Raw genomic sequence first — 49,815 nt, 5'->3', positions numbered from 1 at the left:
TCTTCCCATGATCAACGTGACCAATCGTACCAATATTAACATGCGGTTTTGTTCGTTCAAACTTGCTCTTCGCCATTGCTATTAATCTCTTGTTTTATTCCCTATTTTTATTAGCACCTAGGGACAGTTCTGCAAAATTTAAGTCTGACCAGACTGTAAACAGCCCAATCACCACAACTCTTAGACGGAAAACCCCACCAAATTTATAAATGGAATATCCTCCATCATACCTATTTGCCCAATCATTAACAACCATTTGGAGCGGGTAGCGGGAATCGAACCCGCATATTCAGCTTGGAAGGCTGCTGCTCTACCATTGAGCTATACCCGCATGACCCACGTACTAACTCTCCTTCGATGAATGGTGGAGGGGGTTGGATTCGAACCAACGTAGCATACGCAACGGATTTACAGTCCGCCCCCTTTAACCACTCGGGCACCCCTCCATTACACCGATAAAGTCGCGCAATGAGACATCACGACAACCACCTTGAATACCCATTCAATTCAATCTGATTGCGAAGTGGTTATGACGATTACTATTGTATCTGTCAACAGAATAAATACAATTCTGTACAAATTTCCTGCTCATAATTTTAAATCATAGATTTTTTCTCTCTATTTTTCTTATTAATACGTTATAAAGAAGCTATGAAAGAAAAAACATCACAAAATTCTCATTATGCTCGTTTGCGTCGCCGATATCGCGATATAAAAGGCTCTCCTTCTCGATTTTTTACACACCCAAAGAAGAAAGCTGCTTCTTTACAGCAAGAGATCATCCATCTTTATGGCATTCATTCTGTTCAGGCTGCTTTAGAAAACCCAAAAAGAATTTTAAAATGTCTTTACGTTACACAAAATGCCTTAAAACGATTAAATATATCCGAATCAGATTATCCTTGCTCTGTTACATTATGCACCCCCAAATATCTTGATTCGCTTGTTGGAAGTGAGGCTGTTCATCAAGGTATTGTTTTGGAAACTCTCCCCCTCAAACCATGCAAACTGTCGGAACTAACCAATACTGATCTGGTCATTGTCATGGATCAAATTACCGATCCACATAATGTTGGCGCTATTATGCGCTCTGCAGTTGCATTGAAAGCTAAAGCACTTATTACAACTTGCCGTCACTCTCCCCACGAAAGCGGTGTTCTTGCGAAAGCGGCATCTGGAGCTCTGGAAATGATTCATTATATTACCGTACGAAACCTTGCTGAAGCTCTTCAAGAACTTCATCAAACAGGTTTTACAAGCTTTGGTCTCGATTCAGAAGGTGACCAACCTCTAGAAACAGCATTAACAGGGAATAAAATTGCTCTTGTTTTAGGAGCAGAAGGTAAAGGTTTACGTAAAAAAACACGCGAAACCGTTTGCGCTTTAACACGCCTTGACATGCCTGGAAATATTAAATCATTAAATGTTTCAAATGCAGCAACAATAGCTCTTTATGTGGCACATCAATATCTTAGATTCTAGTTTTTAATTTTTTGTGAAACATCAAAAAAACCAACCAACAAAAAACCCGCAAAAAACCCGCCAATATGAGCTTCCCATGCTATTGAGATGCCATTTTCTTCAAACAAAATAGAAGAAATACCTATGATCAAATCAGTCGTCAGCCATACACTCATATAAACAAGAACCCCCTTAGAACACAGAGCTTTTTTGACAGATAATAAAGGTCCTAAAAGTTTTTCGTTCTGCGCATTGACAGCTAGATTACCACTAGGAAAACCGTAACGTGCAATAGCACCCATCATTCCAGATACGGAACCTGACGCCCCAATAAGTGATATGGTACTTTCTTGATGAAATGTAAAATAAGTCAAAACAGAAATAACTGCCGTTAACACCCAAAAAATTAAAAAACGTAAAACACCAAAATGCCTTGCTAAAGGAGAGCCGAAAACCAAAAGCCAAACCATATTAAGAGCAACATGTTTAAAACTACTATGCATAAATGAATAACTCACCATGGTATAACAAAATGCTACAGGATCCCTCTTAAACAATGCTGGTATAAATGAAAAAAGCTCAAGACTTTCAACATAAACATGATGAGAAAAAAAATACTGAGAAATGCAATAAAGACAAAAACAAAATGCTATCAAAACAACTATAATAAATGGAACATTCAATAAGGGTTCTTTAGGTTGTTTTGGCAATCGGGAAACATCATTATGTTGGTGACTAGAAACTTTCATTGTATAAAATCTCGTATTTTTTAGAAAATGGGTTATACTTTATACAAAATAAATATACCATTCCCAGTGATGCAGAATCTTCTCAACGCCTCTTCGAAACCCCTTTTTAAATTTTCAATAGCTCTATATGAAAACACGTGTATTTTATACAAAAGATTTTAAAAAGCATGGATATCAAGAATATGATTTACAAACTTAGTGGTATCCTACTTACTTAAATGTGAAGTTACCATGCAATATACAAGAACTTACGAATAGACAAACTCACTTATGAGGTGGTGTATAATAAAAATATATAAACATTATTTTCTTACTAGAAATATATTGATTATTGCATTTTTTAACCAAGCTATACTTCGATTGATAAACTTTAAAGAATCTTAAATCTCAATTTTTCCATTAATATGGCCTGCATTGCTTCTACGCTTTGAACGAAAAACGACATCTCTATGAGAAAAATACCAATACAGCGTTCTCTAGATATAATAATTAGTGTTTCATGATAAATTACTTACTTGATAATCTGTTTCCCACATACATGCAAAAGCGTCAGTTCATCTCTTTAACAAATATAAACAAGCCTTTCATTTCAACCTTTAACAGATATAATTCAAGAACTGTCTCTTATGAAACACTTAAAAAATATGTTGATTCTAATCATGCATCTTTGAATTTAAACAGTTCATGACGGAATTTTTTATTCCTTTTTTAGACAGTGTTATTGACACATCCGCCACTTGTAACGCGCAAGAGAATAGTTTGGATTATTCAATATAAAAAAAATTAAATGAGGTAATCATAGGAATTTGCTATTAAGTTGTAAAATGATAAAGGACCATTATAAATCAATGTATTATAAATAGATAACACACTAATTATTGAAGAGGAAGATCTTGAGCATTCTGCTTGCAATCCTTTAACCACACATCATAAATAGGATGCTCAACAGCGTTCAAACCAGGACTATCTGCAAACATCCATCCTGTAAAAATACGCCGTATTTTTTTATCTAATGTTACTTCATTGACTTCAACAAAACCAGTTGTACGCGTGGGTTCATCTTTAGAGCTCGTATAACACGCACGTGGTGTTACCTGTAATGCGCCGTACTGATAAATTTTACCAAGAGTAACTTCAAAACGTGTGGTCCGTCCCGTGATTTTGTCAAGACCTGCAAAAACAGCAATTCCATTGCTAATACGCTCAGCCCGCACCCCATTATTTAAGGATAAAAACACTAAAATTTCCATAAAAAAAATATAAAAAAAATGCCTCGCCCCTAACAATAAAAAAAATCTCATCATATCAAAATCAATCGCACCTTAAAAAATAATTCTTTTCATAACATAGAGTCAAATAAGACAAAAATACACACGCACATTAAAACATGTTATTTTTTAGGTGACCACGCATCATAATCTTCATGCACACAAGAACGCTCTCCATTGGAGGTGATAGCCCCCTTTGGTCGATAGTTCTCATTTGTTCCTGTCATATTGGCAACATGTGGCTTTTCCCATTCATAAGGATGATAATCCTCTTGTGTTGGTGGACACTCACAGCGATGATGAATCCAGCCATGCCAACCTGGTGGAATAGTAGAGGCCTCAGAATAGTCTTTATAGATAACCCAACGGTGCGGATAACCATCCTTATGAAGTCCTCCTTCATAATATATATTTCCAAATTGATCTTCCCCTATCTGCTTACCTTTGCGCCATGTGAAAAAACGCGTACCAATGGTATTGCCATTCCACCATGTGAAGATTTGCTTAAAAAAACGAGCCATCTGCTATTCCATTCATTTAGTGCGTTCATGAAATTAATCGTTGGAATAAAATTATTAACGATTGAAATTATCGAAAAAGTTACTAGTAAATTCAACTACAATTCCAATTGATAGGTTAACGTGCTATCCTTTAATTTCAAGAAGATATCATATGTATGGCTTCTTCTCCACCCCATAAAATTTAATCTATGCCAAGTTTCATCTTAACCAATTCATTAACAGCTTGGGGATTTGCCTTACCACCTGTTACTTTCATTACCTGTCCAACAAACCAACCAGCTAAAGCAGGTTTGTGCTTTGCTTGCGCAACTTTATCAGAATTATTGGCAACGATCTCATCAACAGCTCTTTCAATAGCCTTTGTATCCGTTACCTGCTTCATATTTCGTTCTTCTACAATTTGGCGTGCATCTCCCCCCTCATTCCAAATAATCTCAAAAAGATCTTTGGCAATTTTTCCAGAAATAACTCCTTCTTTTATAAGATCAATAATGCTTCCCAATTGATTTGGCGATACTGGTGACTCTTCAATCTCACGATTATCTTTATTTAAAGCCCCTAAAAGGTCGTTAATCACCCAATTGGCAACTATTTTTCCATCACGCCCACGCGCTACCTCTTCAAAATAATCAGCAATAGCCTTTTCTGTCACAAGAATGGAAGCATCATACACTGTCAATCCCATTTCCTTAACAAAACGTGCTTTTATAGCGTCAGGCAACTCTGGTAAGTCTGCTGCCAAAGCATCCACAAATGCTTGATCAAATTCTAACGGTAAAAGATCAGGATCAGGAAAATAACGATAGTCATGCGCTTCTTCCTTTGAGCGCATAGAGCGCGTTTCACCTTTAGCGGCATCAAAAAGCCGAGTCTCTTGATCTATGACGCCTCCATCTTCTAAAATTGCGATCTGACGACGCGCTTCATATTCAATTGCTTGACCAATAAAGCGAATAGAATTCACATTTTTAATTTCACAGCGCGTTCCAAAATTTTCACCAGGACGACGAACAGATACATTGACATCTGCACGCATAGAACCTTCATCCATATTGCCATCGCAAGTGCCCAAATAACGAACAATCGTACGCAATTTTGTCATATAGGCTTTGGCTTCATCTGATGAGCGCATATCAGGCTTGGAAACAATTTCCATAAGAGCAACACCAGAACGATTAAGATCTACAAAAGACATTGTTGGATGTTGATCGTGCATCGATTTTCCAGCATCTTGTTCAAGATGCAACCTCTCAATTCCCACTTCAATATCCTCAAATTGGCCATTCGAATCTGGACCAACAGATATAATAATCTTTCCCTCTCCCACAATCGGATAGCGAAATTGAGAAATCTGATACCCCTGCGGTAAATCTGGATAAAAATAGTTTTTGCGATCAAAAACAGATCTTAAATTAATATGCGCCTTTAATCCTAACCCCGTTCGAACCGCTTGACGAACACATTCTTGATTAAGAACAGGTAACATACCTGGCATGGCTGCATCAATAAGTGATACATGACTGTTCGGCTCTGCACCAAATTTTGTTGATGCTCCTGAAAAAAGTTTTGAATTTGATATGATTTGCGCATGAACTTCCATGCCAATGATGACTTCCCAATCACCTGTAACTCCAGAAATAAAACGCTTAGAATCAGGAGTACGCGTATCAATGATGCTCATTGCCAATCCACTACCAATATTTTAAAATTTACTCATGGCTTATCTAAAACCATTCTCTCAGTGTAACCCCAGGACATAAATCTTACAACACAAGCCCGTTTCTATCGGGCTTGTTCTGTTTGCATAAATATTAAGCTTTTTTAGGAGCCTTTTTCTTAGCTGGTTTTTTCTCTGTAGACGTTTCTTTCACTGCAGACTTTTTCTTTGCCGGCTTTTCTTCAGGGATATCTGATTCGTCATATTCTTTCATCAACTCTTCAACCGTCACTTCTTTATCTGTGACTTTTATCTGTGCTAATAAATGATCAATGACCTTTTCTTCAAAAATCGGAGCACGTAGATTTTCAACAGCTTCCGGAGTCTTACGGAAAAAATCCATAATCTCTTTCTCTTGTCCAGGATACTGGCGAACCTGATCAAAAACTGCTGCTTTTAGCTCATCCTCACTAACTTTAACACCAACCTTCATTCCAATTTCAGAAAGCACCAAACCAAGACGAACACGACGCTGCGCAAGGACACGATATTCCTCCCGTGCCTTTTCTTCTGTAATACCTTCATCTTCAAAACTGCGCCCAGCCTTTTTCAAATCATCATTAACCTGAGCCCATATACTGTTAAACTCAACCTCTAAAAGTTCTTCAGGAATCTCAAAATTATAATCAGCATCTAAAGCATCAAGAATTTGACGCTTAACTTTTTGACGTGTCACTGAACCATATTGGCTTTCAATCTGCCCACGAACGACCTCACGTAAGCGATCTAGAGACTCTAAACCAACTTTTTGCGCTGCTTCATCATCAATTTTTAATTCATCTGGTTTAAAGACAGCTTTGACAGTAATGTCAAACTCTGCTTCCCGTCCCGCCAAATGTGCCGCACTGTAATTATCAGGAAATTTAACAAAAATCGTTTTTACATCCCCAGCTTTCACACCAACCAATTGCTCTTCAAAACCAGGAATAAATTGTTTTGCCCCAAGAATCAGTTGTGCATCACTATCTGCCCCACCTTCAAATGGAACGCCTTCAAGCTTACCTTGATAATCTATAGTAATGCGATCACCTTCTTCAGAATTCCCCTCTTTTAGAGAATAATTACGTGTAGAAGAAAGGACGCGATTGACTTGATCATCAATATCCTGTTCAGGAATAATTGCAATTTCACGGATAACCTTAATATGTTCAAAATCTTTAATGTCAATTTTTGGTAAAACTTCATACTTTAAACTAAAAGTAAAATCAGCTTTGCCATCTAGAATTTTTTCATCTTCATCTATATCAATTTTTGGCTGCATCGCTGCACGTTCATTGCGGTCCGCTAAAATAGAACGGGGTGCATCACTGAGTATCTCATTGAGAATCTCCGCCATAAAGGATTTACCATACATTTTTCGCAAATGCCCACTAGGCACTTTACCGGGACGAAAACCATTAAGCTTGATTTTTCCCTTGGTATCATCCAATCGTTCATTCAACTTTTCTTCTAAATCTTTCGCTGGAACCACGATCTTAATTTCGCGCTTCAGTCCTTCATTAAGCGTCTCGGTAACCTGCATTAAACACCTTCATTTTTCTAAGGAGAGGGATCAACCCACTCTAATAATCATTACATTCTAACACTTCGAGTGTTACATTTACCATGAAGCGGAATTTCAGACACGTAGAAATCCGTAGCACTTAAGGGATTGCTTTGGTGCGGATGGAGGGACTCGAACCCCCACGGTCTCCCGCCAGAACCTAAATCTGGTGCGTCTACCAATTTCGCCACATCCGCTCAAACTTACAAGCTAATAACCTTATACAAGCGGCGTTTCTATACCATTAATTACAGAAAAAAAGCAAACAAATATATTAAAAAAAACAAAATCTATGCTTTTCATACATAACTGCTTACGCTAAAAGTCAATTATGTTAAAGACATTTGATATCCCAATTCATATCATCGGTGGCGGTCTTGCGGGGTGTGAAGCAAGCTGGCAAATCGCTCAGTCAGGAATTTCTGTTGTTTTGCATGAAATGCGACCCGAAAAAAAATCAGATGCCCATAAAACCGATAAATTGGCAGAACTGGTTTGTTCAAATTCGTTTCGTTGCGATGATTCATTAACAAATGCCGTAGGACTTTTACATGCTGAAATGCGATTAGCAAAATCGTTAATTATGAAAGCTGCTGATGCCAACAAAGTTCCCGCAGGTAGTGCTCTTGCTGTTGACCGTGATGGATTTTCAAAAACCGTTACGACAGCACTTGAAAACCACCCTCTTATAACAATCAAACGTGAAGAAATTCAAGAAATTCCTAAAGCTTGGAAACATGTTGTCATTGCAACAGGCCCCCTTACATCGCCTGCACTTGCTCAAAAATTACAAGCAATAACCGGTATAAAAGCTCTTTCTTTTTTTGATGCAATTGCACCTATTATCCATACCGACAGTATTGATATCAACATTTGTTGGTATCAGTCTCGCTATGATAAAATTGGTCCTGAGGGAACAGGAAAAGATTATCTTAATTGTCCCCTCAACAAAGAACAATATGAAACATTCGTTGAAGCGTTAAAAAATGCTGAAAAAACAGAGTTTCGTGACTTTGAAAAAACGCCCTATTTTGATGGATGCCTCCCCATTGAAATTATGGCTGAGCGCGGAATTGAAACGTTAAGACATGGTCCTATGAAACCTATGGGCTTAACTAATGCCCATAACCCTACAGTTAAACCCTATGCTGTCGTTCAATTACGCCAAGATAATAAACTTGGAACGCTTTATAATATGGTCGGCTTTCAGACAAAATTGAAATATGGTGAACAAATTCGCATTTTTAGAATGATTCCCGGTCTTGAAAAAGCAGAGTTTGCGCGTCTTGGTGGTCTTCACCGCAATACCTACCTCAACTCGCCAATTATTCTTGATCAAACCCTTCGTTTAAAACAAAAAAAACAACTACGCTTTGCAGGGCAAATTACCGGATGTGAAGGTTATGTAGAATCAGCGGCAATAGGGCTTCTTGCTGGACGTTTTGCTGCTGCCGAATATCATCATATTTCCCCTGACCTACCCCCACAAACTACAGCATTCGGAGCCCTTTTGAATCATATTACAGGGGGACACATCATAGATGAAAAAGCAGAAACACAATCTTTTCAGCCAATGAATATCAATTTCGGACTCTTTCCGCCTATTGCTTCTATTAAACATTCAGGAAAACGCTTACCAAGTAAAGAAAAAAAATTAGTAAAAAAACAAGCCATAACAGCGAGAGCTCTCAATGATTGTACTCAGTGGTTAGCAAATAAAGAATCAAAGAGCTCCTGTTTATAAAAAACACACGATTCGCCTCTCTCCTACTGAATAGATCTTTATAACTCTCGTGAAAAAATCATTCTAAAGCCTTTTAAAGACTGTCTCCCCCAATCAATAAATACTACCCTACGTTTCATCATTTATTCAATTATGTAGATGCTGTAAAATAACTTTTGGCTATAAAAAAACTTTACCGCTATCAATAATTTAATATGATTTAATGACTAAAAACAAAATAATTATATAAACATATTATGAATAATCAAAATAAATAAATGGAGATACACAAGTAATACTGTACTATCTTTATTAATAGTTTTTATATTACGTAATGTATATTATTTTATAAGAGTAATTTTTCTGTTTTTTAACTTCCTCCCTCAAAATTTGTGATGTTCTCTCATTTTAACTCTTGTATGATGAAGGAAAAATACTCGCTTGCATATCACAAGTGAAATAAAGATATGGAAAAAATATTTGTAGGATAGAGCTGGAGCTATCTCTCCCCTCTCAAATGCCAAGAAAAATCCCAATATTAAAAACCAAATCTGAATATCAAAAGATTTTTTTATTTCAGGATCTTATAATAAATCAATAAAATTATCCTCTTGGTGCGTCACAAGAAAGGTTGGCGTATAAGAGTAAAAGAATAAAACTATCCCTTATGCACTCGTCTCAGATATCTGGGGCTAGTCGCAACATTATAGGAACTGAGAAAATAGATAGCAAGGTGGCACCAACATGCACTTTTATTAAGCGTAAATGGTGATATATAATAACTTTTATGGACTTTACAGAGTTTTCCGCTTCATATTATTTACGGATCTTGTTTTGAAATAAATACCGTAACACTTCAGCGTAATAAAAGTTAATATTACATTTTATAAGCCATACCCGCGCTCAATTAATACAGTACAATATTTCATTGAAAAGACTAAAAACAATATATTTCAGCAATACATGAAAATAAAAAATATCGCAAGGATCTCAAAGTTTTATGTGAAAAACAAGCATAACACATGTGTTAAAAAAACCCGTTTATAAATAAATCGGGTTTTTTTAATGTAGCTTAAATTATTTTTTATTAACTGCTTCTTTAAGGCTTTTTCCTGCAGAAAATTTGGGTACAGAACGTGCTGGAATATCGATTTCAGCACCAGTTGAAGGATTACGCCCCTTTGTTGCAGCACGATGAGAAACTTCAAAAGTGCCAAAACCTGGAAGACGAACATCTCCCCCTGAAGCCAAAGCTTCTGTTACAGAAGCCATAAAAGCATCAACAACAGCACCAGCTTGCGCTTTCGAAACACCTGCCTTTTCAGCAACGGAGCTAACGAATTCACTTTTATTCATAAAATATTTCCTTTCCCTATATTACCTGAACATGACTTAATCATGTTATTGGTCAGTTTATTGAAAAGTACAGCAAACAGAAGTCTTATTTTTATCCAAAACATTGTTTTTTTAGCAATAATCACAGTTATTCACGGAATTTTTCACTTTTTCCAACAAAAAACAGAATAATAACCTCAACAACATCTTCTACCACCTAAAAAATGCCGTTATAAATGAGATAAGTGAATCAGTGCGCAATCTGTATTCCTTCACTATCACTGCTCTCTGACCGGATTGGCACAGCCCCTGTAGAGGGTTCTTTCCATTCAATAGTGTCTGGAAAACGAACCAAAGCGTGTTTCAAAACTTCACTCACATGATTTACCGGAATAATTTCCATATTATTTTTGACATCATCAGGAATATCAACCAAATCTTTTGCATTTTCTTCAGGAATAAGTACTTTTTTTATCCCTCCTCGAAGAGCTGCTAAGAGTTTTTCTTTTAATCCACCAATGGGTAAAACGCGTCCACGTAAAGTAATTTCACCAGTCATTGCAATATCTTTATGCACAGCTACTCCTGTAAGGACCGAAACAATTGCTGTCACCATTGCAATCCCAGCCGATGGGCCATCTTTTGGTGTCGCACCCTCTGGAACATGAACATGGATATCGCGTTTTTCAAAAAGTGGAGGTTCAATACCAAAATCAACAGCACGAGAACGTACATAAGATGCTGCCGCTGAAATGGACTCTTTCATAATATCACGTAAATTTCCAGTTACAGTCATCTTCCCTTTGCCGGGCATCATAACTCCTTCAATAGTCAATAACTCTCCACCGACTTCTGTCCACGCAAGACCTGTTACAACACCAACTTGATTTTCTCCTTCAATCTGATTGTAATGATAACGTTTAATACCCAAGAAATCATGAATATTACTTTCTGTAACTTTTACAGATTTTTGATGTGTTTTGAGAATTTTTGTAACGGATTTGCGGGAAATTTTCATGAGTTCACGTTCAAGGTTACGAACGCCTGCCTCACGTGTATAAAACTGAATAATTGACCTTAGTGCGCCATCAGAAATACTGAGTTCTTTTTTAGATAAACAGTGATCTTTTAGTGCCTTTGGTAAAAGATGCTGTTTAACAATTTCCATTTTCTCACATTCAGTATAACCAGCGATACGAATAATTTCCATACGATCCATTAACGGACCTGGAATATTAAGCGTATTGGCAGTTGTGATAAACATGACATCAGAAAGATCATATTCAACTTCCAAATAGTGATCAATGAATGTACCATTTTGTTCAGGATCAAGAACTTCTAATAAAGCGGATGAAGGATCACCACGAAAATCTTGGCCCATTTTATCAATTTCATCAAGCAAGAAAAGCGGATTAGATTTTTTTGCTTTTTTCATAGACTGGATAATTTTTCCAGGCATCGATCCAATATATGTTCGGCGATGTCCACGAATTTCTGCTTCATCTCGGACACCTCCCAATGAGATACGAACATACTCACGTCCCGTTGCCTTTGCAATAGAGCGCGCTAATGATGTTTTCCCTACACCTGGAGGACCTAATAAACAAATAATGGGACCTTTTATCTTTGACGCGCGACTTTGTACGGCCAAATATTCAATAATTCGCTCCTTAACTTTTTCAAGACCAAAATGTTCATTATTCATGACCTTTTCAGCAAAATCTAAATTGTTTTTAATCTTAGATTTTTTACCCCAAGGCATTGCTAATAACCAATCAAGATAGTTACGTACAACTGTCGCTTCTGCAGACATAGGAGACATATTCCGTAATTTTCTCAATTCTGCTCCAGCTTTTTCCTGTGCTTCCTTGGATAGTTTTGTATTCTTGATACGTTCTTCTAATTCAGAGAGTTCATCTCGGCTATCATCACCTGCTCCTAACTCTTTTTGAATAGCCTTCATCTGCTCATTGAGATAATATTCTCGTTGGTTTTTTTCCATTTGCCGTTTAACATGCGAACGAATACGTTTTTCAACCTGCAAAACAGAAATTTCTCCTTCCATGAAGGACAAAACACGTTCAAGACGGGCCCGCACAGGTAAGAGCTCTAATATTTCCTGTTTTTCTGCCAGTTTAATCATCAAATGAGAAGCAATCGTATCGGCAAGCTTAGAAGGATTATCAAGCTGGCCAATCGCATTCACAACTTCAGGAGAGATTTTTTTATTAAGCTTTACATAGTTTTCAAAATAAGTAATCACTGACCTTGAAAGAGCTTCAATCTCAACATCACTCTCTCTAGGTTCTTCTGTAACAGTTGCAAAAGCCTGATGATAACCTTCACTTAAAGAAAATTGACTAATTTTTGCACGTGCAGTTCCTTCAACCAAAACCTTTACAGTACCATCAGGAAGCTTTAAAAGTTGAAGAATATTAGCAAATGTACCAATATGATAAACATCCTCTGATTTTGGATCGTCATCAGAAGCATTTTTTTGTGTCACCAATAGTATTTGCTTATCAACCGCCATCGTTTCTTCAAGAGCACGAATTGATTTTTCGCGGCCCACAAAAAGTGGAACAATCATATGGGGGAAGACAACAATATCACGAAGAGGTAAAACAGCATAAACCCCATCTCTTACTTCATCTGTCTTTTCATCAATATATTGCATAACTCTCCTTTCTGGAGCCTATGAGCTATCTACAACAATTAGCCCACCTTTAGAAAATCTCAGCTCTTCACTGTACATGAAGTGGTAATTACTCATACATAAATCAAGCATTATAATGATATTATTAGAAACACCTATCAAATACCGTTCACTACCACCTTTTATATTGTGCATCGCACAATGTCATGCTGATACATTTTCTTTATCTTCTGCACGTTCTGAGTAAATATAAAGAGGACGCGCTTTACCATCAACGACATCACTCGAAATAACCACTTTTTGAACGCCTTCAAGAGCCGGTAGCTCAAACATCGTCTCAAGAAGGATCTTCTCCATAATAGAACGTAAACCACGAGCACCAGTTTTACGTTCAATTGCTTTCTTTGCAATAACACGTAAAGCATCTTCATGAAATGCTAACTCAACATTCTCCATTTCAAAAAGACGCTGATATTGCTTTACTAACGCATTTTTAGGTTGGGATAAAATTTGCATGAGGGCGTTAACATCTAAATCCTCTAAGGTAGCGACTATAGGAAGCCGCCCAATAAATTCTGGTATTAAACCAAATTTAATAAGATCTTCAGGCTCTAAATCACGAAAAATTTCACCGACACAACGCTCATCCGGAGCCTTAACAGTCGCAGAAAAACCAATAGAAGTTTTTTCACCACGCCCTGAAATAATCCGTTCTAAACCTGCAAAAGCTCCCCCACAAATGAATAAGATGTTTGTGGTGTCAACCTGAAGAAACTCTTGTTGCGGATGCTTACGTCCACCTTGAGGAGGAACAGAAGCAATCGTTCCTTCCATAATTTTTAATAATGCTTGCTGAACTCCTTCCCCCGAAACATCTCTTGTAATAGAAGGATTGTCTGCTTTACGAGAAATCTTATCAACCTCATCAATATAAACAATACCACGCTGCGCACGTTCAACATTATAATCTGCTGCTTGAAGAAGCTTCAAAATAATATTTTCAACATCTTCTCCCACATAACCCGCTTCAGTCAAAGTGGTCGCATCCGCCATCGTAAAAGGCACATCAATAATACGTGCTAATGTTTGTGCAAGATAAGTTTTACCACAACCCGTTGGACCAACAAGAAGAATATTTGATTTAGCCAACTCAATATCATTGCTTTTAGACTGATGCGCCAACCGTTTATAATGATTATGAACAGCAACAGAAAGAACACGCTTTGCATGCTGCTGACCAATAACATAGTCATCAAGAACTGTTATAATTTCCTGTGGCGTAGGAACACCATCACGCACCTTAACCCCAGAAGACTTATTTTCTTCCCGAATAATATCCATGCAAAGCTCTACACATTCATCACAGATAAATACAGTAGGCCCCGCAATGAGCTTACGCACCTCATGCTGACTCTTGCCGCAGAACGAGCAATAGAGAGTATTTTTTGATTCGTTCCCGCTATTGCTAATTTTGCTCATTTTTCTTTCCTTTCACCACAATATATGAACACTTTGCCTTTTCAAAGGAAGCCTTTCATCATGAAAACTAAAAGACATATAGAAAACCATGCATGTCTCAATACTTTTAGGTGTTTCTCTTATTTTGCGATATTTTTTATAAAACTCTTGATTTAAAGTAGCTGTTTTTTCTATAAAAATTCTTAATCTTTTTCTTCTTTTTCAGTTTCTGCACGGTATTGTATAACATCATCAACTAAGCCAAACGCTTTGGCTTCTTCTGCTGTCATAAAATGATCGCGATCGAGAGTTCTCTCTATAACCTCATAATCTTGACTCGTATGTTGAACATAAATTTCATTTAAACGCCGTTTCATCTTTATAATATCTTGCGCATGTCGCTCAATATCTGAAGCTTGACCTTGAAAACCACCAGATGGTTGATGCACCATAATACGTGCGTTTGGCAATGTAAAACGATGACCTTTTGCTCCAGCCGTTAATAATAAAGACCCCATAGATGCCGCTTGCCCCATGCAAAGCGTAGAAACAGGAGGGCGAATAAACTGCATAGTATCATAAATAGCCATACCAGATGTTACGACACCACCTGGAGAATTAATATAAAGACTAATTTCTTTTTTAGGATTTTCCGCTTCCAAAAAAAGCAATTGTGCACAAACAAGCATTGCCATACCATCTTCAACAGGTCCATTAATAAAAATAATCCGTTCCTTTAAAAGACGGGAAAAAATATCATAGGCCCGTTCACCACGATTTGTTTGTTCAATAACCATAGGAACAAGGCTTAATGCTGTTTTCATTGGATCACTCATATTTTTACTTTCCGTTCATATAACAACCGCTCTTTACACATTCAATGTTTTTGTCCATATGTTAACATTACTCTCTTGTGCAAGCTACAATCAAGAGATTGTATAAGATAGATTAAAATCTCAATAGTTAAAATAGCAATAATAACTCTACCTAAACAAATGATGAACATCCGGAATGCGAGATACCGCCCAATGGTAAAAACTTCCTTCCTGAGGTCTTTTCGTGGTCTTTGTCTTTCTGTGAATATGAAAGCCTATCAAGCGTGAATCTGTAAGCGGCTTTACGCCAAAAGCTGGTTCAAAAATACGTTCAGTTTTTCGCCCAGTCCAATAATAAAAAGTTTCCTTTTCCTTTGCTTCATGAAAAAAACCATATCGTTTTGCTAATCGTGAAATACCATCATTGCCAAATATTGTAACGCCAAGATTTCCCGGTAAAATCGGCATTTTTTTCCTCTTTAACCAGAACGGTCTCCAAACACGACGCTTAAACCCAAGCCAATGAGGAATAATTTCTGCACCTGCCCAATAATCCTCAAATATTTTTATAATAGGGTTATTGGGCGGAAAATAAAGTGCAGAAACGCCTACTCTTGTATTATTTTCTCTTGCCAACCAAACCTTATCCGCATCTGGATGAAATTGTTTAACAAGGTAAACATCTGTATCTAACCAAACACCTTGTTGATATTTCATCAGCATAACACGAAAAAAATCCGAGAACTGAACAATTGTACACCCTAGTTTATCATCAGAAAAATCGGGATCAAGGCGATAAATTGCTGAGCGTGGTAAAATTGATTCGGCTTCATACAGCTCAACACCAGCAGGGAGATTATCTATTTTTTTATCATAACTAAAAAGCTTAACGCGCTGTCCAGTTTTAACCATTGAAGACAAACAAAGCCTATCTACCAATCTTAATTGTCCACTATACCAAAAAGTACAAATATCCATAGATAATACATCAAAAATATTCTAAACTTACGCGAAAGAGTTGTTCAACATCACGAACCCTATCAGCAAGAGCAAAAATCACTATTCTATCACCAGACAAAATACGCGTATCTGCCGAAAGCTGTATTATTGTCTTATTGCGATAAATTGCACCAATTCTCAAACCATCTGATAAATTGAGCTCTGATAATGACTTACCAACCAATGAAGATGTTTGCATCACTTCAGCTTCAATAATTTCTGCTCGGCCATTAAAAACTGAATGAACAGAACGAATACGCCCACGGCGCATTTGTTGCAAAATTCTCGATATTGTAACACTATGGGGATTAAGATATGCATCCACACCAACAGCACGACTAAATTCTTGATAGGCAACATTATTAATCAATACCATATTGGCTTTGCAGCCCAATCTTTTAGCAATAATAGCGCTTAAGAGATTAACCTGATCTTGATTGGTCAATGTAATCATTAAATCGGACTGATCAATTCCCGCATCTTGAAGAATCACTGGATCTAACACGTTACCGTATAAAACTGTTGTTTTTTCAAGCTGATCAGCAATTGTGAGGGCTCTTTCTCTATGCGCTTCTATAATCTTCAATTTTAATTTATGAAAACGCTTTTCAATAGCCTGTGCAACATAAAGGCCAATGTGACCACCCCCTGCAATAATCATGCGGTGGGCATCTTGTTCTTTATGACCAAAAAGCCCAACAGCACGACGCATCTGTTCACGAGAAACAACAAGATAGGTTATATCACCAACGCGTAATTGCGTTTCTGAATGTGCAACCAATAATTCCGCGCCACGTTTAATAGCAGTAACCGTCGTATGAAGATCTGGAAAAAGCTCTGTTAATTGACGCAAAGGTGTATTAATAACGGGACAATCTTCCATGCATTCCAAAGCTAGTGCCACAATATCATCATTACAAAAATAAAGAACATCTATTGCACCAGGTAAAGCAATACGGCGCAAAACCATTTCCCCAACTTCAACTTCTGGCGAAATAACCACATCAATGGGAATATTCTCTCTGGAAAAAAGCGTCTTATAACGTGGTTCTAAATAAGATTGTGAGCGAATACGAGCAATTTTTGTGGGCACATTAAATAATGAATGTGCTACTTGGCAAGCTACCATATTAACTTCATCAAACAAAGTGACAGCAATCAACATATCAGCTTTGTCTGCATCTGCAGCCAAAAGAACTTCAGGCCGTGAACCGTGACCAACAAAACCTCTCACATCCAATGTATCGCGAATCTTTTCAATTAATCTCGTTTCAATATCAATAACAGTAACATCGTGATTTTCAGCAGCAAGACGCTCTGCTATCCCATAACCAACCTGTCCTGCTCCACAAATAATAATACGCATCGCTTTAAGAAACTCCAAGCGCTTTAAGTTTACGGTGCAAAGCTGAACGCTCCATGCCTATAAATTCAGCAGTACGTGATATATTTCCACCCAAACGCCCAATCTGCGCCACTAAATATCTCTTTTCAAATAATTCTCGAGCTTCACGTAACGGCAAATCCATTATACTTTCATCTGAATCCATTTGAAGACGTGGCAAAGAATCACTTACTTCACTGGGAAGAAAGTCCGCTGTTATAGGACCATCACCATCCCGCACAAGAATAAGAAGACGCTCAATATTATTACGTAATTGCCGCACATTACCCGGCCAAGCGTGCGTTTGCAAAATAGCAATCACATCATCACTGATTGCACGCGGTTTAATCCCAACCTGCTGTGATATTGTTTTTACAAAATGATGTACAAGTTCTGGAATATCTTCACGACGCGCTGAAAGGGGCGGAACAACAATAGGAACAACGGAAAGACGGTGAAAAAGATCCTCCCTAAAGCGCCCATCAGAAATGAGGTTTTCAAGATTTTGCGCTGTCGAAGAAATGATACGGACATCCACCTTAACACGTTTTGTGCCGCCAATTCTCTCAAATGTTTGCCCCGTTAAAACCCGAAGAATCTTCCCTTGAGTCTCACGCGGCATGTCAGCAATTTCATCAAGATATAAGATACCGCCATGAGCTTCCTCTAAGGCACCAATTTTACGCTCTCTTCCCTCCATTTCGCTGCCAAACAGCTCTATTTCCATTCTTTCCGGAGTAATCGTTGCAGCATTTATTGTAACAAATGGCCCATTCGAACGCGTTGAGAGCGCATGAATAGCTCGTGCAACAGTCTCTTTTCCTGCCCCTGAAGGACCTGTTATCATGATGCGACTATTGGTTGGTGCTACTTTTTCTATGATTTGACGCAAATTTTTTATAACTGTCGATTTTCCGAGCAACTCTAATGTCTCGTTCGAACGCTTTCGCAATTCTAAAAGCTCACGTTTTAAATTTGAATTTTCAAGTGTTCTCTCTGCAACCAATACAAGTCTATCAGCTTTAAAAGGTTTTTCAATGAAATCATATGCCCCTCGCTTTATAGCGGAAACAGCCGTCTCAATATTACCATGACCAGAGATCATAACAACCGGAAGAGCCGGATATTGTGTTTTAATTTCATCAAGCAGTGCTAAACCATCGAGACGACTACCCTGTAGCCAAATATCCAAAAAAATGAGCTTTGGAATACGCTCACTAATTTGAGCCAATGCTTCATCAGAGTTACAAGCAACACGCGTTTCATAACCTTCATCATCTAAAATACCAGCAACAAGCTCACGAATATCTGCTTCATCATCAACAATCAAGATATCTGATACCATACTATTCCCCTATCTTATGATTTATGGCTTGTATAATATTACCCTGCTTACCCCCATCCGCTGGAAATATCAAACGGATCATCGCACCACGACCTTCATAAAAACTCTCCGGTGCATCATGAAGCTCCATGAAACCACCGTGATCTTCAATAACTTTGCGCACAATAGCTAACCCCAGCCCTGTTCCTTTTTCCCGCGTTGTTATATAGGGTTCTAATAACTTTTGTCTTTGCTCTTTAGGAAGTCCTTTCCCGTTATCAACAACATCCACAACCACCCATTCTCCCTGACGATAAGAACGGATAAGAATATGACCGTGAATATTTTCCTCTCGCATAACTGAATCTATGGATTCGCTCGCGTTTTTGATAACATTGCAAAAAGCCTGTACAATGAGACGGTTATCAAATGCACCCATAAGTGGTAGAGTTCCTAAATCTTGCTCAAAATGAATATCATGTCGCGTCACCTCTATCAAGAAACATGCTTCGCGCAACAATTCTCGTATATCTAAAATATGCATTTTGGGTTTGGGCATACGTGCAAAAGAGGAAAACTCATCAACCATACGCCCAATATCTCCAACCTGCCGAATAATTGTGTCAATACACCGCTCAAAGACCTCTCTATCTTGTGTAATAGCTTTGTTATAACGTTTACGAATGCGTTCAGCGGATAACTGAATAGGTGTAAGAGGATTTTTAATTTCGTGTGCAATACGCCGCGCAATATCCGCCCACGCCGCTGTACGTTGCGCTGCAACAAGATCTGTAATATCATCAATTGTTAGAACCCAAGATTGCCCTTGTCCATCATCCTCCTCCATCGTAACTTGGACATTACAGACACGCTCTTTTCCTGCAACGTTTAAAGTGACCTGCTCACGATGGTTTTTACGATCCAATGAACGCACAAACTGAAAAACCTGCCAAATTTCAGCGCTTAAAGATAAAAGACTTTTTCCAACAACGCGCTCTGAGCGAATATCAAACATCGCTTCAATAGACCGATTGATAATGGTGATATCACCATTATCATCTATACCTGCTACTCCCGCTGTTACACCCGATAACACAGCTTCAGAAAAACGCCGTCTTTCATCAATTTGATCACGCACTGCAATCAATTCATTACGCCGACTTTTCAATTCACTGACCATGTAATTAAAAGTTTTGGATAATTGCCCAATATCTCCATCTTTTGCTCGTACTGGCACGAAAATTTCCATATTTCCAGAAGCAACATCATCGGCAGCACTAATGAGAAGACGAATAGGACGTACTAAGCGATCAGCAACAGCAATAGCAGCCCAAATGGCTGATAAGAATAAACTAAAAAAAAGACACAAATAAAGCATACCAAATGCAATCTGTGTCAGCAGGCGATTCTCATTTAAATCACGATAACGATCTGTATTAACTTCCGTCAAACGCAAAGCAGATAAAACACCTTTATCAACGTCACGCACCAAATATAAAAATGTGTTTGGAATATTGGTAAATTTTAAAATAATACCAAAATAATCATGGACGCCTGGTTGAAAAGAAAAAGGTCTCGCACTGGTTGCACGTTCAATAAGATGAGAAGGAGGAATTGGCAGTTTATCTTCATCACCAAGAGCACTCGATACAAAAATAGCTCCACTAGAACTTAACAAAAATGCACCACGCAAATTGCGTCCTAGAGCATGACGCGTCAATTGCATCCTATATTCAGCTGGATTACGTTCTAAGAGTTTTTTGTTATCAAGTGCAAATGCCATCGCGTAGGATAAATTTTTTAAATTTTGGAGCATTTCATCTGCATAAGCATTTGCTAAATCAATAGAAGAGCCCACAATTTGCCGCGTTGTTGTATCAAACCATCGATCAAGTCCCAAATTTAGTGCTGGACCCGATACAAGAGCTACAGCAACAGCTGGCATTGTCGCAACAAGTGCAAACAATGAAATAAGGCGCACATGAAGACGCGATCCTGCACGCCTTGAACGCCAAGCACGAATGATCGGTATCATCTCATAAAAAACGATGACAATAAGCCCTAAAACCCAAAAACTATTAATTCCTATAAGAATAAGGGTTACTGTTCTACTGGGAACAACAGGAGTTAATCCAATAAGAATAATAAATGAAACAGAGGCCGTAAGTAAAGCCAATACAATAATTGTAATCCCTAAAAAAATATATACCTTACTTAAACGATACAACTCATCGTTATAAGTATTTTTATCTATGTCTTGAAGATTCGTCACAGATGTTATATTCGTCATGAGCTTACATACCCTTATCCCATTATTCTCATATAACCTTTTGTAGCAAAAATTGACAATACTAATACTACATTTAAAATAGGCAAATATAGTCAACGAGAAAAAACTTCTACATTTTGCAAAATATCTTTAAAATAGACTGTGTTCGACGATACTTTACGAAGGAAATGAGATGCGATTAACAAAACAAACAAATTATGCTCTTCGAATGCTTATGTATTGTGCAGATAATCAGGGAACTCTCAGTCGTGTTCCAGAAATTGCTAAAGCATATGCCGTTTCAGAGCTTTTTTTATTTAAAATCCTTCAGCTGCTTGTTCAAGCAGGTTTTATACAAACAGTGCGTGGACGCAATGGTGGAGTTAGATTGGCTAAACCCGCAGCAGAAATTTCAGTCGCGGATGTTGTGAAAGTAACAGAAGACAACTTTTCCCTCGCAGAATGTTTCGATACTGCAGAACCAACTTGCCCCTTGTTTGATTTTTGTGGTTTAAATACCGCACTTCAAAAAGCATTAAATGCTTTTTTTGAGGTGTTATCCGTGATATCCCTTGCTGATCTACAACAACCATCCTTTCAAAATCATTTTAAAATTAATGACAAAAAAGCAAACTAAGATTATAATACAAGGAGATTAAGTATTTCTATTGCAGCAATAATATTAGCCGCTGGACGGGGTGAAAGAGCAGGATCTCCCCATAAAATTCCAAAACAATATCGGCTTCTAGGACAAAAGCCAATTATTTATCATACCGTGCATTGTTTTTTGCAGCATCCAGCTATCACAACAATTATTCTTGTTATTCATCCAGAAGATCGTCAAATCTGTGAACAAGCTATTGACGATTTTAAAGAGCGCCTTATTATCGTTGAAGGAGGCAATACACGTCAAATCTCTACCTTATATGGACTTCAGGCACTCAAAAAAATTGCCCCCCAATATGTGCATATTCATGATGGTGCACGCCCTTTTATCGAAAACAAGCTTCTTAATAATATTCACAACACTATCATGCCTCAAGAAGGTGTTCTTCCTGTTCTGCCCATCTCTGATACCCTTAAACGTATAAATAATCAGCATGTTTTAGAAACAATTCCCCGTACCCATCTTTATAGTGCACAAACTCCACAGTGTTTTCCCTTTGAACATATCTTAGCGGCCCATAAACAAGCAAAACAAGCTTGCAAACAAGAATTCACTGACGATTCTGCAATTGCCGAATGGTTTGGAATTCCTATGCGTACCATTCCTGGGGATCCTAACAACATAAAAATTACATGGCATGAAGATTTTAATACTGCACATTTATATCTCCAAAAGAAAATGCAAATATTTCCTGATATTCGTACCGGCAATGGTTATGATGTTCACTCTTTTGAGGATGGTGATTTTCTTATATTATGTGGTATAAAAATCCCTTTTCATAAAAAATTAAATGGACACTCCGATGCGGATGTTGCTCTTCATGCATTAACAGATGCCCTTCTTGCAACTCAAGGTGCTGGAGATATCGGTACACATTTTCCTCCCTCTGATCCTCAATGGAAAAATGTATCATCAGAAATTTTTCTCCGTCATGCTCTTGATATTATAAAACAAGCAGGTGGTCGTATCGCCAATGTTGATATCACAATTATCGCTGAAAATCCTAAAATTAGTCCATATCGTCATGCCATGACAGAAAATCTTATAACAATACTTGCAATAACACCTGATCGAATCTCTATCAAAGCAACAACAAATGAAAGGCTTGGATTTATTGGTCGTGGTGAGGGAATTGCTGCTCTTGCAACAGTGAGCGTCCTTTATTCAGGAGAAATTCCCCAATGACATATCTTTGTGAAAAACACGCACATGAAGTCCTTAATACCTTTCGCCAAAAAGGTTTGCTGTTAACAACTGTAGAGTCTTGTACAGGGGGACTCATTGCTGCATGCCTCACAAATATAGCAGGATCGTCAGATGTTCTCGATTGTGGATTTGTTGTTTATTCAAATGAATCCAAAACACGCCTTGTTGGCGTTTGTGCTGAACTTATAAGAACCTATGGTGCCGTTTCAAAAGAAGTTGCTCTTGCAATGGCTGAGGGTGGATTAAAACATTCACAAGCTGACATTGCAGTTTCTGTAACAGGAATTGCTGGTCCAGGAGGTGCAAGTCTTGATAAACCTGTAGGACTTGTGCATTGCGCAGTTGCTTACAAAAACCACTCTCCCCTGCACAAAGAAATGCACTTTGCTCATCTTAATCGCAATGCTATCCGCCACGCAACTGTTGAAAATGCTTTTAAAATGATTCTGGAATTGCTTCACTGAATTCCCCATACTAATTTCAAAATTCTTTATTCCCCATCGAGTCTATAATCGTCAACATCTTGAAAAAATTTTATTGTATCACAACTTGAAAATGAAAGATCTGAATAGCGTAAAGTTATCTCACTTCAGTCCTGTGTAGATTGAATTAATCAAATTTATTCACTTGCACGCCACAAGAGAAAAAACTGTATAAATAAAATGATTAAAGAAAGAGACACTTGTACTTCTCTCAAGTGCTAAGAGCTGGCACAACATCTTGAGAGATGGCAAATAAATGATACAGGAGGAATTCTTCATAAGTGTACAGATGTAGATTTTATATACTTTTACGAAAATCTATACTATTTATTATGAGCACTATTATGAAATGGGTATGACGCAAGCAGGTTCTATTTGGGCGTTTTGTTTAACGAGTGTGCATCCATTAAAAAAGAGAGAAACAAAAGCATGAAGCTGTGCATCATCTTCATCATTTAAAATGATATTCCTTCAATATGCTTTTGAAAGCTGAATTAAAAACAAATAGTAAAGATGGAAACCGGTTTTCACCTTCACGCTGTTTAAGCAATAGGTATTGTTAAAAAATAACAGAATAGACTATGTTACCGTAGAGCCATAAATCTGATGCGCACGCTTCTCAAAAGCCTCGGTAAATTTACGAAACGCAATATCAAACATTGAGCCCATGACTAATCCAAGCGTTTTACTTTTAAATTCATAATCAATAAAAAACTCTATATTACATGCATTGGTATTTTCAATATCATGAAAGGCCCAACGATTTTCAAGATATTTGAATGGACCATCAATATATTTAACTTCTATAAGACTTTTTTCCGGCTGAAGAAATACTTGAGTCGTAAAAGTTTCACGAATAATCTTATAGCCAACGGTCATATCCGCAAGAAGCAATATTTTTTTTCCATATTCTTTTCGAGAACGTATTATTAAAGACTCACACATTGGTAAAAATTCAGGATAACGCTCAATATCTGAAACCAGATCAAACATTTCACTGGCACTATGGGTGATCTGCCGATGTATTGTAAAAATCGGCATAATTATCTCTGTAAGGAAAATTTTTCATCACGCGCTTTTTGCAAAATGGCAAAATCATCTCCAGCATGATGAGATGAACGCGTTAGAGGATTGGAGGCCATATGTAAAAATCCTTTTACTTTACCAATCTTGGCAAAAGACTCAAATTCTTCAGGAGGCACAAAACGAACAACTGGATGATGTTTTCGTGTAGGCTGCAAATATTGTCCAATTGTCATAAAGTCAACATCAGCAGCGCGCAAATCATCCATCAATTGCAAAACTTCATTTCGCTCCTCCCCGAGGCCAACCATAATTCCCGATTTTGTAAAAATTGTTGGATCAAGTTCTTTAACACGTTGTAACAAACGAATTGAATGAAAATAACGTGCCCCTGGACGGACCTTCAAATATTTAGAAGGAACTGTTTCTAAGTTATGATTAAAAACATCAGGCTTAGCAGCAACAACAACTTCTAAAGCGCCATCCTTATGACGAAAATCAGGTGTAAGAACTTCAATTGTTGTTTTAGGAGTTTTTTGACGAATCGCATAAATAACTTTTGCAAAATGCTCAGCACCACCATCAGCAAGATCATCACGATCAACAGATGTAATGACAACATGTTTTAATTCCATCCTTGCAACAGCATCAGCGACACGTTCTGGCTCATTATCATCAACGGCAAGTGGAATACCTGTTGCAACGTTACAAAAAGCACAAGCACGCGTACATATTTCACCTAAAATCATAAAGCTAGCATGCCTCTGGCTCCAACATTCGCCAATATTAGGACAACCAGCTTCTTCACATACAGTCACTAGCTTATGCGTACGTACAATACCATGTGTTTCCTTATAAATTGGTGATGTTGGCGCTTTTACACGAATCCAATCTGGCTTTTTTTGAACGCTTGTATCAGGACGATGTGCCTTTTCAGGATGACGCAATCGTCTATTTGCAACTCTATCAACAACCGTAACCATTTAAGCCTTTGCCTTATAAATACGAAGTAACAATCAAAAATATAAAATTTTTCATACAATCCAGTCATCAAGCGTTTAAAACTTGACCATAAGCATCTAATACACTTTCTTTCATCATTTCCGATAAAGTCGGATGTGGAAAGACAGTATGCATTAATTCTTCTTCTGTTGTTTCAAGATTCATAGCAATAACAAAACCCTGTATCAATTCTGTTACCTCAGCCCCTACCATATGGGCCCCGAGAAGCTGTCCTGTTTTTTTATCAAAAATCGTTTTTACTAACCCCTGATCTTCACCCAAAGCAATCGCCTTACCATTCGCAGCAAAAGAATAACGACCAATACGTATATCATAACCTGCTTCTTTTGCTGCCGCTTCTGAAAGCCCTACAGAGGCAACCTGTGGTGTACAATATGTACACCCTGGAATTTTTCTTTTATCAAGTGGATGAGCGCTTTTCAAACCTGCAAGATGCTCAATACATATCACACCTTCTTCTTCTGCTTTATGGGCCAACATAGGTGGGCCTGCTACATCACCAATAGCATAAATACCTTCCACCCCCGTCCAACTCCATTCATCAGTTACAATGCAGCCGCGATCGGTTTTTATTCCCAAAGCTTCTAAACCAAGATTCTCAATATTACCTTGCACCCCAACAGCAGAAATCAACCGGTCAACAGTCATTGACTCTATTTTACCTTGAACATCAATATGTACACTTACAGAATCGGAAGATTTTTCAACCTTTGTTACTTTTGCTTGACGAAGAGTACGTAAACCTTTTTTCTCTAACTGTTTACGAGCAAACGTTGAAATTTCAATATCTTCAGCAGGCATGATATGGGGCATCATTTCAACAACAGTTACTGTCGCCCCCATATCATGATAAAAAGAAGCAAATTCAATGCCAATAGCCCCAGACCCTATAACCAAAAGCGATTTTGGCATTGCTGGCGGTATCATAGCTTCAAAATAAGTCCAAATGAGTTTTCCATCTGGCTCAATACCAGGAAGGACACGAGGACGTGCACCCGTTGCAATAATGATATGCTTTGCTTGATAAGTTCCCTCCCCTAACGTCCCTTTAGGGACTGGATTTTGCGGTTGCATAATCGGTTTGGAGGATGAAGAAACCATAATTTCCGCAGGAAGGCTTCCCTTTGCTTCTTTAGTAAGCTTTGCTTCACCCCAGATAATATCAATTTTGTTTTTTTTCATTAAAAAACCAACACCAGCATTTAAACGTGCTGAAACACCCCGTGAACGTGCCACAACATCTTTGATGTTTGCCTCAATTGAACCATTAATTTTTAATCCATAATTTGTCGCATGTTCAGCAAAATGTTTCATTTCCGCTGAACGTAGAAGGGCCTTTGTTGGAATACATCCCCAATTTAAACAGATCCCTCCCAAATGTTCACGTTCAACAATCGCAGTCTTAAAGCCACATTGTGCTGCACGAATTGCGGTTACATATCCGCCTGGACCTGATCCAATCACAATTACATCATAAAGATTTGCCACAGTAATTCCTCCATGGATATATAAAAAACGGATATGCATTTTTTGAACTTAAGACTGTAAAACAACATGAGAGAATTATCTTATGTCTTTGCTTTAAGCTTCACGTAAATGCTTTACCCAAACCAGAAATAGCAATAACATTGCTCTTTAAACTCTTTAAATTTGTTTCTATTCTCTTAACACGCTTTCTCACAATTTACGTGAAGAACTGTTAAACAGTTCAAACCAACATTGCTAATGGATTTTCAATCATCTTCTTAAAAGTCCGCGCGAGCTCTGCTGCTAAAGCACCATCGACAGCACGATGATCCGCAGAAAGCGTAACTGACATAACTGTCGCAACAACTAATGCACCATTTTTAACAACGGCGCGTTGCTCCCCTGCACCAATCGCAAAAATCGTCGCATGCGGTGGATTAAGAATAGCCGAAAAACTTTTTATACCATACATCCCCATATTTGATACAGCTGTTGTTCCACCCTGATATTCTTCCATTTTTAACTTGCCCTCGCGCGCACGCTTTGCAAAATCCTTCATCTCTTTGGAAATAAGTGATAACGGCTTTTTCTCTGCATGGCGAATAATCGGTGTAATTAATCCATTGGGAATAGAAACAGCAACCCCAACATCACAATGTTTATGATGAAGCATCCCGCCTTCAAGCCAAGAAACATTCGCATCAGGAACCGCTTTCAAAGAAAGTGCGACAGCTTTGATCACCATATCATTAACAGAAAGCTTATAAGTAGGCTGAGTTTCTTCCTGCCCCTTAACCATTGGAGCAGCAGCATTTAGTTGTGTACGCAGTGCTAATAGCGCATCAAGTTCACAATCTACCGTTACATAGAAATGTGGGACTCTCTGTTTTGATTCCACCAAACGTGTCGCGATTGTTTTACGCATATTATTATGGGGAGCGAAGCTATATTCATCCTCTTTGAAGAGTTTCAATATCTGTTTGTCCGAAGCACCTGTAGCTATTAGCTCCCCTATCTGTGATGAATAAGACACTTTAGACATATCGCTGCTCACAGCTTTTTCTACATCGCGCTTAATAATACGGCCATGCGGACCACTTCCAGAAATAAGGGATAAATCAAGACCTGCCTGAGATGCTAATCGCCGCGCTAAGGGAGAGGCAAAAAGACGAGCTTCCTTTTTATCTTGCTGTATTAATTGCCCAGTTGATGATTCATGAGACATTTTTATTCCCTTTGAGTCCGTCTGTTTCAGAGAATCTGTCTGTTTGATGCCCTCTGGTTTTTGTCTTGTAGAAGAAGAGATTTCTTCTGCAACTTTTGCAGCTTCAGCTAAATCTTCACCTTCTTCTGCTAAAACAACAATTAAAGCATTTACTTTAACGCCTTGTGTTCCAGCAGGAACAACAATTTTAGCAACCCTACCTTCATCAACGGCTTCGACTTCCATTGTCGCTTTATCCGTCTCAATTTCAGCAATAACATCACCAGAGGAAACCTTATCTCCCTCCTTAATATTCCATTTTGTTAAATTTCCCTCTTCCATCGTAGGGGAAAGCGCTGGCATTGTAATTTTAATGGGCATTATGCTTTCCTCCGTTATGCTCTGTATGTCACAGCCTTAACGGCCTCAATAATTTCAGCAGTATTAGGCAAAGCCAACTTCTCAAGATTAGCGGCATAAGGCATCGGAACATCTTTGCCAGAAATCGTAGCAATTGGCGCATCAAGATAGTCAAAAGCCTGCTGCATAACACGCGTTGCTATTTCAGTTCCCACAGATGACTGAGGAAATCCCTCTTCAATTGTTACCAAACGACCTGTTTTTTTAACTGACGAAAGAATTGTTGGAAGGTCCATCGGGCGAATGGTTCGTAAATCAATCAATTCAACATCAATACCAAGTTTTTCGATTTCTGGTAACGCTTGAACAGCATAATGCATCCCAATTCCACATGCAACAATCGTCACATCTTGTCCAGACTTATGAATACGCGCCTTACCAATAGGCAAAAGAAAATCATCCAGTTGAGGAACATCAAATTGATGCCCATACAAAATCTCATTTTCAAGGAAAATAACAGGATTATCATCACGAATAGCAGCTTTCAGCAAACCTTTTGCATCTGCAGCACTATAAGGCATGACAACTTTCAGACCTGGTACATGACTATACCATGCAGCATAACATTGAGAATGTTGAGCACCAACACGGGCAGCTGCACCATTGGGACCTCGGAAAACCATAGGAGCGGTCATTTGTCCACCAGACATATAACGTGTTTTGGCTGCTGAGTTAATAATTTGGTCCATCGCCTGCATCGCAAAATTAAAGGTCATAAACTCGACAATAGGACGTAACCCACCAAAAGCAGCCCCAACAGCCAGCCCAGCAAAGCCGTGCTCTGTAATTGGGGTATCAATAACTCGGCGTTCCCCGAACTCTTCCAACAAACCCTGACTAACCTTATAGGCACCTTGATATTGCGCGACCTCTTCCCCCATGAGAAAAACTTTTTCATCACGCCGCATTTCTTCAGCCAAAGCCTGATTAAGCGCTTCACGAACTGTCATTGTAACCATTTGTGTTCCCGCTGGAATATCAAAATTAAGAGATGTATCAAAAGTAGGAGCAGCCTGCGGAACTGACAAAGGTAGAGAAAGAGGAGATTCCTTAGGTTTTTGTGCTGTATCCGTAGGCTGCGAAATATCCTCAGCACGCTCACCTTCTTCTAACAAAATTGCAATAACAGTGTTAACCCTTACGCCTTCTGAACCTTCAGGCACAAAAATTTTACCAAGAGTACCTTCATCAACGGCCTCTACTTCCATTGTAGCCTTATCCGTTTCAATTTCAGCAATAACATCGCCAGAGCTAACCTTATCACCTTCTTTCTTGAGCCATTTAGACAGTTTACCTTCTTCCATAGTTGGTGAAAGCGCCGGCATCAAAATATCAATAGACATACTTGCTTCCCTCGCATCAAACTAAAATATCAGTATAGAGCTCAGAAGCATCTGGCTCTTGATCACTTTGTGCAAAATCTACCGCATCAGCAACAATTGCACGGACCTCTTTCTCAACAGATTTTAAATCGTCTTCGCTCGCCCAATTTTTTTTAAGAATCCGACTTTTTACTTGATCAATCGGATCGTGCTCCTCTTTTATTTTTTGGACTTCTTCCTTGGAACGATATTTTGCTGGATCAGACATGGAATGACCACGATAGCGATAGGTCTGCATATCAAGAATGATCGGTCCTTTACCTGAGCGTGCCCAAGAAATTGCTTCATCAGCAGCTCCTTTTACTGATCGAACATCCATACCGTCAACAACAATACCTGGAATTTCAAAAGAAAGACCGCGTCGGGAAAAATCAGTTTCTGCAGATGCACGTGAAACTGACGTTCCCATAGCATACTGATTGTTTTCAATAATATAAACAACGGGAAGCTTCCAAAGTGAAGCCATATTAAAACTCTCGTAAACCTGCCCCTGATTTGCAGCACCATCACCAAAATAAACCAATGTCACATTATCTTTACCAAGATATTGATTCGAAAATGCCAAACCTGAACCAATGGGAACCTGCGCACCAACAATACCATGTCCTCCATAAAAGTTCTTTTCTTTAGAGAACATATGCATCGAGCCACCTTTCCCTTTGGAAAAGCCACCTTGGCGCCCCGTTAATTCTGCCATGACACCACGCGGACTCATCCCAACCGCTAACATATGTCCATGATCACGGTAAGACGTAATAACCTGATCACCTTCTTTTGCCGCTTTCAATGTTCCTATAACAACGGCTTCCTGACCAATATAAAGGTGACAAAATCCCCCAATAAGCCCCATACCATAAAGTTGTCCTGCTTTTTCTTCAAAACGGCGAATTAAAAGCATTTCACGATAAGCATCAATTTCTTCTTCTTTTGTAAAATCTGCTATTGGTGCTTTCTTTGTGGTGCTTGATAACGCAGTGCGCGCCGCCGACGCAGAATTTTTTTTAAGTCGTTCTGCCATATTAAACTCCCTTTTATGATTATTTAGGAATAACCTTTACGAACAAAAGTTACAAGCCTTATCAATCGGCTTAAACAATATCATTGCTGATTGTTGTTTAAATTAAGCGATTTTTCATTTACCTTTGGTATCATTTCAAGGTATTAAGATTGTCAATTCATTTGGCTTAGAAAAGTTCAAATTCTTTCGGACATACTCATCCAACATATCTTTTTCTATATGCCCATTGCGTAAAAGAGAAATACGCTTTTCCATGAATATCCGCTCAGCTTCTATTTTATGAAGCTCCTTTTCTAATTCGCTAATATGCTGATTAACTTCACTGCGTGAATACAATCCATACTCACCATGATAAATGTGATAACTGAAATAGCTTAAGACTCCCACCGTCATAAGAGGTAGTACAAAGCGTACTTTGATTGATCGACGTTTCTGCTTTGTCCACATAAAATAGCACAGTCTTTACAGCACAAATTTCTTAATAATCAGCCCAACTATGCACGATTTTGATTAATACCTCATTACCAAATCTACACCAAAATAATTTGTTATTTCAATTTATCCCCCCCTTAATACGATCAAAGTAAGCTGAATGCCCCACTTTTTATATTATAAATATTGGATATCCTCTAAGTTGTGATTTTACACCCATCTTTGTCCTTAAAACTTCCTGTTAAAATGACTATAAAATCAATCAATACCCAAGGTGTAATTATCAAAAAAATTCCTATAAGCCCTACCGGCATAAATATTACACTTATTATACTTATTACACTTATTATATTTATAAGAAGCATTGCAATGCCCGTTCCAACTTTACCAACCATAAAACGATGAAGTCCTAGTCCACCTAGAAAAAAACAAACGACCGCTAACGTCACTTTTGATTGCTGTGACTGACCTTCAGTTGAGATAGGGAAAATAGATTTAATGGTATCCCCTTCACACACAAAATCAACGACGTCACCAACTTTCGGCGGCGTTTTTCCTGACCAATCCCAATTCGCAAACTGATAGCGCTTACCATCAGCCCCTGAAATGAAATAATCTCCTTGATCATGACCAATAATCTTACCTTTCATCTTCACCACCTATAAAATTGTTATTCATAAAGAAGCTTTTCTTCTAATATGATAATATGTTGAATAAACCTCACAGCATGAATACAGTCTGTATTCACCGTGATATATGACAATTTAAAAAGCTAAAAATTCCCCAACAACTTAAAATTCCCGCAATTACAAGTGGTAATACAAAGCACGCTGTTCGATTTGCACCTTTGCTTTTTTTCATATGAAATAGTACAGTCTTTTTCAATAGTTTTATTTAAATATTCATAATTTTCTTTAATATTTCACATTTAAAGACATATATTAAAATAATTTACATTATTAAATTAATATATTGACAACATTAAAAGTAAAGAAAGTGCCTCACTCTTTACATTTTATATTATTCTAAAATTTCTACCAATTTATAATTTTATCCCCGTTTTCATCCCTAAAATATCCGGATAAAATAACTATAAAATCAATGAATGACCACGGTATAGTAACTAACAGCCCTATACCTGTTATCGTTATAAGAAGCATTACAATACCCGTTCCAACTTTACCTGCCATAAAGCGATGAATTCCCAACCATCCAAAAAACCAACAAACAAGTGCTATCGCCAATCTTGATTTTTCTGACTGAGTTTTACTCACGAGAGGGAGAACAGATTTAACAACATTATCTTCATATACAAAATCAACGGTATCACCCACTTTTGGTGTTTTTTTTCCTAACCAATCGAAACTTGAAAATTGATAACGCTTACCGTCAGCCCCTGAAACAAAATAATCTCCTTGATCCTGACCAATAATCTTACCTTTCATTCTTGCCCACCTATAAAGCTGCTCCTCATGTGTTATTCATAAAGAGATTATTTCTAATTCGATAATATGCGGATTAACCTCACGGTGTAAATACAATTCGTACTCACCATGATAAACATGAAGTTAAAATAGTTCGGAACTCCCCAATAATCTAATATTTCCCCCTGCTATAAGCAGTAACAAAAAACATGCTTTAGTTGATTTATATCTTTGATTTACCCACATAAAATAGCACAGTCTTTTTCAATACTTTTATTCAACTGTGCATATTTCTCTTAATATCTCACATTAAAGAAATAGAGTACAATAATCTTGCATTATTGCAACTTAATATATTGATCGAAATAAAAAGTAAACTTTATTATTTTCTTTTTATTGTAAATTTTTTACAAATCTGTAATCTGATTCCCATCTTTATCCGTAAATTTTCCAGCAATAATGAGTATAAAATCAACAATCGCCCAAATACCGGTAATCATCAATCCAAACAATGATAAAGATAAAACGAGCATTAAAGTACCCGTCCGAACTCTCCCAACCATAAAGCGATGAACACCAAAGATACCTGCAACCCAACAAAGAAGTGCAAACATTATCTTTGAGTTCTCTGTACCTGATCTCAACAATGGAAAAACAGAACTGACAACACCCCCTTCATAGACAAAATCAACAGTATCACCAATCCTTGGTGGTTTCTTTCCCAACCAATCCCAAGTCGCAAACTGATAACGCTTACCGTCATCACCCGAAACGAGATACATTCCTTGATCTTGAGTAATAATTATACCTCTCATCTTAATCCCTATAAACTTAAATACCTATAAAATTACTGAGTACATGTCTTTGATAAGAAATCTCAATTTCATAATCTAAATAATATCATACTCTCACACTTTGTGCTCACAACTATCAACGATATACATCACCAGCATAACGCGCTTGGGCTCCCAGTATTTCTTCAATACGAATAAGTTGATTGTATTTGGCTAATCTATCCGAACGTGCAAGAGAACCTGTTTTAATTTGTCCACAATTCGTTGCAACTGCAAGATCTGCAATGAAAGAATCCTCTGTTTCGCCTGAACGATGAGATATAATGGCACGATAACCTGCTTTATGTGCTACTTCTACAGCATCAAGTGTTTCACTCAATGTACCAATTTGATTAACTTTTATGAGAATAGAATTGCCTACCCCCATTTTGATACCATCACGCAAACGTGCTGAATTCGTTACAAACAAATCATCGCCAACAAGCTGACATTTTTCTCCAATTGTGTCAGTAAGTAGCTTCCAACCTTCCCAATCATCCTCTGCCATTCCATCTTCAATTGTAATAATAGGATAATTTTTCACAAGCTGCGCTAAATAATCTACCTGCTCTTGGGTGTCACGGCATTTCCCCTCACCTTTATAAAAATACGAACCATTTTTATAAAATTCTGTTGAAGCACAGTCTAAACCAATGGCAATTTGTTCACCTGGTTTATAGCCACATGCCATGATAGATTCCATAATAAAATCAATTGCTTGATCAGCACTTTTAAATTGAGGTGCAAAACCACCTTCATCACCAACATTGGTATTATAACCCGCATCTTTTAAAAGCTTTTTCAATGTATGGAAAACCTCAGCGCCATAACGGATAGCTTCTTTTACAGTAGGAGCTCCTATAGGAATAATCATAAACTCTTGAAAATCAATCAAGTTATCAGCATGAACGCCACCATTAATAACATTCATCATAGGTGTTGGAAGAATATGTGCTTGTGTACCACCAATATAACGATACAAAGGTAAATTTAATGAATCCGCCGCTGCTTTTGCAACCGCTAATGAAACACCAAGAAGTGCATTGGCACCAAGACGGGCTTTATTTGGCGTTCCATCCAAAGCAATCATTGCTTGATCAATAGCGATTTGATTTGTTGCATCTCGCCCACCAAGTTCTTCAAGAATTTCGCCATTGACTGCAGAAACCGCTTTTTCAACACCTTTCCCTTGATAACGCAAACCACCATCACGAAGCTCTATAGCCTCATGTGCTCCCGTTGAGGCTCCCGATGGAACCAGAGCACGACCAAAAGCCCCATTTTCCAAATGAACATCAACTTCTACCGTTGGATTACCACGGCTATCAAGAACTTCACGCCCAATGATATCGACAATTATAGTCATATATGTTTCCTTATCCAACAAAAGTCGCGATTCATTTATAATGCCCTATTAATGAAATATTTTTTCTCTTCTCAACTCAACTTTTTTGACAGATAATCAAATTCCATTAAAGTCTCAAGCAATCTTTGTAAATCATCAATTTTAATCATATTGGGTCCATCAGAAGGTGCATTATCTGGATCTTGATGTGTTTCTAAAAAAATACCTGCGACCCCAACAGAAACAGCCGCACGCGCTAAAATTTCAACAAATTGACGCTGTCCACCAGATGAAGCCCCCTGCCCCCCAGGTTCTTGAACAGAATGTGTTGCGTCAAAAATAACAGGAGCTCCAAATGAACGTAAAATAGGCAACGAACGCATATCAGAAACAAGCCGGTTATAACCAAATGACGTGCCTCGCTCACAAAGCATAACATTCGGATTACCACTGAAAACAACCTTTTTTAAAACATTCTCCATGTCCCACGGCGCTAAAAACTGACCTTTTTTAATGTTAATAACACACCCTGTTTTAGCAGCTGCTACCAAAAGATCTGTTTGACGACATAAAAAAGCCGGTATTTGTAAAATATCGACCGTAGAAGAAACAATTGCACATTGATCTTCTGTATGCACATCCGTTAATATGGGACAATTAAACTCTTTTTTTAAATCAGAAAAAATAGCCATTGCTTTTTCAAGACCAATACCACGTGCTGCACTCAAAGAGGTTCTGTTGGCTTTATCGTAACTTGATTTATAAACAAACCCCATACCAACCTGATCGGTAATGGTTTTAATACGACCAGCCATTTCAAAAGCATGATCACGACTTTCCATCTGACACGGCCCTGCAATTAATGAAAGAGGCATTTCATTTGAAAAAATCATATTTCCAACTTTCACACGGGCATTTGGTTTAGTCATTTTATCCCTCAAAAGCAAAGTAATCCAATTTATGCATTAAACCAATCGACTTTGTTCTACAGCGGCTTCAATAAAAGAAGAAAAAAGCGGATGTGGATCAAAAGGACGAGATTTTAATTCTGGATGATATTGAACACCAATAAACCATGGATGATCTACATATTCTATCGTTTCTGGTAAAATACCATCAGGAGACATCCCAGAAAAAATCAAACCACACTGTTCTAACTTATCCTTATAATCAATATTGACCTCATAACGATGACGATGTCGCTCGACAATCTTGGTCATCCCATAAATTTGAGCAATATGACTCTCTTCTTTTAATTCAGCAGCAAAAGCACCAAGGCGCATTGAACCGCCGAGATCACCATTTCTTGTACGTTTTTCAAGAACGTCTCCTTTAAGCCATTCTGTCATTAAACCTACAATTGGATTGTCTGTTTCGCAAAACTCACTTGATGAAGCATTCTCAATCTGTGCAATATTGCGCGCAGCTTCTATACAAGCTAATTGCATCCCAAAACAAATCCCTAAAAATGGAACTTTACGCTCTCGCGCAAATTGAATTGCTCGAATCTTCCCTTCTGCCCCTCGTGCCCCAAAAGCACCTGGAACCAAAATTCCATGGGCTTTTTGTAAAGCTGAAACAGAATCTTCTTTTTCAAAAAGCTCCGAATCAATCCACTCAATATTAACCTTCACTCTATTCGCTAAACCACCATGCGCAATCGCTTCAATAAGAGATTTATAAGCATCCTTTAAGCCCGTATATTTTCCCACAACAGCAATCGTAACTTCTCCTTCAGGATGGTGAATACGATGCGTAATATCTTCCCAACGATCCATTTTGGGGGAAGGTGCCGAATCGATTCCAAAAGCGCAAAGAACTTCAGAGTCCAAACCCTCCTTATGGTATGCCATAGGAACATCATAAATTGTTGGCATATCTAATGCCTGAATGACTGCATTGGAGCGAACATTGCAAAAAAGTGATAATTTGCACCGTTCTGTTTCTGGAATAGATCGATCTGCACGTACAAGCAAAATATCAGGAGAAATACCAACTGCTTGCAATTCTTTGACAGAATGTTGTGTTGGTTTCGTTTTTAATTCACCTGCTGAAGGAATATAAGGCATTAATGTGAGATGGACATAAACGACATTTTGTCTCGGTAGCTCATTGCGAAGCTGACGAATCGCTTCTAGAAAAGGCATTGCTTCAATATCACCAACCGTTCCACCTATCTCACACAAAACAAAATCAAATTCTTCATTTCCCATCGTAATGAATCTCTTAATTTCATCTGTAACATGAGGGATAACTTGGACTGTTGCCCCCAAATAATCACCACGCCGCTCTCGTTCAATGATATTGCGATAAATACGCCCTGTTGTAATATTATCTTGGCTATTTGCAGAACGCCCAGTAAAACGCTCATAATGACCAAGATCAAGATCCGTTTCTGCACCATCATCGGTCACAAATACTTCACCATGTTGATAAGGTGACATCGTACCTGGATCAACATTTAAATAAGGATCAAGTTTGCGAAGACGTACGCGATAGCCACGAGCCTGTAATAACGCTGCTAACGCCGCCGCTGCGATGCCTTTTCCAAGGGAAGAAACCACACCACCAGTAATAAAAACATAACGTGCCATGGGCTTATGGTGATAAGCAATTTATAATGATTTTTCCAGCAAAAAATGCAAAAAGAAACAATTTTCCTTCTAAAATAAAAAAGGCGAAAAAAATCACCTTTTTTAAAAAGTCTATGTTTTCTTAAAAAACTATTTTGTACTGTTATCGGGAACTGTATTTTCAAGAACCTGAGGAACTGGACTTTCTACTTCAGGATTTGTGGACTGTTTCTGTTCCTGCGAAGAATTCGAAGTGCCTCCTAGCTGTTCAAGAATAGAAGGGGAAGACTCACCATCTGATGATGGGACTGATCCTGAGTCTTTATTGGTAGAATTCTGCTCTGAATTAACCGGTATACGCTTTAAAATATCAGAACTAGAATTTGATATATTACTCACCACGGTAAGTCCAATAGATACAACAAAAAAACAACAGGCTAAAATAGCAGTCAAACGTGTTAAAGGGTTTCGAGATCCACGAGTTTTCATCAACCCTGAGCTATTACTCACACCTAACCCACCACCTTCTGAAGGTTGAATTAATATAATACCAACCAAAGTAATCACAATCAAAAAATGAATAACTATAAGTACTGTTTGCATAAACCCTGCTCTTTAAATAACTCTTTAATAGCTATTTACACATAAATAACGCACAATCCAAGGGGAAACTCAAATTTCTCTGCTATAGTTTACGACAAACATCGCAAATAGTTAAAAAATCAATCGCTTTTAAGCTTGCTCCACCTATCAAAGCACCATTAACATGAGCAATGCTTAAAAGCTCAAATGCATTGGATGGTTTTACGGATCCACCATAAAGCAAACGTATCTTATTGCCTTCATCACCAAAACGAGAGCGCACCCTATCACGAATGAAATGATGTACTTTTGCAATATCTTCTGGAGTCGCTGTATTGCCGGTGCCTATCGCCCAAACTGGTTCATAAGCGATAATGGTATTCTCTGCTGTTGCATCATTTGGGAGAGATTCTTCAAGCTGCTGCGTGAGAATATCCAGTACTTTATTATTATTACGCTCCTCCAATGTTTCACCAATACATACAAGAGCCACAAGACCTGCTCGCCACGCAGCTTGCACTTTAGCACAGACAATCGCATCATTTTCCTGGTACACTGTACGACGTTCTGAATGCCCAATAATAACATGACTTGCTCCCGCTTCTTTAAGCATAAAAGCTGAAATATCTCCAGTATAAGGACCATGATCATCAAAGTGACAATTTTGTCCTCCCAAAAGGAGATTTTCACCATTCAGCGTATTAGAAGCACGCGATAAAAGCGTTGCTGGAACACAAATAAGCGCCTCAAAAAGATGACCTAGATCAGAGCTAACGCCTGTAGCAATAGCACGCAACTCTCCAAGCGATTCACTCGTTCCATTCATTTTCCAATTTCCAGCAAGAAAAGGCCGAATATTTGGAGACATATTTTCACCTCAAGAGCTTTTACAATATATTGTTTATCTGTAGTTACCAAATTATAAAATGAAAGCAAGTCTTTAAAGCTTGCATCTTTCATCTCTTTATTGCAAATTCCATTCCAGCTTTGATAATAACTCACATTAAAAATGGACTTGAACAATGCTTGACATCATAAGAAATGCTACAAATTCTTGGATTTTTAGAATTTTCCTTGCTATTTTACTCTTATGCTTCATTCTTTTATGGGGGGTACCGCAGTTACACAAAAAAAGTGAAAGAGATCTTATTACTTCTGGAAAGTCCACAGTAACTGTCGATGATTATCGTCTTGCACTCGCCGATCAAAGCGCACGTTTAGCATATGCTGCTCATCTTGGACGAATGTTTACAACAAATGAAATGCAGCAATACCAAATTCCTGCTTTTGTATTTAATCAATTACAACAAAATGTACTGCTTGATGAACAAGCACGTAAAATGAAAATAAGTCTTTCAAAAGATACAATAGCTCATACGATTGGTTCTGATAAAATGTTCCAAGTAAATGGCACTTTTGATAAAAACTTGTTTTATAACTATCTTCAGCATTTACGTATTAGTGAAAGTGCTTTTCTTAATTATTACACCAAACAAGAAAAGCGTAATCAGCTTATTGCTGCTTTACTTTCTGATATGAAGGCACCAAATCTCTTTTATAAAGCACTTGCTCTTTATCAAGGAGAAATGCGTATTGCTGATTATCTCGTTATTGATCTAAAAGAAAAGAAAACAATTGCTGATCCTGATTACGAAACATTACAAAAATGGTTTGAAACACATCAAAGTCAATTTCGTGCTCCAGAATACCGTACTGTCTCTTTGCTATCTATGGAACTTAATGATTTTGTAAAACCTAAAGATATCTCAACAGATGAGGCAAAAGCCTATTATACACAAAATGCTTCACGTTTTGTAACGCCTGAAAAGCGTACATTCGAAGAACTGCGATTCCCCTCACGCGAAGAAGCCGATAATGCAGCAAAAAAAATAGCTGACGGATTGAGTTTTGATGAACTGGTAAAAGCTGAAAAAAAGACTCTTAATGACATAAAAAAAGGTCCTCTCGCAGAAAACGAACTTCCTAATCATCTGACATCTGAAATTTTTGAACTTCAACAAGGCCAAGTCAGTCCTGTGATAAATGACTTACAGGGACCTGTTCTCATTCGCGTTACGCATATTGAACCTTCAAGCTCTCTTCCTTTTGAAAGTGTAGAAGAAAATATTCGCCAAATACTTGCCAAAAATCGTGCTACTGATGATATCCGTAACAATTATGCTGCCATTGAAAATGCTCGTTTTGAGGGTGCTTCTCTCAAAGAGTTAGCTGACCAATACAAGTTATCTTTGCGCACAATTACTATTGATAAAACGGGAAAAACGCTTGAAGGTGCAATACTCACGGATTTACCTCAAAAAGATATTTTACTGAATGCCATCTATCAATCAAACGAAGGAGTCGATCTTGATCCTCTCTCTTTTCAAAATGGTGGATATCTCTGGTACAAGGTCGATAAAATTATTCCTTCCCGTGATAAGACACTTGAAGAGGCTAAGCTAGATGTTCTTTCTCAATGGAAAAATGAGGAAATCCAACGTCTTCTTGATGAAAAAGCCCAAAATGCTCTCAAACAGCTCACGGAAGGAAAAAGTCTTGTTGCTCTTGCTCATACCCTTGGTGTTACAAAACAAACAACACCCGCCCTCCGGCGTCAAGACTCATCTGAAATCCTTGGCGTTGAAGGGATTAAAGCATTATTTGCTGCTCCCAAAGGTCATTATGGCATCATAAAAGGTCCGGTTGCAACAAACCGTATCATTTATCAAATAAAGACTGTAACCATGCCTAAAGATATCACGTCTCATACTCTTTCAACTGAGGTCCGCGCCAATATAGATATGATGATAAGAGAAGATCTCAAGCTAGAAATGCTACAAGTTGCCAATAAAGAACATCCTTTGGAAATTAATAGCACAAATTATAATCAGATCTTTAACGCTCTCCAATAAAAAGATTGTGCATAATTTTAAGAACTTATTGATAAAGTTTTCATCAGCTCTTCGTCTATAGTTGAAGAGGTAAGACGGATTTCTTGTCTGCATATCTTAGGATCAGCGTTTGTATAATGATTCATTTTCTCGCAAAACAGTGCATGTATGGATTTGCGAGAAAATAGTCAATGGAATGTAGAATCGTTTTTGCAATGCATTAAAAAACATTATCCATCCAAAGGTCGTAAAGGTTGCCGCCCATTAAGCTATAAACATCATCCCTATCGTCATTCATTCATAGCTCATTATATTGCTACTCTTAATATTCATTCATAGGGAGCGTATTGCTTCTTCCTTAAATGATTTCATTTACACATCCAACTTATAATAGATAAAAAAACTATTTTTAAAATTCATTATAAAAATGGAGAAATCTTTTTCTATTCAAGACTCTCATTCAATATAAGAAAAAACGTATTATCATTATAAATCAATATATTCATCAATCATAACAGTCATCAATTATGATGTTATAATTTCTCAAAAATAAGAGTTTTTTATAGACTTATAGACTGCTAAGATAACTTCTCTCATAAAATAGAAATTTCATTTCATTTGCAAATGAGATACAATCAATACATTCAGAGTACTTAAAAGTTCTTCTTCAAACAAACCAATGTATTAAGATTTATCTCATGTTTTTCTTTCTCTGCATCTCACCCATCCAATACACTGAATAAAACATATTACTGATGAAGAAATACAGCGTATTTTCAAGATCATAAAATTTCTTATTCTTTTGCGTTCATAACAACCAAAACATCAACATTTTTTATAACAAAAAAATGGTTTGGAATCACAATAGCTCCTTTTATCTTCATATGAAAAAATCAGTCTACATGTTACGCATTCCAACGTAGTAATATTTTTTTACAATATCTTTGGAAAATTGCCGCTTATTGCTGCCCTTGTTATCAACCAATAGCGATACATCAATGGCAAAGTTGCACTCTCTTGAAAAATTGCTGCCCCCAGCTGTATAGCTTTTTGAAGAGAAGCTGGTACAATGACCAATGGAAGAAAAGCTGGCTTAAGAACTCTAGGTAAAGTACAAGAATACTCGTAAAATTGGGTATAATGATCGCGCGATAATGCTACCATAGCTTCAACAATACAACCCTTTTGTTGATCGCTGAGACGATGAGATTCCAAATCTTCCCTATTCACTCCTACAGCCTTTAATATATCAGTGGGTAAATAATATTGATATCGTGATTGCATGAATGATAAAAGACGCAATACACCGCTTAATCCTTGAGAAATCCCTCCATGTTCATAGATATCTGTAAACTCTTGTGCAGTTTCAGGATCTAATATCTGACAAGAAAGCTGTAAAATTATGCCTGCTGTCTCACCACAATAATGCTCTAGATCATGAAGTGTTTCTATTGGATTGTGATAAAGATCTAAAATTTGCGCATCACAATAACGTAAAAAAGCTGTCTTAGGTAAATTAAAAAGAGTGATTGCTTTTAATAAATCATTCAAAATCGGATTGTTTCCACTCGTTTGCATTTCTCCATGAGCAATAGCATCATACCACCAACGTAACCGTATTTCTCCTATGAGTGGGTCATGTACACTTTCGCGGATACGAGAAACTTCAGCATTAAATACATAAAGAGCAGCCAATGCTTGGCGCTTTTTTTTAGGTGCAAATAAAACCGATATATAGCGATCACGATCTATGGTACGTAAAATATCAAGACAATAAGGAAGAGAGCCTATCATTCTATGAACCTATTAACGTCCCTTTTTTAGCAATTAAATTAATACCCTCTTTTTATTCATATTAAAAAATGAAGGATAAGCAAATACAGTTCAGAAAATAAGATTTTTAAATGTGTCTCTTAACTGTATTATGAATTAAAATTTCTTTTCTAATCCCTTTTCGTTTTAGAAAGAAAAAAATTAAATAAATAATTTTTCTGATAAAACTTATCTTATCGGACTTCAAGTTTTCATTTGCAATAAAAAAGCTAAAAACCAATCGTAACATGCATAGTAAAACTTGAACAACAAACAATGCAAGACACTTTTTCAGTGGATAGATGACAATGTTATTTTATAAAAAATGCACTGATCACAAAAACTTCATCAAATCATTGACCTCCTCCCCATCCTAAAAGACAAAGGCTCTTACCAACACCAATTTGTAAAAAATCCAATTGCTCTCGGTACGTTTCTGTTACTATAAACGCATTGATTTATAATGATAATTTTGTGTTTTGTATGTTAAATTAGAATCCCAAATATCGTAGATATACTTTCATTTCAAACCAATTCCATGTTACATCAATAAAAACTATTCCCTTGCACGTCACAAGCGGAACTGGCTTGTAGGTAAAAACTGTATAAGAAAGAATTAAAATGCCTCTTATGAACCGTCTTAAGTGCCAAGAGCTGATCACTCATGTGATTCATTAGGAACTATGAGTAAACTTTGTCCTGAATACTTGCTGCTGTATTTAAAAAACACTTAATGTGTTAAGTTATGTATATTCTATACCCTTATATCACCGCCTTAAACGACAGTATTTTACAGCGCAGAAAATAATCACACAAGTCTTTCATGCTAGACCAGAGCCTTTGTTTTATTAAACAATACTCTATTCTACCGCAAATAATAACGCCGCAACAGCGCGATCTTCAGCCAATAAAACATTAAATGTACGCACCGCCGCTCCCGTACTCATTGTATCTGATGAAATACGTTTTTCCCATAAAAGCACCCGTAACTCTTCAGGTAATCGTAATAATTCAATTCCAGTACCTATTAATAAAACTTCGATTTCAGAAGCTTCTTCTAAAATACGAGATATATCCCTTTGAGTGGGAACAGGCCCTGCCATCTCAATGCCATAAATACCTGATGGTACACAAATAATAGAACCTCTATGAGACATATCAGCAAAACGAAACCCACCATTTCCATAAGCATCAATAGGTGCGCGACTTGGAAAATGTGCTTCACGAATTTGAATTGCATCGAACATGAATATGCACCTTTTATTTTTGAATAATCCAATTGTCTTTGCTTCTTCTCATCATAAAAATTAAAATAAGGCTGATATAAACATTGATATGTTAAACATAGCCTAGTATTGAAGTAAAAATTTTTATATAATGCCCTAATCTTCTCATACAACAAATATATGAAAATTTGGGAATAAACCGCGGTAAAATGCTATACCTGCTTAAATAAATCTATCTTTTAAAAAGTTTCCTCAGCTTATTTACTCACAAATTGCTTTTTATAAAAACAATGATCTTGTTTAAAAAACAGAAAAAAATTGCGTAATATTCTATAAATAAAACAACTATTTTAATAATCTAAAGAAAACAAAAACTCCATTTTCTGTAGCCACTATAAAAGCCTCTTTTTCAATGAAATTGTCTTGATCTTGCCAAGCTTTTTATAAAAATGCTTAAAAAATGTAATAAACTGCCATTACACCTTAAGATGCATTTTCCTTTGATATAGCTTTTTTCTCTTCAGAGATACTCATATCTTCTTTCGTTGTCGTTTTAGATTTAGACTTTTGTGGTCTTTTTGCTTTAGCATTAAGTTTTGATTTTTTTTCTGCAACCGGCTCACCTTTAACGCGCACATCAGCTAATGTTGAGCGAATAACACGAATATTCATACTCTCACCAATTTCAACCTCTAATTCACCACTCTCGTCGTGAACCTTCGTAACCTTGCCGATAATACCACCACCCGTTATAACTGTATCACCACGACGTACTGCATTAAGCATTTCTTGGCGTTTTTTCATTTGGGCACGCTGTGGACGAATGATAAAAAAATACATAATTGCAAAAATTAAAATGAATGGGACAGCGCTAGCAAATGAAATTCCACCGGAAACATCGCCTGCAACTTGAGCATAAGCGTTCGTAATAAACATTTTTATCTCCTATAGTTAAACCTCAGGTATTTCCCACTCTATTAAAATGAAATTCCGATACAGAAAAAATTCCTAAAGAATTTATCATAAAAAGCAATAACTACATAATCTAATCACAGCTTTACAAAAATACAATAAATCCTTAAGAGGCAGAATACCAAAATACAATGAGAAAAATCTTAAAAAATAGATTCACTTTCCCCTATTGTATATCCTACAATACAAATCTTTTCACTAACTCAATAAATTATACAAGATAATTTTTCTAATGAACAAACTTAATTTATATAGATAATTTATCGTTTTTGATATCAAATGACAGATCTAAATACAATAAAACGCTCTCATTTCAAACCTTCTGAATTAATCAAAACGATTTTCTTGCACGTCACACATATTAAATGAGCCTGTAGATAAAAACTTTTTAAGAAAGGCGTGAAAATATCTTTTTCATGCTTCTCTCAAATGCAAGAGCAATTGGAACACTCAAAGCTGACAAATAGTATGATACTATTGTCTTACACTTTCATAAATACAAAGATGGTAATATCTAACGACCCCAACGAACTACTTTTCTAAAACCAATGATTTTTTGCTGCTATGTTATTGATTTAAGAAAATCAATTGTTTTTCATGAATTTTCTATAAACTGTAAGACTATTCAAATGTAAAAGTCATCAATAAATTAGTTTTCTAAATATTTAAGGGGATCAACAGGTAATGAATTCTTACGCATCTCAAAATAGACACGTGGCGTTTTAACATTTCCTGAAACACCAGATTTAGCAATCTCATCACCGCGCCTTATCCTTTGTCCTTTGTTAACAACAAGCTTACTATTACATCCATAAATAGTGATAATATCATTTTCATGTCGAATCATCACAACATTACCAAGCTCTTTTAGTCCATCTCCCGCATAAATAACCACACCATTTTCTGCCGCCTTTACCGAAGACCCTTCAGGCACTGCAATATCTATTCCTCGATTCATTACTGTTCCCTTTTTTTGACCGAACTGGCTTAATAAACGCCCTCGTACTGGCCAACGCATCTTAGAAATTCCTGTGGCTTGCGGAGTCGTCATATTATCTGTATTCGTAACAGTACTTGACAAACCAGTCTCATGTTTCAATTGCGTCATCTGTTTAGAAAAATTTTTCTCAGAACTTGATTTGTTCATCTTTGCAGAGGGTGGCGTTGTTACAGGAGCTTTATATATAGGAGAGGACTTCTTGTTTTTTATAGAGGACATCACTTGAGATTGGGATGCAGATTCTGTTGTTGACACTGCCCAATCGTTATTATTGTGTGCATTTGAAGCTGCTAATGTACGCCTGCTTGGAACAACAAGGACCTGACCGATATAAATGGAATTGCTGTTTATACCATTTGCTAATTTTAATGCCTCAACACTAACCCCTACTTGTCGTGCAATACTGAGCAGTGTATCTCCGCTCTGGACAATATAAGAATTCCGCCGAAAAATAGGAGATTTATCCATTTGTGAACGAGAAAGTGTTCCAAGATTACGTGGAGGGGAGCCCATAACGCGACCATCAGAAGAAGTTATCCTATCTTGATGTGGAAAATTATAGGGGGAATTATCATCTCCCCACGAATCATCGCTTGATTCCACAGGTGGCAATTCAGTGCTTTGTATCATACCACTACCGTATGATAGCATTCGCGGGTCTGTATACATAGTGCTTGATATATTTGATTGAGATGATACCGTACGATGAGAGAACGTATTGGAAAAACGCTGTGTACCAGAACTACAACCAGCAACAATAGTTACCACCGCTAACAAAGTTATTCTCTGAAAATTATGCTGGAAAATATTATCCAAAGCTTTTAGACACATCGTTTTGCTCACTCATCAATAATCAACTCACTCCATTAAAGCTTTTTTAAATTACCGAAGAGTTAAAATGAGATGTTTTATTCATAAATATCTTTATATAAGATCAAAATGAATTTAACGTAGACAATTCGCAGAAACTTCTTAGCTTTTAAAAATTAAAGTATCTCCGCAATGCCTTTAATAAAAGGTTGGTAACGCACTTGGAACAGTTCTAAACACTCAAATCGACTACCAATTTTTGTATAGCGCGTCACCGTTTGTACCCCTTCGTCAGGTCCTATCGCCTGAATGAGAATTCCATTTTCAGCTAAAAGTTCTAAAAATTCCTTTGGTTCATCAAAACGTGATGGCCAAATAAGAATGCGATCAAATGATCCTAAGCCTGTCACGCTATGACTTCCATCAATCTGCCGTATAACAATATTTTCAATTCCTAAAGTTTGAAATTTTTGGCGTGCTAAATCAACAAGCGTTTTATAACGATCAATCGTTGTCACACGGTCACTCAGACATGCCATAAGAGCAGTACAAAAACCAGATCCTGTACCAATTTCTAAGACACGATGCCTTTTTTTCAACGATAATGCCGAAAGAATTAAGAGTTGTTCTTCCAAACGTTCCATATATTCACCACACTCAAGGGGAATAACTTTATTATCATAAGCACTATTGAACCAAGGAGCAGCAACAAACTGTTGACGCGGAATTTTCTCTAATGCCGAAAAAAATCGCACGTCATCAATGCCTTTGCTACGCATTTTCAGTACAAGAGCGGCTAACTCCTCACGAAATTGTAAAATACCCTTTTGCCCCATAGTATCATTCAATCTCCAATGGAGGTGCACTTTTATCATACTGACAAACTGCTTCTTTTAAAAAGGCAAAAACTTGCATCTGTGTATCATCACCTCTTGGCAATAAACGCATATTGTCTCTCCTTTCGTAAAATTAAGCAGTAATACAGCGCATGCCTCCCATATAAGGTTGTAAAACATCTGGAATAATAATTGATCCATCAGCCTGTTGATAATTTTCAAGTACGGCAATAAGACAACGTCCAACAGCCGTACCAGAACCATTAAGGCTATGAACAAAATGCAATTTTTTATCGCCGTCTTTACGATAGCGCGCATTCATACGACGACCTTGAAAATCTCCACAAACTGAACAGCTAGAAATTTCACGATAACATTCTTGACCAGGAAGCCAAACCTCGATGTCATAGGTTTTACGCGCTGCAAACCCCATATCACCCGTAGAAAGAACCACTGTGCGAAAAGGCAAACCAAGCCGTTTTAATATATCTTCTGCACATTCCGTCATACGTTCCAATTCAATTAAAGACTGCTCTTCACTGGTAATCGAGACCATTTCAACTTTCCAAAATTGATGCTGACGCAACATACCGCGCGTATCACGACCGGCTGCTCCCGCCTCTGAACGAAAACAGGGAGATAAAGAAGAAAATCGCAGTGGTAAATCTGATATTTCAAAAATTTCATCGTTGACCAAATTGGTTAATGGCACTTCTGCTGTGGAAATAAGCCATCGACCATCTGTTGTACGAAAAAGGTCTTCAGCAAATTTCGGTAATTGTGCTGCTCCGTAAACAATCTCATCACGAACAAGAAGAGGTACTGAGACTTCTGTGTAACCATTCTCATTGACATGCACATCAAGCATAAATTGGCCTAATGCTCGTTCTAGCCGTGCTAACGCCCCTGAAAGTACTGTAAAACGTGTTCCAGACAAACGACTAGCTCGTTCAAAATTCATCTGTTTGAGATCTTGACCAAGATCAAAATGTTCCTTTGGTGTAAAATTAAATGTTGGAGGTGTACCAAAATGTCGAATGACGACATTATCACTTTCATCTTTACCTTCTGGAACATCATCTAATGGAATATTGGGAAGTGCTGAAAGAATTTTCTCAAGACTCTCCGTCAGCTGTTTTTCTTCCACTGTTGCAGAGGAAAGAAAAGCTTTAATCTCTTCAACTTCAGCTTTAAGACGTTCAGCCATTTGCTGATCCGATACCGCTAAAGCCTGTCCTATTTCCTTTGAAACAGCATTGCGACGTTCCTGCGCCAATTGCACCTTAGCAATATGCGACCGACGTGCAAGATCAAGTTGTATTAACCTTTCAGCTTGTGGCTCAAGACCTCTACTTACGAGTGCTTTATCTAATTTCTCAGGATTGTCACGAATCCACTTAATATCAAGCATAAAAATTCCTCATTTATATTGTTTTTATTCATTCCTTATCGCATAAGATTATACACTTTTCTTAAGCGGATTTTCTTCTCTTTTCTATACTGTAAGCAATTAAAATTGAAATCTCGTAAAGTGCTATTGTTGGTAAAGCCACTGCAAACATCGTAAAAAAATCCGACGGCGTTATGATTGCCGCAATGATAAAAGAGAGCAAAATAGCCCATTTTCGTTTAGACACCAAATCATGAGACGTTAAAAATCCAATTTTTGTTAAAAGACTGATGACAAGAGGTAATTGAAAAATCAAACCAAAAATTAGGATAAATGATGTCATAAAGCCCAAATAATCAGAAATACGCACTATAAACTCTATTTTTAAATGAACATCTGGAAGAAATTGTTGAGAAAGGCTAAACCATAGTATTATTGGCGCTAATAGACCATAAACAAACGCTCCCCCAATACAAAATAAAATAGGCCCCCCAATGAGAAATGGTAAAAAAGCCATCCGCTCATTTTTATAAAGCCCTGGTGCAATAAAACTATAAAACTGAAAAGCCGTATAG

41 protein-coding genes, 3 tRNA genes and 1 pseudogene (1 of these 45 cut by a window edge) are annotated in these 49,815 nt (G+C 37.4%); 6 read left to right on the top strand and 39 right to left on the bottom strand.

The genetic code is table 11. The annotated features are described in order from the left end of the window. From ACFINY_RS01170 to ACFINY_RS01160, 3 genes and pseudogenes are all read right to left on the bottom strand, one after another. A pseudogene (locus ACFINY_RS01170) lies at positions 1 to 76 on the bottom strand (elongation factor Tu); the annotation flags it as partial. A 181-nt stretch (positions 77 to 257) separates the two neighbouring features. Continuing rightward, positions 258 to 331, bottom strand: a tRNA-Gly gene (locus tag ACFINY_RS01165). Between the two features lie 31 nt (positions 332 to 362). Next, a tRNA-Tyr gene (locus tag ACFINY_RS01160) sits at positions 363 to 446 on the bottom strand. A gap of 205 nt (positions 447 to 651) precedes the next feature. On the opposite strand from ACFINY_RS01160, the gene ACFINY_RS01155 reads away from it, so the two are divergent. After that, positions 652 to 1,482: a TrmH family RNA methyltransferase gene (locus tag ACFINY_RS01155; protein ID WP_375611289.1), complete on the top strand. Its 831-nt coding sequence runs from the start codon at positions 652 to 654 to the stop codon at positions 1,480 to 1,482. Here ACFINY_RS01155 and ACFINY_RS01150 read toward each other — a convergent pair. The 6 genes from ACFINY_RS01150 to ACFINY_RS01125 all read right to left on the bottom strand — a co-directional run bounded on the left by ACFINY_RS01150 (position 1,479) and on the right by ACFINY_RS01125 (position 7,456). Beyond that, a complete protein-coding gene (locus ACFINY_RS01150; protein ID WP_375611288.1) occupies positions 1,479 to 2,210 on the bottom strand; it encodes a rhomboid family intramembrane serine protease in 732 nt (243 codons plus the stop codon). The genes ACFINY_RS01155 and ACFINY_RS01150 overlap by 4 nt on opposite strands. 875 nt (positions 2,211 to 3,085) lie before the next feature. Next, entirely contained in the window at positions 3,086 to 3,511 is a 426-nt protein-coding gene (locus tag ACFINY_RS01145) for a DUF2155 domain-containing protein (protein ID WP_375611302.1), read from the bottom strand. An 89-nt stretch (positions 3,512 to 3,600) separates the two neighbouring features. Continuing rightward, positions 3,601 to 3,999, bottom strand: a complete 399-nt coding sequence (locus ACFINY_RS01140) for an NADH:ubiquinone oxidoreductase subunit NDUFA12 (protein WP_375611287.1) — start codon at positions 3,997 to 3,999, stop codon at positions 3,601 to 3,603. 181 nt (positions 4,000 to 4,180) lie between these two features. Continuing rightward, a complete protein-coding gene (gatB, locus tag ACFINY_RS01135; RefSeq protein ID WP_375611286.1) occupies positions 4,181 to 5,680 on the bottom strand; it encodes an Asp-tRNA(Asn)/Glu-tRNA(Gln) amidotransferase subunit GatB in 1,500 nt (499 codons plus the stop codon). Positions 5,681 to 5,810: 130 nt separating this feature from the next. Then, positions 5,811 to 7,238 (bottom strand): trigger factor, encoded by a 1,428-nt coding sequence (gene tig, locus ACFINY_RS01130; protein WP_375611285.1) that lies wholly within the window; start codon positions 7,236 to 7,238, stop codon positions 5,811 to 5,813. A 135-nt stretch (positions 7,239 to 7,373) separates the two neighbouring features. Further along, positions 7,374 to 7,456 (bottom strand) — tRNA-Leu (locus tag ACFINY_RS01125). 134 nt (positions 7,457 to 7,590) lie between these two features. Between ACFINY_RS01125 and trmFO the strand changes: the two genes are divergently transcribed. Further along, positions 7,591 to 9,003, top strand: a complete 1,413-nt coding sequence (trmFO, locus tag ACFINY_RS01120; protein WP_375611284.1) for a methylenetetrahydrofolate--tRNA-(uracil(54)-C(5))-methyltransferase (FADH(2)-oxidizing) TrmFO — start codon at positions 7,591 to 7,593, stop codon at positions 9,001 to 9,003. Between the two features lie 1,056 nt (positions 9,004 to 10,059). Here the strand turns inward: trmFO and ACFINY_RS01115 are convergent. The 8 genes from ACFINY_RS01115 to ACFINY_RS01080 form a co-directional block, all read right to left on the bottom strand. Then, positions 10,060 to 10,338 (bottom strand): HU family DNA-binding protein, encoded by a 279-nt coding sequence (locus tag ACFINY_RS01115; protein WP_375611283.1) that lies wholly within the window; start codon positions 10,336 to 10,338, stop codon positions 10,060 to 10,062. Between the two features lie 229 nt (positions 10,339 to 10,567). Further along, positions 10,568 to 12,994 carry an endopeptidase La gene (gene lon / locus ACFINY_RS01110; RefSeq protein WP_375611282.1) on the bottom strand — a complete coding sequence of 809 codons (2,427 nt, stop codon included), beginning with the start codon at positions 12,992 to 12,994 and terminating at the stop codon, positions 10,568 to 10,570. A gap of 183 nt (positions 12,995 to 13,177) precedes the next feature. Beyond that, the gene (clpX, locus tag ACFINY_RS01105; protein ID WP_273723371.1) at positions 13,178 to 14,452 is read right to left on the bottom strand and encodes an ATP-dependent Clp protease ATP-binding subunit ClpX; all 1,275 of its coding nucleotides are present in this window, start codon (positions 14,450 to 14,452) and stop codon (positions 13,178 to 13,180) included. Positions 14,453 to 14,634: 182 nt separating this feature from the next. Beyond that, positions 14,635 to 15,267, bottom strand: coding sequence for an ATP-dependent Clp endopeptidase proteolytic subunit ClpP (gene clpP, locus ACFINY_RS01100; protein WP_375611281.1), 633 nt, complete (start codon positions 15,265 to 15,267; stop codon positions 14,635 to 14,637). Between the two features lie 147 nt (positions 15,268 to 15,414). After that, the gene (locus tag ACFINY_RS01095) at positions 15,415 to 16,224 is read right to left on the bottom strand and encodes a hypothetical protein (protein WP_375630199.1); all 810 of its coding nucleotides are present in this window, start codon (positions 16,222 to 16,224) and stop codon (positions 15,415 to 15,417) included. A gap of 10 nt (positions 16,225 to 16,234) precedes the next feature. After that, positions 16,235 to 17,611 carry a Trk system potassium transporter TrkA gene (gene trkA, locus ACFINY_RS01090; RefSeq protein WP_375611279.1) on the bottom strand — a complete coding sequence of 459 codons (1,377 nt, stop codon included), beginning with the start codon at positions 17,609 to 17,611 and terminating at the stop codon, positions 16,235 to 16,237. Between the two features lie 4 nt (positions 17,612 to 17,615). Then, positions 17,616 to 18,974: a sigma-54-dependent transcriptional regulator gene (locus ACFINY_RS01085; protein ID WP_375611278.1), complete on the bottom strand. Its 1,359-nt coding sequence runs from the start codon at positions 18,972 to 18,974 to the stop codon at positions 17,616 to 17,618. A 1-nt stretch (position 18,975) separates the two neighbouring features. Further along, positions 18,976 to 21,243: an ATP-binding protein gene (locus tag ACFINY_RS01080; protein WP_375630198.1), complete on the bottom strand. Its 2,268-nt coding sequence runs from the start codon at positions 21,241 to 21,243 to the stop codon at positions 18,976 to 18,978. Between the two features lie 172 nt (positions 21,244 to 21,415). On the opposite strand from ACFINY_RS01080, the gene rirA reads away from it, so the two are divergent. From rirA to ACFINY_RS01065, 3 genes are read left to right on the top strand one after another with little or no spacing between them, the layout of a single operon-like run. Next, on the top strand, positions 21,416 to 21,859 hold the full coding sequence (gene rirA, locus ACFINY_RS01075) for an iron-responsive transcriptional regulator RirA (protein WP_375611276.1): 444 nt from the start codon (positions 21,416 to 21,418) through the stop codon (positions 21,857 to 21,859). A gap of 24 nt (positions 21,860 to 21,883) precedes the next feature. Beyond that, entirely contained in the window at positions 21,884 to 23,074 is a 1,191-nt protein-coding gene (locus tag ACFINY_RS01070; protein ID WP_375611301.1) for a bifunctional 2-C-methyl-D-erythritol 4-phosphate cytidylyltransferase/2-C-methyl-D-erythritol 2,4-cyclodiphosphate synthase, read from the top strand. Continuing rightward, a complete protein-coding gene (locus ACFINY_RS01065) occupies positions 23,071 to 23,559 on the top strand; it encodes a CinA family protein (RefSeq protein ID WP_375611275.1) in 489 nt (162 codons plus the stop codon). Before ACFINY_RS01070 ends, ACFINY_RS01065 begins: the two co-directional genes overlap by 4 nt. A gap of 597 nt (positions 23,560 to 24,156) precedes the next feature. Here ACFINY_RS01065 and ACFINY_RS01060 read toward each other — a convergent pair. The 15 genes from ACFINY_RS01060 to tpiA form a co-directional block, all read right to left on the bottom strand. After that, positions 24,157 to 24,618, bottom strand: coding sequence for a type II toxin-antitoxin system RatA family toxin (locus ACFINY_RS01060; RefSeq protein ID WP_375611274.1), 462 nt, complete (start codon positions 24,616 to 24,618; stop codon positions 24,157 to 24,159). A 2-nt stretch (positions 24,619 to 24,620) separates the two neighbouring features. Next, positions 24,621 to 25,583, bottom strand: a complete 963-nt coding sequence (gene lipA, locus ACFINY_RS01055) for a lipoyl synthase (protein WP_375611273.1) — start codon at positions 25,581 to 25,583, stop codon at positions 24,621 to 24,623. A gap of 67 nt (positions 25,584 to 25,650) precedes the next feature. Then, positions 25,651 to 27,111 (bottom strand): dihydrolipoyl dehydrogenase, encoded by a 1,461-nt coding sequence (gene lpdA / locus ACFINY_RS01050; RefSeq protein WP_375611272.1) that lies wholly within the window; start codon positions 27,109 to 27,111, stop codon positions 25,651 to 25,653. A 220-nt stretch (positions 27,112 to 27,331) separates the two neighbouring features. Further along, on the bottom strand, positions 27,332 to 28,675 hold the full coding sequence (locus ACFINY_RS01045; protein WP_375611271.1) for a pyruvate dehydrogenase complex dihydrolipoamide acetyltransferase: 1,344 nt from the start codon (positions 28,673 to 28,675) through the stop codon (positions 27,332 to 27,334). A gap of 14 nt (positions 28,676 to 28,689) precedes the next feature. After that, complete coding sequence (locus ACFINY_RS01040; RefSeq protein WP_375611270.1) at positions 28,690 to 30,057, bottom strand: pyruvate dehydrogenase complex E1 component subunit beta; 1,368 nt, start codon at positions 30,055 to 30,057, stop codon at positions 28,690 to 28,692. Between the two features lie 16 nt (positions 30,058 to 30,073). Then, positions 30,074 to 31,114, bottom strand: a complete 1,041-nt coding sequence (pdhA, locus tag ACFINY_RS01035) for a pyruvate dehydrogenase (acetyl-transferring) E1 component subunit alpha (RefSeq protein ID WP_375611269.1) — start codon at positions 31,112 to 31,114, stop codon at positions 30,074 to 30,076. A 135-nt stretch (positions 31,115 to 31,249) separates the two neighbouring features. Continuing rightward, the gene (locus tag ACFINY_RS01030) at positions 31,250 to 31,561 is read right to left on the bottom strand and encodes a septum formation initiator family protein (protein ID WP_012754998.1); all 312 of its coding nucleotides are present in this window, start codon (positions 31,559 to 31,561) and stop codon (positions 31,250 to 31,252) included. A gap of 182 nt (positions 31,562 to 31,743) precedes the next feature. Then, positions 31,744 to 32,196: a TM2 domain-containing protein gene (locus ACFINY_RS01025; RefSeq protein ID WP_375611268.1), complete on the bottom strand. Its 453-nt coding sequence runs from the start codon at positions 32,194 to 32,196 to the stop codon at positions 31,744 to 31,746. Positions 32,197 to 32,580: 384 nt separating this feature from the next. Continuing rightward, entirely contained in the window at positions 32,581 to 32,991 is a 411-nt protein-coding gene (locus ACFINY_RS01020; protein ID WP_375611267.1) for a TM2 domain-containing protein, read from the bottom strand. Between the two features lie 386 nt (positions 32,992 to 33,377). Continuing rightward, entirely contained in the window at positions 33,378 to 33,785 is a 408-nt protein-coding gene (locus ACFINY_RS01015) for an NINE protein (protein ID WP_375611266.1), read from the bottom strand. 115 nt (positions 33,786 to 33,900) lie between these two features. Continuing rightward, positions 33,901 to 35,169 (bottom strand): phosphopyruvate hydratase, encoded by a 1,269-nt coding sequence (gene eno / locus ACFINY_RS01010; protein WP_375645789.1) that lies wholly within the window; start codon positions 35,167 to 35,169, stop codon positions 33,901 to 33,903. A gap of 71 nt (positions 35,170 to 35,240) precedes the next feature. Next, on the bottom strand, positions 35,241 to 36,077 hold the full coding sequence (gene kdsA / locus ACFINY_RS01005) for a 3-deoxy-8-phosphooctulonate synthase (RefSeq protein WP_375649621.1): 837 nt from the start codon (positions 36,075 to 36,077) through the stop codon (positions 35,241 to 35,243). A 36-nt stretch (positions 36,078 to 36,113) separates the two neighbouring features. Next, a complete protein-coding gene (locus tag ACFINY_RS01000) occupies positions 36,114 to 37,742 on the bottom strand; it encodes a CTP synthase (protein WP_375631768.1) in 1,629 nt (542 codons plus the stop codon). Positions 37,743 to 37,871: 129 nt separating this feature from the next. Beyond that, a complete protein-coding gene (gene secG, locus ACFINY_RS00995; RefSeq protein WP_375638112.1) occupies positions 37,872 to 38,324 on the bottom strand; it encodes a preprotein translocase subunit SecG in 453 nt (150 codons plus the stop codon). Positions 38,325 to 38,406: 82 nt separating this feature from the next. Next, on the bottom strand, positions 38,407 to 39,171 hold the full coding sequence (gene tpiA, locus ACFINY_RS00990; protein WP_375611262.1) for a triose-phosphate isomerase: 765 nt from the start codon (positions 39,169 to 39,171) through the stop codon (positions 38,407 to 38,409). Between the two features lie 154 nt (positions 39,172 to 39,325). Between tpiA and ACFINY_RS00985 the strand changes: the two genes are divergently transcribed. Then, positions 39,326 to 41,215: a peptidyl-prolyl cis-trans isomerase gene (locus ACFINY_RS00985; protein WP_375611261.1), complete on the top strand. Its 1,890-nt coding sequence runs from the start codon at positions 39,326 to 39,328 to the stop codon at positions 41,213 to 41,215. Positions 41,216 to 42,127: 912 nt separating this feature from the next. Here ACFINY_RS00985 and ACFINY_RS00980 read toward each other — a convergent pair. The 7 genes from ACFINY_RS00980 to tatC form a co-directional block, all read right to left on the bottom strand. Next, the gene (locus tag ACFINY_RS00980) at positions 42,128 to 42,988 is read right to left on the bottom strand and encodes a phytoene/squalene synthase family protein (RefSeq protein WP_375611260.1); all 861 of its coding nucleotides are present in this window, start codon (positions 42,986 to 42,988) and stop codon (positions 42,128 to 42,130) included. A gap of 878 nt (positions 42,989 to 43,866) precedes the next feature. Beyond that, a complete protein-coding gene (locus ACFINY_RS00975) occupies positions 43,867 to 44,253 on the bottom strand; it encodes an Mth938-like domain-containing protein (protein WP_375611259.1) in 387 nt (128 codons plus the stop codon). 462 nt (positions 44,254 to 44,715) lie between these two features. After that, positions 44,716 to 45,168 (bottom strand): preprotein translocase subunit YajC, encoded by a 453-nt coding sequence (gene yajC / locus ACFINY_RS00970; protein WP_375628961.1) that lies wholly within the window; start codon positions 45,166 to 45,168, stop codon positions 44,716 to 44,718. Between the two features lie 685 nt (positions 45,169 to 45,853). Beyond that, positions 45,854 to 47,035 carry a peptidoglycan DD-metalloendopeptidase family protein gene (locus tag ACFINY_RS00965; protein WP_375611257.1) on the bottom strand — a complete coding sequence of 394 codons (1,182 nt, stop codon included), beginning with the start codon at positions 47,033 to 47,035 and terminating at the stop codon, positions 45,854 to 45,856. A 155-nt stretch (positions 47,036 to 47,190) separates the two neighbouring features. Then, the gene (locus ACFINY_RS00960; protein WP_273791164.1) at positions 47,191 to 47,850 is read right to left on the bottom strand and encodes a protein-L-isoaspartate(D-aspartate) O-methyltransferase; all 660 of its coding nucleotides are present in this window, start codon (positions 47,848 to 47,850) and stop codon (positions 47,191 to 47,193) included. A gap of 133 nt (positions 47,851 to 47,983) precedes the next feature. Beyond that, positions 47,984 to 49,261 (bottom strand): serine--tRNA ligase, encoded by a 1,278-nt coding sequence (gene serS, locus ACFINY_RS00955; protein ID WP_375611256.1) that lies wholly within the window; start codon positions 49,259 to 49,261, stop codon positions 47,984 to 47,986. A gap of 61 nt (positions 49,262 to 49,322) precedes the next feature. Next, a protein-coding gene (gene tatC / locus ACFINY_RS00950) for a twin-arginine translocase subunit TatC (RefSeq protein WP_375611255.1) crosses the window boundary here: on the bottom strand, positions 49,323 to 49,815 show its 3' portion. It continues 290 nt past the right edge of the window; the window shows 493 of its 783 coding nt (coding positions 291-783); the start codon falls outside the window, past its right edge; its stop codon occupies positions 49,323 to 49,325.

The sequence above is a fragment of the Bartonella sp. AA23NXGY genome, assembly GCF_042197165.1.
Taxonomy (GTDB): Bacteria; Pseudomonadota; Alphaproteobacteria; order Rhizobiales; family Rhizobiaceae; genus Bartonella.
The sequence above is the reverse complement of the archived record's forward strand: the minus strand, read 5'-3'. Positions and strand labels throughout refer to the sequence as shown.

Coding starts and splice junctions, on each gene's coding strand:
- kdsA (WP_375649621.1), bottom strand. CDS start 36,077: ATGACTAAACCAAATGCCCGTGTGAAAGTTGGAAATATGATTTTTTCA.
- secG (WP_375638112.1), bottom strand. CDS start 38,324: ATGCAAACAGTACTTATAGTTATTCATTTTTTGATTGTGATTACTTTG.
- ACFINY_RS01020 (WP_375611267.1), bottom strand. CDS start 32,991: ATGAAAGGTAAGATTATTGGTCAGGATCAAGGAGATTATTTTGTTTCA.
- gatB (WP_375611286.1), bottom strand. CDS start 5,680: ATGAGCATCATTGATACGCGTACTCCTGATTCTAAGCGTTTTATTTCT.
- ACFINY_RS01095 (WP_375630199.1), bottom strand. CDS start 16,224: ATGGATATTTGTACTTTTTGGTATAGTGGACAATTAAGATTGGTAGAT.
- tpiA (WP_375611262.1), bottom strand. CDS start 39,171: ATGTCTCCAAATATTCGGCCTTTTCTTGCTGGAAATTGGAAAATGAAT.
- ACFINY_RS00975 (WP_375611259.1), bottom strand. CDS start 44,253: ATGTTCGATGCAATTCAAATTCGTGAAGCACATTTTCCAAGTCGCGCA.
- ACFINY_RS01155 (WP_375611289.1), top strand. CDS start 652: ATGAAAGAAAAAACATCACAAAATTCTCATTATGCTCGTTTGCGTCGC.
- ACFINY_RS00960 (WP_273791164.1), bottom strand. CDS start 47,850: ATGGGGCAAAAGGGTATTTTACAATTTCGTGAGGAGTTAGCCGCTCTT.
- yajC (WP_375628961.1), bottom strand. CDS start 45,168: ATGTTTATTACGAACGCTTATGCTCAAGTTGCAGGCGATGTTTCCGGT.
- ACFINY_RS00985 (WP_375611261.1), top strand. CDS start 39,326: ATGCTTGACATCATAAGAAATGCTACAAATTCTTGGATTTTTAGAATT.
- ACFINY_RS01030 (WP_012754998.1), bottom strand. CDS start 31,561: ATGTGGACAAAGCAGAAACGTCGATCAATCAAAGTACGCTTTGTACTA.
- ACFINY_RS01015 (WP_375611266.1), bottom strand. CDS start 33,785: ATGAGAGGTATAATTATTACTCAAGATCAAGGAATGTATCTCGTTTCG.
- ACFINY_RS01085 (WP_375611278.1), bottom strand. CDS start 18,974: ATGGTATCAGATATCTTGATTGTTGATGATGAAGCAGATATTCGTGAG.
- pdhA (WP_375611269.1), bottom strand. CDS start 31,114: ATGGCAGAACGACTTAAAAAAAATTCTGCGTCGGCGGCGCGCACTGCG.
- lipA (WP_375611273.1), bottom strand. CDS start 25,583: ATGGTTACGGTTGTTGATAGAGTTGCAAATAGACGATTGCGTCATCCT.
- ACFINY_RS01045 (WP_375611271.1), bottom strand. CDS start 28,675: ATGCCCATTAAAATTACAATGCCAGCGCTTTCCCCTACGATGGAAGAG.
- ACFINY_RS01065 (WP_375611275.1), top strand. CDS start 23,071: ATGACATATCTTTGTGAAAAACACGCACATGAAGTCCTTAATACCTTT.
- ACFINY_RS01115 (WP_375611283.1), bottom strand. CDS start 10,338: ATGAATAAAAGTGAATTCGTTAGCTCCGTTGCTGAAAAGGCAGGTGTT.
- ACFINY_RS01060 (WP_375611274.1), bottom strand. CDS start 24,618: ATGCCGATTTTTACAATACATCGGCAGATCACCCATAGTGCCAGTGAA.
- ACFINY_RS00980 (WP_375611260.1), bottom strand. CDS start 42,988: ATGATAGGCTCTCTTCCTTATTGTCTTGATATTTTACGTACCATAGAT.
- ACFINY_RS00965 (WP_375611257.1), bottom strand. CDS start 47,035: ATGTGTCTAAAAGCTTTGGATAATATTTTCCAGCATAATTTTCAGAGA.
- ACFINY_RS01145 (WP_375611302.1), bottom strand. CDS start 3,511: ATGAGATTTTTTTTATTGTTAGGGGCGAGGCATTTTTTTTATATTTTT.
- serS (WP_375611256.1), bottom strand. CDS start 49,261: ATGCTTGATATTAAGTGGATTCGTGACAATCCTGAGAAATTAGATAAA.
- ACFINY_RS01000 (WP_375631768.1), bottom strand. CDS start 37,742: ATGGCACGTTATGTTTTTATTACTGGTGGTGTGGTTTCTTCCCTTGGA.
- ACFINY_RS01040 (WP_375611270.1), bottom strand. CDS start 30,057: ATGTCTATTGATATTTTGATGCCGGCGCTTTCACCAACTATGGAAGAA.
- ACFINY_RS01150 (WP_375611288.1), bottom strand. CDS start 2,210: ATGAAAGTTTCTAGTCACCAACATAATGATGTTTCCCGATTGCCAAAA.
- trmFO (WP_375611284.1), top strand. CDS start 7,591: ATGTTAAAGACATTTGATATCCCAATTCATATCATCGGTGGCGGTCTT.
- lon (WP_375611282.1), bottom strand. CDS start 12,994: ATGCAATATATTGATGAAAAGACAGATGAAGTAAGAGATGGGGTTTAT.
- clpP (WP_375611281.1), bottom strand. CDS start 15,267: ATGAGTGATCCAATGAAAACAGCATTAAGCCTTGTTCCTATGGTTATT.
- ACFINY_RS01140 (WP_375611287.1), bottom strand. CDS start 3,999: ATGGCTCGTTTTTTTAAGCAAATCTTCACATGGTGGAATGGCAATACC.
- tig (WP_375611285.1), bottom strand. CDS start 7,238: ATGCAGGTTACCGAGACGCTTAATGAAGGACTGAAGCGCGAAATTAAG.
- rirA (WP_375611276.1), top strand. CDS start 21,416: ATGCGATTAACAAAACAAACAAATTATGCTCTTCGAATGCTTATGTAT.
- trkA (WP_375611279.1), bottom strand. CDS start 17,611: ATGCGTATTATTATTTGTGGAGCAGGACAGGTTGGTTATGGGATAGCA.
- clpX (WP_273723371.1), bottom strand. CDS start 14,452: ATGAGCAAAATTAGCAATAGCGGGAACGAATCAAAAAATACTCTCTAT.
- ACFINY_RS01025 (WP_375611268.1), bottom strand. CDS start 32,196: ATGAAAGGTAAGATTATTGGTCATGATCAAGGAGATTATTTCATTTCA.
- ACFINY_RS01080 (WP_375630198.1), bottom strand. CDS start 21,243: ATGACGAATATAACATCTGTGACGAATCTTCAAGACATAGATAAAAAT.
- eno (WP_375645789.1), bottom strand. CDS start 35,169: ATGACTATAATTGTCGATATCATTGGGCGTGAAGTTCTTGATAGCCGT.